The sequence below is a fragment of the Pseudomonas sp. NPDC087615 genome, assembly GCF_044743445.1.
Lineage (GTDB): Bacteria > Pseudomonadota > Gammaproteobacteria > Pseudomonadales > Pseudomonadaceae > Aquipseudomonas > Aquipseudomonas baetica_A.
The window spans coordinates 1-48,627 of sequence record NZ_JBIUWM010000048.1 but is presented as its reverse complement, the minus strand read 5'-3'; the positions used below and the strand labels follow the sequence as shown (position 1 = coordinate 48,627).

Below are 48,627 nucleotides of genomic sequence, written 5' to 3'. Positions count from 1 at the left end.
AACCACCTGATCCCATCCCGAACTCAGCAGTGAAACGATGCATCGCCGATGGTAGTGTGGGGTTTCCCCATGTGAGAGTAGGTCATCGTCAAGATTAAATTCCGAAACCCCAATTGCGAAAGCAGTTGGGGTTTTGTTTTGCCCGCAGGAAAGTTCTTACAGCCTGTAGGGCCTTCTTCCGGCTGTCACAACCTGCCGACAGTGCTAAGGTTCTGCCCTGGCTTTTGTACTTTCCCAAGGAAGCTTTTATGCCGGACGCCCAGTCCCTCAACGCTGCATTCATGGTGGTTCAGAGCAATAGCCTGGACGAACTGCGCAGCCTGGTGGTCAGCATAATGCGGCGCTATCCACTGGCCCCCCTGGAAAACGAAATTGCTCTGGTCCAGAGCAACGGTATTGCCCAGTGGCTCAAATTGGCCTTGGCCGAAGATCCTGAAGATGATGACCTCGGCGGCTGCGGTATCGCCGCAGCGATTGATGTGCAATTGCCTGGCAGTTTCATGTGGCAGCTCTACCGTATGGTCTTGGGCCGAGATGAAATTCCTGCCAAATCCCTGCTTGATAAAGCTCCGCTGACCTGGCGGCTCATGCGCCTGCTACCTCAGGTCATCGACCGTCCGCATTTTGAACCACTGCAACGCTTTCTCACCCACGACACCGACTTGCGTAAGCGCTATCAGTTATCCGAGCGTCTGGCGGATCTCTTTGACCAATACCAGGTGTATCGGGCCGACTGGCTGGAGGATTGGGCTGAGGGACGGCATCAATTGCGTAACGTCAGAGGCGAAGTAAAACCACTGCCGCCTACCAGTTGTTGGCAGGCTGAGTTGTGGCGTGCATTGCTGGATGACGTAGGAACGCTGGGCATGGCTCAAAGCCGTGCCGGTGTTCATCAGCGATTTATCGAACGCATCAATACGATTGAAGAAGCCCCCAAAGGGATCCCTTCGCGAGTGATCGTTTTCGGGATTTCTTCCTTGCCAGCACAAGTGCTTGAAGCGCTGGCAGGGCTCGCACGTTTCAGTCAGGTTCTACTGTGTGTACACAACCCATGTCGACATCACTGGGCCGATATCGTCGCTGATAAGGACTTACTGCGTCACCAATACAAGCGCCAGTCCCGCAAGAACGGTATGCCCGTGGTTCTGGATCAGGAAACACTGCACCAACATGCCCACCCGCTGCTGGCCGCATGGGGCAAACAAGGTCGTGATTACATCAACTTGCTCGACAGCTATGACGATCCGAATAGCTATCGCGCAGCTTTTCGCGACGGGCGTATCGATCTGTTCAGTGAGACCCGGCCAGAGAATCTGCTTAATCAACTACAGGACGACATCCTGGAACTGCGGCCACTCAATGAGACACGCGAGCACTGGTCTGCTGTTGATCTGAATGAAGATCGGTCGATCCGTTTTCACATTGCCCACAGCGCCCAACGCGAAGTTGAAATCCTCCATGACCAGCTATTGGCACGCTTCAGTGCCAACCCGGATTTACGGCCGCGCGATGTAATTGTGATGGTGCCGGACATCGACAGCTATGCCCCGCATATCCGTGCAGTGTTTGGTCAGCTTGATCGACATGATCCACGTTTCATCCCATTTACCTTGGCGGACCAGGGCCAGCGTGGTCGGGATCCATTGCTGATCGCCGTCGAGCATCTACTCAAACTGCCTGACAGCCGCTTCCCGGTCAGCGAAATTCTCGACCTGCTTGACGTTCCAGCATTACGTGCGCGTTTCGGTATGGAGGAGCGCGATTTACCGACGCTGCATCGCTGGATCGAAGGCGCCGGCGTGCGCTGGGGAATGAACGCCGAACAACGTGCCGGACTAGGTTTGCCGGACGAACTGGAGCAGAACAGCTGGCATTTCGGCTTGCGGCGAATGTTGCTGGGCTATGCCGTAGGCAGCGCCAATGCCTGTGCGGGTATCGAGCCCTACGACGAAATCGGCGGATTGGATGCCGCACTTATCGGGCCATTGGTTGCCTTGCTCGATGCACTGGAACTCGCTCATCAGGAACTCACGCAACCGGCTCAACCCAACGTGTGGGGTCATCGCTTGCAGGCGCTGATGCAGTTGTTCTTCAAGGCCAGCAACGAGCACGATGACTACCTGCTCACCCAGTTGGAAGAGCTTCGTGAAACCTGGCTGGAGACCTGCGAGGCTGTGGGCCTGAAAGATGAATTGCCGCTGACCGTGGTTCGCGAGGCCTGGCTCGCTGGACTGGATCAGGGCCGACTGTCCCAACGCTTTCTCGCCGGTGCAGTGAATTTTTGTACGTTGATGCCCATGCGTGCCATTCCCTTCAAACTCGTCTGTTTGTTGGGGATGAACGATGGCGATTACCCCCGCGCCCAACCGCCGCTCGATTTCGATCTTATGGGCAGCGATTACCGTCCGGGAGATCGTTCCCGGCGCGAGGATGATCGCTATCTTTTGCTCGAGGCGCTGCTGTCTGCCCGTCATCAGCTCTACATCAGTTGGGTCGGCCGCAGCATTCGTGACAACAGTGAGCGGCCGGCTTCGGTGCTGATCGGCCAGTTGCGCGATCACCTTGCCAGCGGTTGGCGATTAGTCGACGAAAGTCAGGATTTATTGCATGCCATGACCGAGGAGCATCCGCTGCAACCGTTCAGTGCGCGCTATTTTCATGAGGGCGATCAACTGTTCAGCTATGCCAGCGAATGGCAGGTATTGCATCAACATCAGGCGCCCAAAAACGAGGTGGAGTTGCTCGCTCCGTGTGTTCAAGAAGAGCCGCTGAGCCTTGCCCTGCTGCAGGACTTCTTGCGTAACCCCGTTCGACACTTTTTCACCCAGCGCCTCAAGGTGTATTTCGAAGCCGCCGAAGCGCCGCTCGCCGACGAAGAGCCTTTTGTCTTGGACGCGTTGCAGCGATATACGCTCAGCGACAGCTTGCTCGAAGCTGCGCTCAGACAGCCGGATAATGTCGAGCAAGCGCTCGCGGCTCAAGCCAGACGTTTGCAAAACAGCGGACTTCTACCCATGGCCGGTTTTGGTGAATGTCTTCAACGTGAGTTGATCGAGCCGTTGCCCGATCTGTTGCAGCGCTATCAACAGTTGCTGACGTTATGGCCGACACCGTTGACCAGTGCGATCCCGATCTCTATGGCACTACAGGGCTTACGCCTTGAAGGTTGGCTTTCGGGCTTGCATCAACGTGCCGACGGTGGCGTGTTGTCAGTCACGACCATCCCCAACAGCATCGGCTCGATCAAGAACCGCAAATGGCATCGACTGACCAAACCTTGGGTTAATCACTTGGTCGCCTGCGCCAGCAGACTTTCGATGACCACGGCGTTGGTGGCCAGCGATGACACCTTGCTGCTCGAACCGATGGAGCCAGACAGAGCTGTTCGTTTCCTTGGGGATCTTCTTCTCGCCTGGCAGGCTGGAATGCGTCAACCATTGCCGATCGCGGTAAAGACCGCGTTCGCCTGGTTATCACAGACTGATCCGCTCAAGGCTGAAGCCGCGGCGCGTAAAGCCTATGAGGGTGATGGCCAAACCAGTGAGGGCGAGCGCCGCGAAAGCCCGGCGCTGTCACGGCAATATGCCGACTTTGATGCATTACTTGCAGACGAGACGTTCTCCGGTTGGTGCGATACCTTGTATCGGCCTTTGCTTGAAGCGCCCTGGCGTTCGTTGTCCAGCGAAGGAACTCGGTCATGAGCAAGAAGATACCGCTGGCTCTGGCATTCCCATTACGTGGTAGCCAGTTGATCGAAGCCAGTGCCGGCACCGGTAAAACCTTCACTATTTCTGCGCTGTATCTGCGTCTGATTCTGGGCCATGGCGGCGAATCGAATGGCTTTGCCCGAGAACTGTTGCCACCGCAGATTCTTGTGGTGACGTTCACCGATGCTGCCACGAAAGAGTTGCGCGAGCGGATTCGCACTCGCCTTGCCGAGGCCGCGCGCTTCTTCAGAGACGAGATACCCGCTCCTGACGGATTGATCGCGCAGCTGCGCGATCAATTCGAGTATCAGCAATGGCCCGGTTGCGCCAACCGTCTCGATATCGCCGCACAATGGATGGACGAAGCGGCGGTTTCCACCATTCACAGTTGGTGTCAGCGCATGTTGCGCGAGCACGCTTTCGACAGCGGCAGCCTGTTCACTCAGTCGCTGGAGACTGATCACAGCGATTTGCTCGGGGAAGTGCTGCGCGATTACTGGCGACTGTTCTGTTATCCGATGCAGGGTGATGCCTTGAATTGGGTTCGCAGCAATTGGGGCGGGCCTGCTGCGTTGTTGCCTCGGGTGCGTGGCCTGTTCGCCAGTGAACGCGACAGCGACGAAGGCAAGCCCCCGGCGGAGCTGATCGACGAGTGTCTGCAAGAACGCCGTGCAGCGCTGATCGAACTGAAAATGCCTTGGCGTCAGTGGGCCGACGAGTTACTCGCCATCTGTCATCAGGGCGTCGCGAGTAAAACCGTCGACGGTCGCAAGATGCAGGCGCGCTACTTTGAACCATGGTTCGAGAAGCTCAAAGCCTGGGCCGAGGACGAGTCCCTCGAGCAGCTCGACATCGGCACCGGATTCACTCGACTGACGCCCGACGGTATGGCTGAGGCCTGGAAAGGCCAGGTCCCCCGTCATCCCGGGCTGGATGCCATGTCGAGCCTTAAATCGAGTCTCGATGCTTTGCCGACCCCCGACGCCGCCGTTCTGCAACATGCCGCCAAATGGGTAGGTGCGCGTTTTGAGGAAGAGAAGCGTCGCCGCGCCGAAATGGGCTTCGACGACATGCTATTGCGCCTGGATGCAGCCCTGCAATCTGACGGGGGCGAGCGCCTGGCGACGTTGATCCGCGAACAGTTCCCGGTCGCGTTGATCGACGAATTCCAGGACACCGATCCGGTGCAGTACCGAATCTTCGAGAGCATTTACCGCATCGAAGAAAACAATCCGGACACCGGTCTGTTTCTGATCGGCGACCCGAAGCAGGCGATCTACGCGTTCCGCGGTGCGGACATCTACACCTATCTGCGCGCCCGGCTAGCCACGACAGGCCGACTGCATACATTGGGCACCAATTTCCGTTCAAACCATGGCATGGTGGACGCGGTCAACCACATATTCGAACGCGCCGAATCCCGAGAGCAGGGACGCGGCGCGTTTTTGTTCCGGGAGAAAAACGGTGAGAACCCGGTGCCGTTTCAACCTGTCGACTCGCAGGGCCGTAAAGAAAAACTGCAGATTGCCGGGCAAGACGTTGCGGCGCTGAATGTCTGGTTATTGTCTTCCGATCAGCCCCTTTCTGGCGTGGTCTATCGTCAGCAGTTGGCATCGGCATGTGCCAGTGAAATCACCGCGTTGCTCAATGGGGGGCAAACAGGTGTTGCTGGATTCGTACAAGAGGGTAAAGACTTCAAAGGTCTGCGCCCTTCTGACATCGCGATCCTGGTACGTGACGGTAAAGAGGCCCAGGCTGTGCGCGGCGAACTCGCTGCCCGTGGCGTGCGCAGCGTGTATTTGTCGGACAAGGATTCGGTTTTTGCCGCGCAAGAAGCTCACGACCTGCTTTCCTGGCTCAAGGCTTGCGCCGAACCGGATGTCGAGCGCTCTCTCAAGGCCGCGCTGGCCTGCATCACCCTGAATCTGCCATTGGCGGAGCTGGAGCGTCTGAATCAGGACGAACTGGTGTGGGAAACTCGCGTCATGCAGTTCCGTGGCTACCGTGAGCTGTGGCGCAAACAAGGCGTCCTGCCGATGTTGCGACGCCTGCTGCACGATTTTCATTTGCCACAAACCTTGATGACTCGCAGTGACGGTGAGCGCGTGCTGACCAACCTTTTGCACCTGTCCGAGCTGATGCAGCAAGCCGCTGCGGAGCTGGATGGTGAGCAAGCGTTGATCCGCCATTTGGCCGAGCTTCTGTCGTTGTCCGGTCAGGCCGGTGAAGAGCAGATTCTGCGTTTGGAAAGTGATGAGCAACTGGTCAAAGTCGTGACCATTCACAAGTCCAAAGGCCTTGAGTATCCCCTGGTATTTCTGCCCTTCATCTGCTCGGCCAAACCGGTGGATGGCAGCCGATTGCCGCTGCATTACCACGATGCATCGGGCAAGGCTCAAGTGAGTCTGAGGCCGACTGCCGAATTGATTACGCAAGCGGACGACGAGCGTCTGGCCGAGGATCTGCGCTTGCTCTATGTCGCCTTGACCCGTGCGCAACATGCTTGTTGGCTGGGGGTGACGGATCTCAAACGCGGCAATAACAACAGTTCGGTGCTGCACCTTTCGGCGCTGGGTTACTTGTTGGGTGGCGGAGCATCTCTGGGGGAATCCAATGCGCTGAATCGCTGGCTACAAGAGCTGCAACACGACTGCCCGGCAATCAGCACGGGTGAAATGCCCCTGGCCACCGACGAGCATTACCTGCCTCCACGCAATGACGCTTTGCTCAGTGCCACGCTATTGCCCAAGCGCAAGGCCAGTGAAAACTGGTGGATTGCGTCCTACAGTGCATTGCGCATCAGCGACATTTTGAGTGTGGGCAGTGATGAAGCGCCGGACAGTCCTCAAGCACAAAAGCTGTTCGATGATGAACGCCTTGACCCCGATGCTCCGCGAGACATCATTGCCGGCGGCGCGGATATTCATCGTTTCCCTCGTGGTCCCAACCCGGGAACGTTCCTCCATGGTCTGCTGGAGTGGGCAGGTGAAGACAGTTTTGCCGTTTCCCGCGAGGCGCTGGAGGATGCGATTGCCCGACGCTGCAATCTTCGCGGATGGGAAGGCTGGATCATCACCCTGAGTGACTGGCTGCAACATCTGCTCAAATCCCCGTTGCCTATCGCTGGTGGGCAGCCTCCCGTCATTCTTGAGCAATTGCAGCAGTACCGCGTCGAGATGGAGTTCTGGTTCGCCAGCCATAAAGTCGACGTAGTCAAACTCGACGAACTGGTGCGTCAGTACACCCACAATGGCGTGGCACGGGTGGCGGCAGAGCCGGTGCAGCTCAATGGCATGTTCAAAGGTTTCATCGACCTGACCTTTGAACACGATGGTCGTTATTACGTGGCCGACTACAAATCCAATTGGCTGGGCGTTGATGACCTGGCCTACACCGCGCAGGCCATGGAGCTGTCGATCCTCGACAACCGCTACGACCTGCAATACGTGTTGTACCTGTTGGCGTTACATCGTCAGCTCAAGGCTCGCTTGCCAGATTACGATTACGACCGGCATGTCGGCGGCGCGCTGTATCTGTTTCTGCGCGGGACTCGCGCAGACAGTCGCGGTGTGTATTTTGCCCGTCCGCCCCGTGAATTGATTGAGCGCCTCGACCGGATGTTCCAGGGCAAACCCGAACCCAAGGCCGAACCCGCATGGGAACAGGGAGTCCTGCTATGAGCCGCACCTTCGACGATCTGCTGCCGACCCCTTTGACAGCCGACAGCCTGTCCTCGCTCTCGCCTCTGACCCGTGCTGAAGACTTGCTGTTGCTGCTCAATCGTTGGGTTGAGCGAGGCTGGTTGCGAGCGCTCGACAAGGCATTCGTGGCATTTCTTCACGAGCTTGAGCCGGATACCGATCCACTGGTGCTGCTCGCTGCGGCACTGACCAGCCATCAGCTCGGGCATGGCCATGTGTGTCTGGATTTGTTTGAAACCCTTAAAGCCCCGGATTTTGCCCTGTCGCTCCCGCCCGAAGGCGATGTGCAAGGGGGTGTGCTGTTACTGCCCTCGCAACTGCTTGAAACGCTCGATGGTGCCCATTGGTGCAAGGTTCTGGCGGGCAGCCCCTTGGTAGCCTTGGCGGCTGATAGCAGTGATGTGGCGCAGCAGCGGCCGTTGGTCTTGTCATCAAAGCGGCTGTACCTGCGACGCTATTGGGCTTACGAGCGCCGTATCGATTCGGCGCTACGCCAACGTCTCGCCCAAGTTGAGGCGACGCCGGGTGATCTGCCGCAGCGACTGGATGAACTGTTCGGCTCAGCCAAGCCTGGTGAGGTGATCGACTGGCAGAAACTCGCCTGTGCTCTTGCCACGCGCGGTGCCTTCAGCATTATCACGGGCGGTCCCGGCACCGGCAAAACCACCACCGTGGTGCGTTTGCTCGCGCTGCTTCAGGCGCCGGCGGTCGAGGCAGGCCTCCCACTGCGCATTCGTCTGGCAGCACCGACTGGCAAAGCGGCTGCGCGGTTGACCGAGTCGATCAGTCAGCAAGTGCAAACGCTGACAGTCGCCGAAAACGTTCGGGCCAAAATCCCCTGCGACGTCACCACGGTGCATCGCTTGCTCGGCAGCCGTCCCGGCACCCGGCACTTCCGGCACCATGCCGGTAACCGCTTGCCTTTGGATGTGCTGGTGGTCGATGAAGCGTCGATGATTGATCTGGAAATGATGGCCAATCTGCTCGACGCGTTGCCGCCGCATGCGCGTCTGGTGTTACTGGGCGACAAGGATCAACTGGCCTCCGTGGAGGCCGGCGCGGTGCTGGGGGATCTGTGTCGTGATGCCGAGGACGGTTGGTACAGCCCGCAGACCCGGCAATGGCTGGAGTCGGTCAGCGGCGAATCCCTGGAGGCCGGCGTTTTGCATGAAGACCTCGACGCTTCCCATCCATTGGCCCAGCAAGTGGTCATGTTGCGTCACTCGCGGCGCTTCGGCGAGGGCAGCGGCATCGGCCAGCTCGCGCGACGGGTCAATCAGCAGTTACCGGAGGAGGCACGGCAGTTGCTGGCGACGGGGCACTATGACGATGTGTTTTCGTTGCTGCTCAAGGGCGAGCACGATCACAAACTGGAGCGTCTGCTGCTCGAAGGCCATGGCGATGGCCCGCAAGGTTATCGGCATTATCTGAGTGTGTTGCGCAATCAGCGTCCATCGCTGGGCAGGCCGCTCGAACATCCGGACTGGATCGACTGGGCCCGTGAAGTCTTGCAGGCGTTCGACGCCTTTCAGCTGTTGTGCGCGGTGCGCAAAGGGCCGTGGGGTGTTGAAGGCCTCAACCAACGCATCACCGCGGCCCTGCTCAAGGCTCGCCTGATCGAGAACGACCAACAATGGTACGAAGGCCGCCCGGTACTGATGACCCGTAACGACTACGGTCTGGGTTTGATGAACGGTGACATTGGCATCGCACTCAAACTACCGGAACGCGAAGGGCCGGACGCTGGAAAACCGGTGTTGCGCGTAGCCTTCCCGCGTAATGACGGTCAGGGCGGGGTACGTTTCGTGTTGCCGAGTCGGCTCAATGACGTCGAAACCGTTTACGCCATGACCGTGCACAAATCCCAGGGCTCGGAGTTCGCCCACACGGCGCTGATTCTGCCGGATGCCTTGAATCCCGTGTTGACCAAGGAGTTGATCTACACCGGTATTACCCGGGCCAAGCACTGGTTCACACTGATCGAACCGCGTATCGGGGTATTTGAGGAGGCGGTACAGCGCAAGGTCAAGCGTCTGAGCGGGCTCATGCTGGAACTGGAGGAGGGTGCCGAGCCTCTTTGAAGGTAAACGCAAAGATTTTCGGTAATTGCTGACCAGTCAGTCAGGGGTCGCTGTTTCGCTGGTGATTCACCGCTGTGCTATCGTTGCGGCATCATTTCGTTACGATCGAAGAGAATACCTGCATGAAGGTGGCTTTCTGGGCGACAGAGCGCGTGGTTCGCTGCAAGCACGTAGTGCTTGTCGGTCTGCTCTGGTTGTTGGCGGGTGTGGCTGTCGCGCAACCGCAAACGCCGACGGGCATGGCTGAGCAGCGTGCCCGTTCTGTCACCAAGGTCGTTCTTGGCATCCTCAGCTACGCACGCTGGCCAGTGGAACCTGCGCAGTTGCACCTGTGCATCGTCGGCCCCACCGAATACACCGATGACCTGGTCAAAGGCACCACTCAAGCCACCGGCAGGCCGGTCATTGTGCGTCGCATGCTGGCCGACAACCCGGCCATCGTCAGTGAATGCGATGCGGTGTACATCGGCAAACTGACCGCAGATGAACGCAGTCGCCTGTTCACTTCACTGATTGGTCATCCGGTGTTGAGCATCAGCGAAGGCGACGATCAGTGCACGGTCGGCAGCCTGTTCTGCCTGCGGGTGGGCGACGATCAGGTAGCCTTCGAAGTCAATCTCGACTCCGTTGCCCGTAGCGGCGTGCGCATTCATCCAAGCGTGTTGCAACTGTCCCGTCGCAAACCGGCGGCGCCATGAAACGGTTCAGTTCCAAAGTTCGTCCGACTCTGGGCTCGGTCATCGGTCGCGGGCATTTGATTGTGGCGCTGGTGGCTGTGGCAATGGCCAGTGTTTCGCTGACCCTGCTGGGCGTTCTGGCGCTGCGGGTCTATGCGGATCACAACTTGCACCTGATTGCGCGCTCGATCAGCTACACCGTCGAAGCGGCGGTCGTATTTAACGACAAGGCTGCGGCCACCGAAGCGTTGGCATTGATTGCCTCCACCGAGGAGGTCGCCGATGCCCAGGTGCTCGATGCTCAAGGCCAACTGATAGCGCGCTGGCAGCGACCGGAAAACGGCTTCATCTCCAAACTGGAAATGCAGACCGCCCGCGCCATCCTGGAGAAACCGATCAGCCTGCCGATCCTCCATCAGGATCGTGAAATTGGACGCATCCTGCTCACGGGGCATGGCGGCAGTCTGATGCGCTTTCTGCTGAGCGGTCTGGCGGGGATCCTTCTCTGTACCGCGATCAGTGCCTGGGTGGCGCTCTATCTGGCGCGTCGGCAGTTGCGTGGCATTATCGGCCCGCTGCACAGCCTCGCTACGGTGGCCCACGCCGCCCGCAGTGAGCGAGCACTGGACCGTCGCGTGCCGCCCGCGCAGATCGCCGAACTCGACAACCTCGGCAACGACTTCAATGCCTTGCTCGACGAACTCGAATCCTGGCAAAGCCATCTGCAAAGCGAAAACGAAACCCTTGCCCACCAAGCCAGTCACGACAGCCTGACCGGGCTGCCTAACCGGGCATTTTTCGAGGGCCGCTTGATCCGTGCCCTGCGCAACGCCAGCAAGCTCAGCGAGCGGGTGGCGGTGTTGTTTCTTGACAGTGATCGCTTCAAAGGGATCAACGACAACTTCGGCCATGCCGCCGGCGACGCGGTGTTGGTGGCAATCGCCAATCGTGTCCGCGCGCAATTGCGTGAGGAGGATCTGGTAGCGCGACTGGGCGGTGATGAGTTCGCCGTGTTGCTCACGCCGCTGCACAAAGTCGAAGATGCCGAGCGCATTGCCGACAAGATTCTCGCCAGCATGGACATGCCCATCGCGCTGCCCGGCGGCAGCAGTGTCGTGACTTCGCTCAGCATCGGCATCGCGGTTTATCCCGATCATGGCATCACGCCTGGCGCCTTGCTCGATGCTGCAGATACGGCGATGTATCAAGCCAAGCGCTTGTCTCGCGGTGCTCAATTCACGGCTGGGGCGGAGCACCCGGTCGATTCCGTTCAAAACAGGAGCTGACTCTCGTGTTCACACTTCCCATTCGATTTTTTACCGCTGTACTGTTGATGGCCGCCCTGGCCCTCACAGGTTGCCAGACCACCCCGCAAAAAGGCCTGACCCCGGCGCAAGTGGCGGTGCTCGAACAACAAGGCTTCGAGCTGACCGACGACGGCTGGGAGTTTGGGCTGTCCGGCAAGGTGCTGTTTGGCAGCGATGTTGAAAGCCTGAACACACAAAGCACCGAGATCGTCGAGCGCATCGGCAAAGCATTGATGGGGGTCGGCATCGAGCGCGTGCGGGTCGATGGTCACACCGATGCTTCGGGCCAGGAAAATTACAATCAGCAACTCTCGCTGCGCCGCGCCAAGAGTGTTGCCAATGTGCTTTCCACAGTCGGCATGAAGCAAGAGAACATCCAATTGCAAGGCCTGGGCAGCAGCGAGCCGGTGGCGTCCAACGACACCGCGGCGGGCCGCACGGAAAACCGTCGGGTGTCGATTGTGGTCAGTGCCCATTAATCGGCAAACCGCATCTCACGGGTCTGCCCCATCAACAGACCCTGATTGCGCTCGGTCACCTCACGAATGTAATCCCACAACAGGGTGATTCGCTTCAACTTGCGCAGATCCTCCCGGCAGTACATCCAGAACTTCAAGGAATTCAGGTTAACCCAATGATTACGGGAGCTAACCGCCATGAGTATCCTTGAAGTTCGACCTGCTGTTACAAGCACCGTTACAACCCTCGTTTTTCCTTCGAAGCCAACCACAAGGCTTGCTAAGCCCTATCACTACAGACGCAACGGTATTTACTACATGCGTCTCAGGGCCACGGGTAGCACTACTGAGGCTGCTGCAGTTTCTCTTCAGACCAGCAACAGGCGGGACGCATTGGACGCCTCAGAGCAGCTCGCTGGATTCGTCAGGGCCTTTCATCTGGAGAACCCCGAGGCGCCGTGGAGCAAGCTGAAAGAACATTTCCGTGCTGTCTCGGTGGAACTGTTTGAGTCAGGACGTGATGGTAACGTCACGCATGTGTGGGGCGATTTGCACGATAGTAATGCTGGACCTGTTGGCGGCTCGACCAGGCCCGTGAAGTCCGTAGAGAACGTTCCTGTGTCCCTTTCTGTACTGTCGCCAGCGATGACGTTTGAGATTCTCTCGGCGCTCTACTTGGCTGACCGTGGGCAAGACCAAAAAACCTCAACCCTGAAGGAAACCAAGATTTGCCATGGAACAATCGCGTCGGCTCTTGGAGAACTGGACATGCAGACTCACTCACGGGCGGATCTCGTAGCACTGCGTGAGCACCGTGTTAAGCAGCTCGGATGGGGCGCCGGATATCCAGCAAACTTATTTTTTCAGGCTGCTACACAAGCGACCCCACCCTATAGCTATTTCCAAAAATCGGCGGGGCCAGGAACTGGCTGGATCGAGTGATGTAGAATCTTTATCGCTCGCTCACACCTTCAGTTTAACCGCCGTGCAGGATGACAGTCCTTTGGTGTGGGCGGGTCTTGATTACAGCACTACATCTTTGTCTTCCAACGCGATTTCTATCACCTGCTCTGGGGATAGTCGCTGCGGATAATCTGCTTCATCGAAGTATTCGTCTGGCCAGAAGATCAGATCGGATATGCGTTCATTGGGTATGTTGATTGCCAACATGCTCAACCAGAACTCGACTTCATGGTCATCGCCATCACCCTCCATAACCCTTCGAGCCAGCTCAACCAACTCTTGCTCGGTCACGTCGGCCACGCGCCGCTCATACGGTGTTGCTAAGACCTTGCGAACCCATGTGTCGTGAGATTGTCCGCCATAGATTCCCTGAAAGTCGATGAACTCAAGTGCGGTCATTGCTTCCCGGTTGAATGCTGCCACCTGACTCTGGGCTTGTTCTTCGTGCCCGCAATCAATTTCTGCTGCAAGCATCGTCAATCGAGCAACCAAGGGTTCATCCAGCACCGGTGGCATTAAGTCAGGGCGAAGCTTCATAGTTTTCTCCTTGAGCAATCCGCTAGCCTTTGGACACGGGTAGTCACATATTGCGAATTTTCTCGCTTTCTTTCAGCACGAACTCAAAGCCGATACCTGCACCTTTCAGCAGGTCAGTGACTCGGTCTACAAAGGTTTCGCCTTGTGCTGGCAGCTCATACAAACCGTTAACTCGGATGATTGGTAGCTTGTCTTTCGCTGGCGGGTAGCTTTCCAGCAGCTCTCCGCTCTCAATGAAAGCAACGTAGCTGTTGATCTTTTCTTGAAGCAGTAGCAGGTGTTCGCCTTGTTGCGTTTTATCACCCCACTCGAGGTGGTCAGTGATTACCAAAATTACGTTTTCAGGCTCCCACTCGGGCACCGCAATAATATCGACGACTTTCGTTTCTACGATGGACATGTCTGCTCCCTCAGAAAGGTGAATCAGGTCGAGGAATTACGACTCTGGCAAATCCACGGCAATACCGGGTTACTGGTACAATTCCCGCCGCTCGTTCACACCTTCAGTTTTATCTCCATGCAGGATGACAGTCCTTTGGTATGGGCGAGCTTCATCTGTATTCTGATTGCTGGCTGTGATGTGCTCTGTCGCTACGCAACAACTCCAATAAACATATCAAGGTTGTCGGGCAGAGATTCCTCGACGACATCGGCGATCTGGCTAACCTGTTCACGGGTTAGTGGTAACTCCCCATCGGCCTCAGCTTCAAGGCTCTTCCAACCAAGAATATCCATTACTCTTTGTTCAAACTCTGGCGCCACGTCCAGTTCGTACTTCAACGAGCTATCTTCAAAGCTGTCAGGCAAAAATCCTGTGATGCATAAGTACATAACTACCTCTCAATCTATTTAGGAGTGGTTCTTCCCGGTTTTGCGGGCTTGGTTTGCTCGCCTGTTTCTGGGTTGTACTCCCCCAAATGCTTGCCTTGTTTATCATACATTTCAACAGCCCCGTGTTGACTGTCCCACTCGTAAATCCGCCCTTTGGAGTCTTTCCAGCGGGTACGTTTTTTACCACCACCTTGAACGCTGCTTTTTGATTTATCCCTCGCAGCATCAGGAAATGCCGTCAGTCCTTTAGGCGCCGGGTGATAACTATGGTCACCTGAAACGCTCAGCGAAATGTAAATCGGCTGAATATCGGTGTTAGGAAATGTGATGATTGCATCTTGGTAGTCTGGTGGATGCACCGGATTGACCAGTATTTTATTGGCCTGTTCGGTCGGCGGATACACCCACACGGACGGTAGTTTCGGGGCGCCTTCCAGTGCAGGAATGCCCAGTACGCCATCAGGGTTTGCCGCTGGCGTCCAAGTGAGCCCAATCCCGTTGCCGATGTCAGCAACATATGTCTCACCGACTTTATCGCCCTTGATGACAGGGACATTCTCCCAGTCCGTTTTACCGCCCGTGTAGAAGCCGTAGGCGTTAACGGAGCCATCCGGCAAAGACTTCACGTTGACGCGTACACGGGTGCGACCAGTTTCAAGCGTTGCGTATTGATCGTTTTTGTAGAAGGCGCTGTCCGGTGAAATGCTGGTGTTCGGGATCAGCATCCCAACCGTCCCTGTTAAAAAGCCAGCAGCAACAACGCCTGATCCTTTCAGCAGGCCCAGTGATAGCGACCCGCCAAGACGTTGAGCAATTGCACTGCCAGTAGCAGACCCGCCCACCAGTTGGAGTGGGGTGCCTTGGGCGGTAATCGCTGCCCCGGTTCCAAGCACAGCCCACAGTCCGTAGTCGGCCAGTTTCTCAACAGGCACAAACCCGGATGGGTTCTTGTGGTCGATCACACCATCAGGGAGGTTGCAGCTCTTGGCAAACACACAGCCCATTGTGTCGGGCTTGTCTTCTGGTTTTGGTGATAGGTCTTTGTATTCCGCCCAACGCTGGGCATGGATATCGACAGGCTCAACACCGCTGTAGCGGTAGCCCTTTGGCGGGTTGGGTACATAGCCAGACATGCCGCGTCCTTTCGTCCTTGGGGAGTTCCAGCCTGTAGCTGGGCAGCATCGACGTTGCGGGAAGCTCATGCAATGGCTGTAGGACAAATCCCAAAAGCCGTACTGAAAGTTCCCTGTGTTCCATGTCAATTGCTGGAGGTGCGGAGGATAAATGGTTGGGGACGGACTTTGAATGGTGGCAGTTTGCCGTAGCGCTTTCATCGCAATCTTCGACAATGCAGCCGCCATGACAGCGTTAAATTCGAACAATCAAGATATGGGCTTCGATGCGCTTTCAAAGTTACAAGTCGTGTACCAACCCCTGTTACAAAACGGTTGAAAAGGGCGTGCTGACCTCGCTACGATCCGGCCACCTGATTCCTTGAAGATCATCAGTCAGCAAACCGCATCTCACGGGTCTGCCCCATCAACAGACCCTGATTGCGCTCAGTCACCTCACGGATGTAATCCCACAACAGGGTGATTCGCTTCAACTTGCGCAGATCCTCCCGGCAGTACATCCAGAACTGTCGGGTGATGTCGATTTCCTCCGGCAACACTGGCAGCAAGCGCGGGTCCTGTGCGGCGAGGAAGCACGGCAGAATCGCCAGTGAGCGCCCTTGCTGCGCTGCAACGTATTGCGCGATCACGCTGGTGCTGCGCAGGTTTGCGCTGGCGCCTGGCAGCACGTTCGCCAGGTACAACAGCTCCGAGCTGAACGCCAGATCATCCACATAACTGATGAATTGATGCTTGCTCAAATCGGCCGAGCGGCGGATGGGTGGGTGTTTATCCAGATAGTCCTGGGTTGCGTACAGCTGCAAGCGGTAGTCGCAGAGTTTGCAGCACACGTACGGCCCGTGTTCAGGGCGTTCCAGGGCAATGACGATGTCGGCTTCGCGCTTGGACAGGCTGATGAAGTGCGGCAGGGGCAGGATGTCCACCGAGATCGCCGGGTAGGCGTCGACGAAGTGGCTCAGTTGCGGCGTGATGAAGAAGCTGCCAAACCCTTCAGTGCAGCCCATCCGCACATGCCCGGACAGCGCCACGCCGGAGCCTGATACCTGCTCGCAGGCCATGTGCAATGTGCTTTCAATCGACTCGGCATAACCCAGCAAACGCTGGCCTTCGGTGGTCAAGACGAAGCCGCTGGTGCGCGACTTTTCGAACAGCAGCGTACCGAGCGCCGCTTCCAGCGAACTGATCCGCCGCGACACCGTGGTGTAGTCGACGGCGAGCCGTTTGGCGGCGGTGCTGGCCTTGCGGGTGCGGGCGACTTCGAGGAAAAACTTGAGGTCGTCCCAGTTCAGTGAACCTAGCGAGGTGATGTTTTTTTGCATGATGGACGGGCTTATATGTGCGTTCTTATTAGAAGTTTGCACATCTATACTCCAAAAACCGTCCGACAACCAATTCGTGACACACGCCTCATCTCAAGGCGCACCTTTCGCCTTGGCTCCTACGATAAAAACAAGTTCTGGAGACCAGCATGAACGCATCGCTTACGCCCAACGACACCACGCTGCAGAAGGTCAAGCTGCTGATTGACGGCGAGTGGGTCGAGTCGCAGTCCACCGAATGGCACGACATCGTCAACCCCGCGACTCAGCAAGTGCTGGCCAAAGTCCCATTCGCCACCGCCGCTGAAGTCGATGCCGCTGTCAGCGCCGCGCAACGCGCCTTCCAGACCTGGAAACTGACCCCGATCGGCGCGCGTATGCGCATCATGCTCAAGCTGCAAGCGCTGATCCGCGAGCATTCCAAGCGCATTGCCGTGGTGCTGAGCGCCGAGCAGGGCAAAACCATTGCCGACGCCGAGGGCGATATTTTCCGTGGCCTGGAAGTGGTCGAGCACGCTTGCTCAATCGGCACGCTGCAAATGGGCGAATTCGCCGAGAACGTTGCCGGTGGCGTTGATACTTACACCCTGCGTCAGCCGATCGGCGTTTGCGCCGGCATCACGCCGTTCAACTTCCCGGCAATGATTCCGCTGTGGATGTTCCCGATGGCCATCGCCTGCGGCAACACCTTCGTGCTCAAGCCTTCGGAGCAGGATCCGCTGTCGACCCTGCTGCTGGTGGAATTGGCGATTGAGGCCGGTGTCCCGGCGGGCGTGCTCAACGTGGTGCATGGCGGCAAAGACGTGGTCGATGGCCTGTGCACGCACAAAGACATCAAAGCCGTGTCCTTCGTCGGTTCGACCGCTGTTGGTACTCACGTTTACGACTTGGCCGGCAAACATGGCAAACGCGTGCAGTCGATGATGGGCGCGAAGAACCACGCCGTGGTGTTGCCCGATGCGAATCGCGAGCAAGCCCTCAATGCACTGGTCGGCGCTGGTTTTGGCGCGGCCGGGCAACGTTGCATGGCGACATCCGTGGTCGTGCTGGTGGGTGCAGCAAAACAATGGCTGCCGGATCTCAAGGCCCTGGCGCAGAAGCTGAAGGTCAACGCCGGCAGCGAGCCAGGCACTGATGTCGGCCCGGTGATCTCGAAAAAAGCCAAGGCGCGGATCCTCGATCTGATCGAAAGCGGCATCAAGGAGGGCGCCAAGCTTGAGCTGGACGGTCGCGACATCAGCGTGCCGGGTTACGAGCAAGGCAACTTCGTCGGCCCGACCCTGTTCTCCGGGGTGACCACCGACATGCAGATTTACACCCAGGAAATCTTCGGCCCTGTGCTGGTGGTGCTGGAAGTCGATACCCTCGACCAGGCCATCGCGCTGGTCAACGCCAACCCGTTCGGCAACGGCACGGGCCTGTTCACCCAGAGCGGTGCGGCGGCGCGCAAGTTCCAGACGGAAATCGACGTCGGTCAGGTCGGCATCAACATCCCGATTCCGGTGCCGGTGCCGTTCTTCAGCTTCACCGGTTCCCGTGGTTCAAAACTCGGCGACCTCGGCCCGTATGGCAAGCAAGTGGTGCAGTTCTACACGCAGACCAAAACGGTCACGGCGCGTTGGTTCGATGACGACAGCGTCAATGACGGCGTGAACACCACCATCAACCTGCGCTGAGGAGCGAGCCATGAAAATCGCATTTATCGGTCTGGGCAACATGGGCGCACCGATGGCGCGCAACCTGATCAAGGCCGGCCATTCACTGAATCTGGTCGATCTGAACAAAACCGTGCTGGCAGAACTGGAACAACTGGGCGGCACCCTCCGTGCCTCGGCGCGCGAAGCCGCTGAAGATGCAGAACTGGTGATCACCATGCTCCCGGCCGCGGTGCATGTGCGCAGTGTCTGGCTCGGTGAGGACGGCGTGTTGGCCGGCATCGGCAAAGGTGTGCCGGCAGTGGATTGCAGCACCATCGATCCGCAGACCGCTCGCGATGTGGCGGCGGCCGCTGCCAAGCAAGGTGTGGCCATGGCTGACGCACCGGTTTCCGGCGGCACCGGCGGTGCGACGGCCGGGACGTTGACTTTCATGGTCGGTGCAACGCCGGAGCTGTTCGCGACTTTGCAACCGGTGCTGGCGCAGATGGGCCGCAACATTGTGCATTGTGGTGAAGTCGGCACCGGGCAGATCGCCAAGATCTGCAACAACCTGCTGCTGGCGATTTCCATGGTGGGCGTCAGTGAAGCCATGGCATTGGGCGATGCACTGGGGATCGACACCTCGGTGCTGGCCGGGATCATCAACAGTTCGACCGGTCGCTGCTGGAGTTCGGAAATGTATAACCCGTGGCCTGGCATCGTCGAAACGGCACCGGCCTCGCGCGGTTATACCGGCGGCTTCGGTGCCGAACTGATGCTCAAGGATCTGGGGCTGGCGACTGAAGCGGCGCGTCAGGCACACCAACCGGTGGTGCTCGGCGCGGTGGCGCAGCAGCTGTATCAGGCGATGAGCCAGCGCGGGGACGGCGGGAAAGACTTCTCGGCGATCATCAACAGCTATCGCAAACCGCAGTAGCAATCGCCGCCAATGTAGGGCCAATCAACGTGCAGTCAGTGTTGCCGGGAAACCACGTCGGGTGGTTCCCCGGCTTTTTAGCATCAGGCGAACACGAAATATTTGCGTACGGTCTCGACCACTTCCCAAGTGCCTTTCATGCCCGGTTCAACCACGAAAATATCGCCGGCGCGCAGATGAATCGGCGCCATGCCGTCCGGGGTGATCACGCAGTAGCCTTCCTGAAAATGGCAGTACTCCCACTTCACGTATTCAACGCGCCACTTGCCCGGCGTGCAGATCCAGGTGCCCATGATCTTGCTGCCGTCTTCGCTGGTGTAAGCATTGAGGTTGACGGTGTGCGGGTCGCCTTCGAGTTTTTCCCATTTGCAGGCGTCGAGTACCGGCAGTGGGTGGGTGTCGCGCAGAACGGTGATAGGGGCGGTCGCGGTCATGAGGACTCCGGGCGGTGGACATGAGGAATGAAGTCGCACCCTATAGCGCCCGGTCGCCGCTCAGTTGTCTGTGTTCGACATCGAGCTGCTCAGAAACGCGCCAACACTTACAGATTTTCCAGCGGGCATTGCTCGCGAGCCTGTTGCAGGTTCGCGTCAAATGCCACCAACTGCGCGTGCTGTCGAGAAAGTTTGGCGATCTGGTCGCTGATCTCGCGTTTTTTGTCTTCGATGGCCTGCTGTGCCAAAGCCCAAGGCATCGACTCTCCGTGATGGCCTGCGAAAATTTTCTGCAGCTCCATAAGTTTGAAGCCCATCTCCTTCGCACACTTTATAAAACCCAGCAGTTCGACGCTTTGCTGGTCGTAGACGCGATATTTGCCCTGTCGTCGAGGTGGGGGCAGCAATCCAATAGCCTCGTAATGGCGGATGGTTTTGACCGTGGAGCTGGCGCGTTGAGCGGCTTCGCTGATGTACATGAACAGTCCTTTTTACCTTGGCTATGCCTCAGTGATTATCGCCAGACTCAACGACTGACGATAGCCTGCGCCTGTTGCAACCACGCCTGTCGCTGCTGAGCGCTTGAGCCCAGCACCGGGCCGAACGTGAGCGTGCGCAGTGGTTTTATTCCGCAGAACGCTAGGGTGCTCTTGCGTACTTCATGCAAGGCGGGCATGCGATAGACCCAGCGGTAATACCAGGGCGGCGTGTCCATGGTCACCAGCAAATCCGCGGTGCGGCCTTTCAGCAATTTGTCGGGGAACGCTTTGCCTTTGCGGTATTTGAAGGCGAAACCCGGCAACAACACCCGATCAAAAAAACCTTTGAGCAGCGCCGGTATGCCGCCCCACCAGATCGGGTACACCAGCGTCAGATGCTCGGCCCAGAGGATGTCGGACTGTGCCGCACTCAAGTCATCTTCCAGCGCTTGAATCTGTTCATAGCCCTGGCGTAACACCGGATCGAAGTTCATTTCACCAAGTCGCAACTGGCGAACTTCGTGTCCGGCATCGAGTGCCGATTGTGCATAACTTTCGGCGAGTGCGGCGCACAAGCTGTTCGCCGAAGGATGCCCGAGAATCAACAGGATACGTTTGCCCATCGTCATCGTCCTTGCTGATGAAAAAGCCAAGGATGAAGTCTGCCCCTTAGGGGAGAGTCAAGGCGCACAGCGAAGCTTTGGCGTAATTGGGCCGGGCGCTGAACTCCCGGGCGCACACCGTCAAGCTGCGCCGCGCCCACTTGCTGATCAGCGGTTAGCCGATGCTTCGCTGAGCATGTCGATCAGACGGATATCGAAATCGCGTTCCAGATAGTCCATGCGCTCGGCGTAAAACGTCTTCATGTGCGGCAGCGTCGAATGCACATCGAGATGCGCCTGGGACTCCCAGACCTCGTAAAAGATGAACAACGTCGGATCTTCTTTGTCGCGCAGCATGTGGTACTCGATGCAGCCCGGCTCAGCGCGGCTGGGCTCGACGTAGGCGCGAAACAGCGCTTCGAAAGCCTCGGATTTTTCTGGGCGGGTCTTGGCGTGCAGGATGAAGCCCCGGCGTTCACTCATCAGAAACGACTCCTCCAATTCAGATGGCTACCAATGCTAAGGCAATAATCTTCTGTCGATTCGTGCGTTTTACTCAAATGTATTTTGCGCCACCCCGGCTTATTCCGCGAAAGAGGGATGGTTAATCTGCCGCCATTCAATTTTCCCTTCTCCATCCAGCCCAATGGCTGTGCCGAGGCTTTCTCATGAAAAAAGTTCTGTTGCTCAATGGCGGTAAAAAATTCGCCCACTCTGACGGTCGCTACAACACCACCCTGCACGAAGCGGCGCTGAGCGTGCTGGATCGCGGCGGTATGGATGTCAAAACCACCTTCATCGACGAGGGTTACGACGTCGCCGAAGAAGTGGCCAAATTCCTCTGGGCCGACGTGATCATTTATCAGATGCCGGGTTGGTGGATGGGCGCGCCGTGGACGGTGAAAAAGTACCTCGACGAAGTCTTCACCGAAGGCCACGGCAGCCTGTACGCCAGTGATGGTCGCACCCGTTCCGACGCGTCGCAGAAGTACGGCAGCGGTGGGCTGATTCAGGGTAAGCAATACATGTTGTCGCTGACCTGGAACGCGCCACAGCAAGCCTTCGATGATCCGAACGACTTCTTTGAAGCCAAAGGCGTGGACGCGGTGTACTTCCCGTTCCACAAGGCCAATGAGTTTTTGGGCATGACCGGCCTGCCGACCTTCCTCTGCGTTGACGTGATGAAACGCCCGAACATCGAAAACGATGTGGCGCGTTATGCGCAGCATTTGACCGAGGTGTTTGGCCTCAAGGCTTGATGCTCGGCTACTATCGAAGGCCTGAACCTGCGGTGCAGGCCAATCGATCAGAGGACACCCGTGAAAGCCAGATCCGATGAGTTGCAGATTTTCGTCTGCGTGATCGAATGCGGCTCGATTTCCGCCGCCGCCGAGCAGGTCGGGCACACGCCGTCGGCCGTCAGTCGCACCCTGTCGCGGCTGGAAGCCAAGCTCGACACCACGCTGATCAACCGCACCACGCGGCGCATGGACCTGACCGAGGAGGGCAAGTATTTCTTCGAGCAGGCCAAGCTGATTCTCGATCAGATGGACGCGCTCGAAGAACGCCTGTCCTCACGTCAGCAAACGCCGTCCGGACGGCTGCGGATCAATGCAGCATCGCCATTCATGCTCCACGCCGTGGTTCCCTACATCGACGAATTCCGCCGTCTCTACCCCGACATCCAGCTCGAACTCAACAGCAATGACCTGATCATTGACCTGCTGGAACAGAGCACCGACATCGCCATCCGCATCGGCACCCTTGCCGACTCGACGCTGCATGCGCGTTCGCTCGGATGCAGTCCGCTGTTGATCGTTGCCAGTCCCGCCTATCTCGAAAAGCACGGCACGCCGCTGCAAGTGGCCGATCTGAGCGAACACACCTTGCTCGGTTTTACTCAGAACGAGGGCCTCAATCAGTGGCCGTTGCGTTATGTGCATGGCGACCGCTGGCCGATCACCCCGGCGATCAGCGCCTCCAGTGGCGAGACCGTGCGGCAACTGGCGCTGGAAGGGCAGGGCATCGCGTGCCTGTCGCACTTCATGACCATCGACGACATTCGCGCCGGGCGCCTGAACGTGGTGCTGGCCGAGTTCAACAGCGGCTATCGCCAGCCGATCAACGCCGTGTATTACCGTAATTCGCAACTGGCGCTGCGCATTCAGTGCTTCCTCGACTTCATCCAGAGCAAACTCGCCGCCTACGCCAGCGCCGATTTCAAAGGCTGAATGAGGTGCGCGACAAGCAAGCCCGCCCCCACAGGTTTCGTAACCACCATGATCCCCTGTGTGCGGGCTTGCTCGCGAAAACGCAGGACCAGCCAACGTTGCTGTCGCCTGACACACCGCCTTCGTGAGCAAGCCCACTCCCACAGGGTTTTGTGTTAACCCCATAACGATGTAAATCCCACCCCGCGATTTTCAATAATCGCGACACGGCCTATCCATCCGCGACAGGTCTTACCTCTCCACGAAAATGACTTTCATGGCGTTTGAAAACTCGATCTCGAAATGATTTATGAGTTTCACAACCCATTCGAACGTGACCCTTTCGAGGAGTACCGCATGACGCCTTCCTTCGGCTATTGGCTGCTGGTCTACGCCGCCGTCGCCATCATTGCTCTGATCGTGCTGATCGCCCGTTACCGGCTCAACCCGTTCATTGTCATCACCCTGATTTCCATTGGTCTGGCGCTGGTGGCGGGTATGCCGCCGTCCGGCGTGGTGGGCGCGTATGAGGCCGGGGTGGGCAAGACGCTGGGGCATATTGCGCTGGTGGTGGCGTTGGGGACGATGCTCGGCAAAATGATGGCCGAGTCCGGCGGCGCCGAGCAGATGGCGCGTACGTTGATCGACAAATTTGGTGAAAAGAACGCGCACTGGGCCATGGTCTGCATCGCGTTTCTGGTCGGTTTACCGCTGTTCTTCGAAGTCGGTTTCGTCTTGCTGGTGCCGATTGCTTTCACCGTGGCGCGGCGGGTCGGTGTGTCGATTTTGATGGTCGGCCTGCCAATGGTCGCCGGTTTGTCGGTTGTGCACGCGCTGGTACCGCCGCACCCGGCAGCGATGCTGGCGGTGCAGGCCTATCAGGCTTCAGTCGGGCAGACGCTGCTGTATGCGATTGCGATCGGCATACCGACGGCAATCATCGCAGGGCCGCTCTACGCCAAATTCATCGTGCCGCGCATTCAATTACCGGCGGATAACCCGCTGGAAAAACAATTCCTCGACCGCGAACCGCGCGACAACCTGCCAGGGTTCGGCATCACCATGGCGACCATCCTGTTGCCGGTGGTGCTGATGCTGATCGGCGGTTGGGCCAACCTGATTTCCACACCGGGCAGCGGCCTCAATCAGTTCCTGTTGTTTATCGGCAACTCGGTGATTGCGCTGCTGCTGGCGACCTTGCTGAGTTTCTGGACGTTGGGCATCGCCCAGGGTTTCAACCGCGAATCGATCCTCAAGTTCACCAATGAATGCCTGGCGCCGACGGCCAGCATCACCTTGCTGGTCGGCGCGGGCGGTGGCTTGAACCGGATTCTGGTCGATGCCGGCGTGACCGATCAGATCGTTGGCCTCGCTCACGAATTTCATCTCTCGCCGCTGATGATGGGCTGGCTGTTTGCGGCGTTGATGCGCGTGGCAACAGGATCGGCCACGGTGGCGATGACCACCGCTTCGGGCGTGGTTGCGCCAGTCGCCATCGGTCTGGGTTATCCACACCCTGAACTGTTGGTGCTGGCGACCGGTGCCGGGTCGGTGATCTTTTCCCACGTCAACGACGGCGGCTTCTGGTTGATCAAGGAATACTTCAACATGACGGTCGCGCAGACGTTCAAGACCTGGACCGTGCTTGAGACCTTGATCTCGCTGGTCGCTTTCGGTCTGACTGTCGGCCTTTCTTACTTGCTGTAACCGGAGCCCGCCGTCATGGACATCCTCTATCAGATCCGCGCCCGTCAGGATTCCTTCAGCGCCGGTGAAGGGCGCATTGCTCGGCTGATGCTCGACGACGTCGGCTTTGCCGCCTCCGCCAGCCTCGATGATTTGGCGCAACGGGCCGAAGTCAGCACCGCCACACTGTCGCGATTTGCCCGCACCGTCGGCTGTCGCGATTTGCGTGATCTGCGCCTGCAACTGGCCCAGGCCAGCGGCGTTGGCAGCCGTTTTCTCGACCCGGCCGGCACACCTGAGCAGTCGGCGTTTTACGGGCAGATTGTTGGCGACATCGAAACCACGCTGCGCCAGCATCTGGCGGCCTTCGACGAATCGCGATTTGCCGACGCGGTGAAAATGCTCAGCCAGGCACGCATGATTCACGCGTTCGGCATGGGCGGCTGCTCGACCCTGTGCAGCGATGAATTGCAGGTACGGCTGGTGCGCCTCGGCTACCCGATTGCGGTGTGTCATGACGCGGTGATGATGCGCGTCACCGCCGCCAGCCTGAACGCCGAACAAGTGGTGATTGTCTGCTCATTGACCGGTGTCACCCCGGAACTACTGGAAACCGTCGAACTGGCGCGCAACTACGGCGCACGCATTCTGGCCATCACCCGCGCCGATTCGCCGCTGGCCGAACGGGCCGACCTCGTCCTGCCGCTGCAAAGCGCGGAAACCTCGTTCATCTACAAACCGACGGCAGCGCGCTACGGCATGTTGTTGGCCATCGACGTGCTTGCCACCGAGCTGGCGCTGGCCAATCCTCAAGACAATCAAGAACGTCTGCGGCGGATCAAACTCGCCCTCGACGAATACCGTGGCGGCGATGATCACCTGCCGCTGGGAGACTGACATGCTGTACGACACGTTGATTCGTAACGCCCTGATCATCGATGGCAGCAACCGCCCCGGTTACAGTGCCGACGTGGCGATTCTCAATGGTCGCATCGAGCAGATCGGCGACTTGCACGACGCCACCGCCAGCGAAGAAATCGACGCCGCCGGCCGCGTGCTGGCGCCGGGGTTTATCGACGTGCACACCCACGACGACACCGTGGTCATCCGCCAGCCAGAAATGCTGCCCAAGCTCAGCCAAGGCGTGACCACGGTGATTGTCGGCAACTGCGGGATCAGCGCCTCGCCGGTGACGTTGAAAGGCAACCCACCCGACCCGATGAACCTGCTCGGCACGGCAGCGGCATTCGTTTATCCACGCTTCAGCGACTACCGCGCAGCGGTCGAAGCGGCCAACACCACGCTCAATGTCGCCGCACTGATCGGCCACACAGCGCTGCGCAGCAATCATCTTGATGACTTGTTCCGCACCGCAACGGCTGACGAAATCAGCGCCATGCGCGAGCAGTTGCGCGAAAGTCTCGAGGCCGGTGCGCTGGGTTTATCCACAGGCTTGGCGTACGCCAGCGCCTACAACGCCTCCACCGATGAAGTGATGCAACTGAGCGAAGAACTCAGCGCATGCGGCGCGGTGTACACCACTCACCTGCGCAGCGAATTCGCCCCAGTGCTGGAGGCGATGGACGAGGCGTTTCAAATCGGTCGTCATGCCCGCTCGCCGGTGATCATTTCTCACCTCAAATGCGCCGGTGTCGGTAACTGGGGGCGCAGTCCGCAGTTGTTGGCCGCTCTTGAAGACGCGGCAAAAACTCACCCGGTCGGCTGCGATTGTTATCCGTATGCGGCGAGTTCATCGACGCTGGATCTCAAGCAAGTCACCGATGCCCACCGCATCACCATCACCTGGTCGACGCCGCATCCGCAAGTCAGCGGTCGCGACCTGATCGACATCGCCGCGCAATGGAACGTGCCGCTGCTCGACGCCGCCCAGCGCCTGCAACCCGCGGGGGCGGTGTACTACGGCATGGACGAGGCCGATGTACGAAGAATCCTCGCGCATCCGTTGTCGATGGTGGGGTCTGACGGACTGCCGGAAGACCCGTTCCCGCATCCGCGTTTGTGGGGCGCTTTCCCACGGGTGTTGGGACATTTCAGTCGTGACGTCGGGTTGTTTCCCTTACACACAGCGGTGCACAAAATGACCGGTCTGTCGGCGGCCCGATTCGGTTTGAAGGGCAGGGGCGAGATTCGGCAAGGCTACTGGGCCGATCTGGTGTTGTTCGATCCGGCAACGGTGCGTGACGTGGCGGATTTCAGCGACCCGCAACGGCCGGCGCAAGGCATTGACGGGGTGTGGATCAACGGTGTTTTGAGTTATTGCGATGGGCAGGCGAATGGGCGAAGGGAAGGGCGTTTTCTTGCCCGTCAGGGCGATTTGCGTGACGGCTTTCGTTGACGTTTCGCGCAGTGCGTCACAGCAGTGGCACATTGCGACTAAAGAAAGCCATCCACAAGCCGAAGTGCTGACATTCAGCCCCGCTACACTTTTGGGCCAATCAGTCAGGGAGCCCCCCCATGAGCTTCGGCAAAACCACTCCGATCCTGCGCATTTTCGATGAAGCCAAAGCCGTAGAGTTCTACGTCGACTTTCTCGGTTTCAGGATCGACTGGCAGCATCGTTTCGAAGCGAATTTCCCGTTGTATCTGCAAGTGTCGCGGGGTGAGTGTGTGCTGCATCTGTCCGAGCATCATGGTGATGCGACGCCGGGTTCGGCGCTGCGGATTGAAACGGATGAGCTGGAGGCGTTTCAGCAGCAACTGCTGGCCAAGGATTACAAATTCTCGCACCCACAGATCCAGGCCATGCCGTGGGGCAGTCAGGACATGACCATTGCCGACCCGTTTGGCAATCGGCTGGTGTTTACTAACGCGATCAGTGTTTGAAACCGTTTTAAGCCGCACAGAAAAAGCCCGCAGCCAAACCATCAGGGTTTGACTGCGGGCTTTTTCGTTACTCAGTCGGCACTAACGTGTCCAACACGCGATTGACGGCCAATTCGGCCAGCATCACCACTTGAGCAATACCTTGCAGTGTCTTGCGGTGCGTGCCTTCAACCAGCGCCACATGGTTGTTGATCATGACCGTGGCCGAACCGAGGGTTTCACTGGCATCGACCAGCAGGGATTCAGTGTCGGCGTCGGGGTGTGCCATGTAGAGGGTGTTGGGTTTGTACGGCGCGGCCATGATTTGGTCGGCGGGTTTGAGGTAATGGTCGAGGGCGCGCTCGGCGGCTTCGTGGAATTTCTTTGAATCGGGCGATTCGTAGGGGGAGGCCGGGTCGGTGAACGGCGGGTTGGGCGTTACTTTGAACATAAGCTGTGTTCCCTTCATTGAGCGCCAACCCTTTTGCTACTAAACGAAAGGGAGGCAGCTGTACGCAGGTTAGTAGACCGGGGAACTCAGCTTAAGCCGGCGCGCCGAAGCGCCCTACGTACAGCCACCATCAAGCTCAGGTACGGGAGCACCTGTGATGAATGTACGACCAGCAGAATTACCACGGGCTACTAAACCCGATCACTGGAAATCAGTGACGGACTCAAGTTACCGATGGGCTCCGGGGCGCACAAGCCGGCGGATTCTGGCGCAGGCGTAGGCAGCGGCGCAAGGATTTGTAGGCTGTCGGGCGTAACACTGGATGTCTTTAAACGGATGCGCTGCGAGGTGTTTATTGCACTACAGAGATCAAGGATTTGCCTGTCGGATTCCGGTGCTGCGACTGACGCCTTCGCGAGCAAGCCCGCTCCCACACTGGAACCTCAGTGGACACAGATTTTGTGTACGACATGGAGCCCCTGTGGGGGCTTGCTCGCGAAGAGGTCCGCACAGTCAGCCCCGATGCATCTGCCGAAACTCCCCCGGCGGCATCCCCCGCCGACGCTTGAACGTGCGGTGAAACGAACGCGGTTCGGTAAAACCCAAATACTGCGCAATGTCCTGAATCGGCAGGTTGCTGTTGAGCAAGTAATGCTCAGCCAGTTCCTGACGCAGGTCATCGAGAATCTGCTGATACGAGGTGCCGGCCTGTTGCAGTTGACGTTGCAGCGTACGCGCCGACACGGACAACTGCTCGGCCACCTGTTCCTTGCGTGGCAGACCTTCCTTGAGCAATTGGCGCAGGATGTTTTTCACGCGTAGCGCCAGCGACGCATCCTCCAGCGTCGCCATCAACCCCATCGCATGTTCTTCCAGCGTGCGCAGCAATTGCGCATCGGCTTGGCGCAACGGCAATTGCAGATACGCCAACGGCACAATCAACGCTGAATAAGGCTGATCGAACAAAACCGGGCAACCGAAAAACGCTTCGTACTGCGCCAACGTGGTCTCGGCAGGGCAGGAATGTTCCAGCCACACAGCCGCCGGCGACAGCTGCATATCAGCAATCCAGCGCGCATAGTGCAGCCACGAACCGAGCACGTTTTCCACCAGATGCCGGCGAATCTGTGGGCGCTGATAACGGCAAGTCCAGATCAGGTGCACATGGCCGTCCTGCACTTCGGCGCGACTCACACCCATGTCGCCGACCAGTTTCTCGAACGGCATGATCCGGCTCATGGCATCACCCAGCGTCGCACAGTTCATGGTGATGTAACCCAGCACGCTCCACGAGTTGGGTAGCACGAACGTGGCCGCGTTGAGCCCAAACAATGGATCGCCCGAGTGTTCGCAGAAATAATCGAGCAGTTTTTCATGCGCCTCACCCGGCAGGCGCAGGCTGTTGTCGCTCAACTGCTGCGCCTGCAACCCGGCCGCCGCCAATGCCGGCGCAATGGCCATGCCCAGTCGCTCGGCATGGCGCAGGTATTTGAGCAGGGGCGGAACGGAGGTGAAACCGAGCGATGGCATGATCAAAGCCTGCATGAGCGAATGAATGCCCTGAAAGGTAGTTTGAAAGCATGGCTGAAGTAAATTGCAGACGTGGAATGCGCTGAGGGTGTAATTGCCACTGGGAAGATTGCCAAATCTCAGCAAGGCGGGATGTGTTAGCCTGCAATCAATGATTTCATTGATTGCAGGGGGCGTCATGGCCAGCATCACAATCCGAAACCTTGATGAGAAGCTCAAGGAGCAGTTGCGTATCACCGCTGCCCATAACGGACATTCCATGGAAGAAGAAGCACGCCTGATTCTGGGCAGAGCCTTGGCGACGGTTGATCGCGCTGGTGGGCTTGGCAGTCGGATTCGCAACAGGTTCAGCGATGTGGGGGCCGTGGAGCTGGATCTACCCGCGCGTTCAGATAAAGCCACCGGCGTGGATTTTTCTGAATGATAGTGCTCGATACCAACGTGCTTTCAGAGTTTATGCGCCTCGAGCCGGCAACCCGGCTGCTTGTCTGGGTGGATGCGCAGCCGGCGATGGATCTGGCAATCAGCGCGGTCACCGTGGCCGAAATACTTCACGGCATCGCACGCCTGCCCTCTGGCAAGCGCAAACAAAAACTGGAGGCGCATGCCATGGCCATGTTCGAAGAGGACTTTGCCGGGCGCATTTTGCCGTTCGATGCCCATGCCGCCGTCGAGTACGCAACATTGGTTGCTGATTGCGAAGCAAAGGGCCGCGCGGTGTCGATGGCTGACGCGCAAATAGCCGCGATCTGCCGAGCGCATGGCGCATCCATTGCCACTCGTAATGTGAAGGATTTTGAGTCAAGTGGTGTTGAAATCATTGATCCGTGGGCGAGCTGACGGCTTCTGTTGCTGTTCAATAGCGCCCACAAAAAAGCCCGCTATCACATCTAGTTGATGTGGTAGCGGGCTTCTTCGTTAGTCGGTCAATCAGACGCGGAAGTGGCTCACCATCTGCTGCAACTGACCCCCCAGGCGCGCCAGTTCAACGCTGGACGCGGCGGTCTCATCGCTCGCGGCGGCGGTCTGTTCGGACACGTCGCGCACGTTGATGATGCTGCGGCTGATCTCTTCGGCCACGGCGCTTTGCTGCTCGGCAGCGGCGGCGATCTGCTGGTTCATCGACTGGATGTTCGACACCGTGCGGGTGATGTTTTCCAGGGACGAGCCGGCCTTGCGGGTCAGGGCAACACTGCTGTCGGTCAGCGCGCGGCTGTTGTTCATCACGGCCGAGACTTGCTGCGTGCCGTTCTGCAGGCCGGCGACCAGGCCTTCGATTTCTTCGGTGGATTTCTGTGTGCGCTGAGCCAAACCACGGACTTCGTCGGCCACCACGGCAAAACCGCGACCGGCTTCACCGGCGCGTGCCGCTTCGATGGCAGCGTTGAGCGCCAGCAGGTTGGTCTGTTCGGCAACGGCTTTGATCACGTCCATGACGCTGCCGATCTTGTCGCTTTCCTGCTGCAACACGCTCATGGCCTCAGTGGAACGCGCCACTTCGCTGGCCAGACGCTCGATCTGGGCGATGGCTTCATTCACAACCTTGTCGCCTTCACGGGCTTCGCCGTCAGCAGCGGCGGCCGCTTGTGAGGCTTCTTCGGCGTTGCGCGCGACTTCCTGCACGGTGGCGGTCATCTCGTGCATGGCGGTGGCGACCTGATCGGTCTCGATTTTCTGGCTGTTGACACCGGCGCTGGTCTGCTCGGTCACGGCCGACAGTTCTTCGGCAGCGCTGGCGATCTGGGTGACGCCGTCGCGGATGCCGCTGATCAGGTCGCGCAAGGTCACGCCCATGCGGGCGATGCCTTGTTGCAGCACACCGAGTTCGTCGCGGCGGGTGACGACCACGTTTTGCGACAGGTCGCCGCTGGCGATGCGCTCGACCACGGCAAGGGTGTCTTGCAGCGGGCGGGTGATCTGACGGGTGATGATCACGGCGGCAATGATGCCCACCAGCAGAGCCAGCAGGGTGCTGATCAGTTGCAGGGTACGGGCCTGGGCGCTTTCGGCGTCGCGGCGATCAAGCTGGATCTGATACAGCTGCTCGCTCAGTTTCACGATAGTGCTGCCCTGATCGGTCATTTCCTTGCGTGCCTGCACGGCTTCGCTGTTGGCGGACTTGTAGGCCATCAGCGCGCTGCGATAGTTGATCAGCGCCGCTTCCAGCTGACGCAGGGCATCTTGCTGGGTATCGCCGAAATGCACATTCAGTGGCTTGAGGCTGGCGATGGCCGCGTCGAGTTGGCCGATGGCTTTCTGCTCGGTTTCGGCGTTGGTGGTGGCGGTGTAGCCACGCACTTCGTAGCGCGCGAGGATGAACGCTTCCTTGGCGCCAGTGATGGCCTGGAACTGGTCGAAACGCTGTTCGCTCATCGCCATCTGGTGGACGCGGGTGCTGATCGCTTCAATCAGGCTGTAAGCGGTTTGGGCGTTAGCGCCCATGGTCTCGCGCGCGGTGTTACCGGTGCGGTAGGCGTTGCGCATCTTGTTCAGCGACGTCTGGTACTCGGCGATAGTCGCGGCCTGCTCCTTGAGCAGTTTGACGTTTTCCGGGCTTTTGAAGCTGCTGATCAGTTGTTGCTGTTGTGCGGCGAAACCGTCGAGGGTGGTCTGCACATTCTGCGCGGCGGTCTCGTCGCCGTTGGTCAGCATGTATTGCAGGCGCACCACGCGCAGTTTGGTCAGGCCGGCGTTGAGCTGGGTGATGTCGCTCATCCAGTTACTGCGGTCAATCAGGCTGCCCAGGCTGGTCCAGCCGGTCAGGGCCAGTACGCAGGTCAGTGCCAGGACAAGGCCGAAGCCCAATCCCAATTTCAGGTTCACGCTGATGTTACCGAACCAGCTATTCATCACAATTCCTCCAGAAACGTTGGGTTTCTTGATCGTCGGTTAGGCTGGAAGATTGTTGTTTTTTTGAGCCAGCAAGGGTGTAGCAGGTGTGTATCGGCCGTAAATCCGAGAGCTGAAAGGATTTTGTCCGACAGAATTTGTAACAAGCCGATCCCAAGACTTTTTTCACATGGGTTTCACTGGCTGCCCACACGGGCGTCTGTAGCTTCGCCGCATCGAATGACAAGTGATGCTGGCTGGCGAGGCGGTTTTTTGTGGAATTGAGACTGAGTCTGTTCGGCGCCAAGCGCTCGATTGATCTGAGCGGTTTGGCGCGTTTTCGAAACACTTGGGTCGTGTTGGCGGCCTCGGTGATGGTGATTCCACTGACCCTTTGGTTGCTGGCACCGGCGTCGGTGCCGGATCTGGCCCACGGCAACGTGGCCGGTGCGAAGGCGTTGGCGGCGGGGTGGGCCAAGGGCGACATGATCGTGCTGGTGCGCCACGTCGAGCGCTGCGATCACTCCAGTGCGCCGTGCCTGATCGGCCATGACGGCATCACCGACCGTTCGCGCAGTGCCGCCGTCAGTGTCGGTGCACAGTTCGAACAACTGGGCCTGAACAATGCCGACATCTACAACAGCCCGTCGCTGCGCACCGTGCAGACGGCCGGTTACATGTTCAATCGGGCCGCGAGTGGGGAAGACTGGTTGATGAACTGCAAGGGGCACATGTTGCAGGACGCGCTTTCGCACAAGATCCCCGGTCGTAACCTGATTCTGGTGACCCACAGCGAGTGCATGGGGCAATTGGAAAAAGATCTGAAAGTGCCGACATCCAACCTGGGTTACGGCGCTTCACTGTTTGTTTCCGCTGCCAGCCCGGCGGCTCCAAAAATGCTCGGCTTTATTGAAGCTTCCGACTGGCGCACGGTGACCACCCGATGAAATCTCGTTTTTACGCCTACAACTTTGGCATTCCGCTGGTGTGTGCGGCGCTGGTGTTCCTGATGTTCGACATGACCAAAATCGACATCGCCTTCAGCAATCTGTTGTTCGATCCACTGACTCAGAGCTTCCCGCTCGACAAGATTCACTTCTTCGAAAAACTGACGCACAAATGGGCGCGGATCATTCCGAACTGGACGGCCGAAATCGCCCTGATCGGTGCGATGCTGTCGGTGGTCTGGCCGTTGGTCAATGCACAGAAGCGTCCTCGACTTGGCGCGTTTCTGGAGCGCAGCAAAGTCGCTCCCGTGCTGCGATTCACCGCTGATCACCGTCGGGACTTTCTGTTTGTGGTGGTGGCTTTCGCGGTGTGTACGGGCGTGATCCATTTCCTCAAGTCCCATACCAGCGTTTACTGCCCGATCGAGACGACGTTGTATGGCGGAAAAATGGCCCACATCGAGTGGTACAGCAATTTCCAGCTATTCCATGAAGCGGGTAGTGGGCGTTGCTGGCCGGGCGGCCATGCGTCCGGTGGTTTCACCATGCTGGCGTTGTATTTCGTAGCGCGTCGCTATCAGTGGCGTTTTTCCAGTGCCTTGCTGTGGGGGTCGTTGTTGCTCGGTTTTATCTACGGCACGACGCGGGTTCTGCAGGGCTGGCACTACATGTCCCACACGTTCTGGGCTGGAATCTTCGTGTGGTTGGCGTGTTTGCTGACGGCGCTGGCGTTTTATGGGTGGGCACGGCTGGCGTTGCCGGTGCTGGACAAGCAGTCTCAGGCCTTCAGCACGCAGCCAGAAGCGTCTGTCTGAGTCTTTGCGATCGCTACAGAAAACCCGCCTTTTACTGGCGGGTTTCTTGTTTGTACTCCCGCTAGTTCAATACCCGACGAAGTAGTACGCCTGCTTTCCAACCATCAACGTCTTGAGCACTTTCAACGGCGCAGCGGGTTCGCGGTCTGCCGCCATTATTGCGACGTGGGAGGAAGAGGCGGCGAGGAAGTCTCTCAACTGTGCATCGGTATCCAGCCCCTTGAGCACGCGTTGGGTGTAGAACACGGTAGCGCCACCCAGACGTTCATTGGCCTGAAACAGGGCGATCTGATGCCCTTCGGCCTGCAGCGTCTGAATGTGTGCGGTCAGCGGCAGGAAAGAGAGTTTTTTATCCGCGTGGGGGAGTGCCCATTGCGCTGCGCCCAGGTAACTGAAGATCACCAGCGTGAGGATGCTCATTGCCAGTGTCTGACGATGACGGGCGATTTTTCCGACGAGCCCGATGGCGGTTTCGTGCCCTTTCAATCGCTCAAACAACACGCCTGCGTATTCGGCAGCAATCACCGCAGCAGCCGGTGTCATCGACATCAGGTACACCGTGCGCTTGCTCGACGCCAGGCTCAGCATGATGAATTGCACGATGATCCACAGGCTGAAAAACAGCAGGTAACGATTGGCCTTCAGCTCTTTACGCAAATGCCACAGCCCCAGGTACACCAGAATGTTCCACGGCAGGAAGGCTTCGGGTAGTTTGGCCAGGTAGTAATAGAACGGTTCGTAGTGCCCGGCCTCGACGAACGATCCGCTGAAGCGTCCGACGCTGTTGGTCAGCAGCACTTCCTTGAGCGCTTGCACCCCGCCGTGCTGATAGAGCACGGCCAGCCAGATCAGCAGCGGAATCAGCCCGATTGCCGTGAGCAACCCGGGTCTTAACCAGTCGACGACCTTCAGGCGCTTGTCCATCAGGTTGTCGGCCAGCAGATAAGCGAAAATCACTACCCCCGGCATCGCCAGCCCGAGCACGCCTTTACTCAATGTGGCGATGGCAATCCCGACGATAAACAGCAACGAACTGCCTAGGGTCGATGCACGTTGCGCCTGGAAAAACGCCAACAGCGCCGTGGTCACGCCGAGCGCGAGCAGGGCATCTTCGCCAACGCCGCGCACGTTGCTCCAGTAGCTGGCCATGGTTGCCAGGAGAATTCCTGCCGTCCAGGCGACCATTTTTGGCCGTTCGAAGCGACGCAACATGCCGTAAAGCAACATCACGCTGAGCAACCCGGCAACCGCTGACGCCAATCGCACCGCCCACGGCGAAACACCGAATACGCGCATGGCGCCGGCGTCCAGCCACAAACTCAGGGGCGGTTTTTCCAGAAACGGTTCGCCGAACAGACGTGGGGTTACCCAGTCATTGTCCAGGTGCATCTCCATGGCGATCCCGGCGACGCGAGCCTCGGTGGAGCCTTGCAATTGATGGTTACCCAGCGCGAAGAAAAACAGCAGGGCGGCAAGCAGAAACAGCGAAGTGGCGGCACGCGACATGGGTTTCAGGCAACCGGAAGGGGCGGGAAACCTGAGCATACGTCGCCAATGCTTAACAAATTGTGAACGTCAGCGTTTATTTCACGCCAGGCGTCGTGACCAGCGCTGATCCGGCGCTTCGAACGCCGGATTGACCAACGCCGTCAGCACATGATCCTGCCAGCGTCCGGCTATGTTCAGGTACGCCTTGGCGTAGCCTTCACGCTCAAACCCCAGCCGTTCCAGCAAGCGTGCACTGCGATCGTTGCCAGGAATGTAGTTGGCCATGATCCGGTGCAGGTTCTGTGTCTCAAACATGTAAGCGATGGCAGCCTCCAGCGCTTCCTGCATCAAGCCCTGGCCCTGATGAGCCTGGTCAATGTGATACCCCAGATAACACGCCTGAAACGCGCCGCGAATAATCCCGCTGAAATTGCAGGCACCGATCATCTGCTGGCTGTCGGGCGTCAGCAGGGCGAAATGCATCGCCAGTCCCGCTTCAAATGCGCGGGCCTGGATGTCGAGGCGTCGGCGAATCTGTTCGGTGGAGAAATAATCGGTGGTCCGGATCGGCGACCACGCCGCGAGATGGCGTTGATTGCGCTGGTAGAAATCACTTTCCAGTGCCGCCTGATCCGGGGCAAGGATGGCCAGCGTCATGCGTTGGCAGGGCAGGGTCAGCAGCGGCATCGGGGGCTCCGGTTGGCGAGAAGTCTGCTGGCAGGTTCGCGCAATAACCTGGAGTACGGCAAGCGATGGTGGCAAAGGGCGCGTAAACGCCAGGCAAAAAAAAGCCCGCGGGAGAGTGCGGGCGAACCGTAGTTTCTTGAATGAGCGAGTGGACTCTACCGGTTTGGCGCAGCGGCAGCAGTGAAGAAAAATTCATCTCGAGGCGCTGGCTCGATGTCGTTCCACCGGTTAACAAAAGACAGGCCGACAATGAGGTCGGCCTGTGCAGGTTTTGCCCATCAGTGGCGAACTTCAGGGTCGGGGGTGGCGCACGATCGTTGGGGGTCAAGATTGTCCCGCACCCGACAGATCACGATTTCGGCCAATGCACTCAGTTGCTTTATAGCGACCGCAACATGGCGCTGGGAACCGTCAAACTCATCAGCAAAGTTGGCGCTGATGACCGCGAGGGATTCAAGGAGGTCACTGGCATGCGCCAGCAGGGTTGTCGTGTCGACGTCGTCGCGTACGCTGAGCATCTGCTTGAGGGGGATGGTGCGGCGGGGTTTGCGTCGGTTCGAACTGGTGGTGTTGGATTGCGGTTTCAGGCCGGCTGTTTGCGCTTCGGCAGATACCGGTCCAACAAGCGTAAGTCGGGTGATTTTTTTCATGACGTAGCTCCGTGGAATGAACAATCTCTGCGGTTGCGGCTGTCAAACCGTCCGCTGGATGGCAGCAATCGTGGAGGGTAATCCCCTGAAAACCTGTTCACCAGTTCATGAAAGTCGACGCGTATTGAGGGAAATTTCCTAGGATGCGAAATGTAGGAAGTGATGTTGCGTGTAAGAACCTTCCTGGATGCTTGTCAGCGCTCGGTAACTTTATCTTCCCGTAAAATCCAGCCCGCCTCGCCAGCGTCCAACGTGTACTGAACCTGGCGCATTTTTCCTGTCCGGCCCGCGTCGGCATCGGCGCTGTCGTAGAGCGGAAACCGCTGTACCAGCCCGTTCTCCACCACAGAAAATGAATCCTCTCCCTGATACCCCTCGGCGGTCTTCGGATTGTCGCTGACCGGCGGCAGGTAAATGTCGCTCAGGGATTTTTTATTGTTGGCCGAGTAGGCAATCAGTTCTCCCGGCATGCCGCGACCGGAGGCGCGCGTAAAAACGTAGATCTCAGGTGAGCCGTCGTTATTGAGGTCGGCGACTTCGGCACGGACGATCTCGCCGTTAAGCGGTCGGGTTATCGCCGAGTTGTCGATTTCCAGCCCCTTGGGTTCGATGCGCAAAGTGGGTTTGCCGTCGACGATATTCGCCTGCACATGAAAGCTGATGCCCTGCAACGCCAGGTTCTGGTCGAAGGGCGCGTGGTTATCCACAGCGTCGCCGTTGGCGAGGATCAGCGAGATGTTGTAGTCGGCCACTTCATTGCGCCGAGCGGCATTGCGCATGAGATAGACCTGCACCGTGTATTCGCCGTCGGCGGGTAACGAGCCGAGAAAGTGATTGCCCATCATCGAACCGTTGAACAGCGCGTAATCGGCGCCTTTGGCGGTGATGTTGAAGTAGGCGGAGGTGTTGGAGGGCTTGAAGTCAACCGTCAGGAGCTGCCCAGCCTTGGCATTGAGCCTGTACTGCGTCGTCTTGTAGCCCTTGATCGATTGTTTGAACTGCACGCTGCCATGGCCGCTTTTGTAGACGACCTGCTGGATCCTAGGCGCGATGTCGATGGTGGCAGCGTGGGCAGACAGTGAAACGAGGGCCGCCAGTACGGCGCCGAGCCAGATATTCATGAGCGTCCTTCGGGTAATTGCCTCTGTGCCCCGAAGCATAGATCCGGCGCCGTACACCAGTCCAACCGGGCAGGCGATTAAATCTCGCCGTATTTCAGGGGGTGTTTGAAAGGGGGGCTCCCAGAGCCGAATAACTAAGCTGCACTAGTGAGCCGGTGATGAGCTATTGAAGCTGTGCTGAGGTTTGATCGGCAGAACACCGCAGAAGCGTTGCTGGGAAATCGTAAAAACTGGCTTGAATCAATGTTAATTCAAGATCCCCAGATGCGACAAAGCCCGCACGGGGCGGGCTTTGTCGTTGAGAGTTGGTGGAGCCGGGGGGATTTGAACCCCCGTCCGCCAGTACTCCGCTGTCGGTACTACATGCGTAGCCGTGTCTATTAAGTTAACCCTCAGCGACCCGACGGGCAGGGTGCTTTGGGCGAGTTGTGTAAGTTTTAGCCGCTTCGTCCACAACGTACTGCACGGCGATTCTGTTCTATATGACAATCATTTTGGGTTTACAGACATCCCCTGATGATTGCTGGACCCGAAGGTACCAGAAGGGAAGGCTAAGGCTGCTTACGCAGCGAGAGCGTATTCCCCGTAGGTTTCGTCATTGGCAACTATAAGAAGTTGCAACAGTGGATTTACGAGTTCTGTTACCAACTCGGCATGCACCTAAAGTTTCGCAACCGGCGTCGAATCCTAAACGGCCCCGAACTCATTGCTCTGTACATCTTGATGAGCAACAAGCCTGCGCAGTGTACGCCAAACGACAGGGGAAGGCCAACCCGAAGGTTGGCCACGCTGTCATTAGTTGGCGGGTTCGTTGGCCAGATTGTCTACGCGTTGCAGCGCTTGCGTGGCCGAGGCGATGCATTTCTTGTCATCACCCGCTTTTTGCGCCATCTCCGCGTCGCCCTGCATGCGCTTGATGTCCATGGTGGTGTTTTCCGACGTGGCCGGGAGGGACGTGACCTTGTCTTTGAGTTCTTGCAGTTTTGAGGTGCACAGATCGTTGTCCGCAGCAAACACGGGGGAGGCCAGCAGTGCGGCGGAAATAAACAAACCAGCAAAAGCAGTGCGTTTCATGGGTATCTCCTTGAACAGTTGGTCTCGGTGCTGCCGGACGATCTGGCGGCTCTGCCGAGGTCGGAACAAGCCACGTTCGTTTAGGGCTTGATTAATCGACTGCGGCTGCGCAGAGGAATTCGTTTTTTTTTACGTTCGGTATGAAAAAGCCGAAACACCTCTCTGCTCGCCTTGAAAAGGGGCGAAATAGCCCCTTTTCAATGCAAATGAATCAGGCAGATTTGGCTTGGGTGACTCGATCGACCAGATAAACCAAGCCGTGATAGTCGATCCCGCCATGCTGCGTCAGGCCGATTTCGCACGTGCGGCTGGTGGAAATCCCTTCACTGCAATGCTGCACTGCGTCCTTGAGTGTGCGTAGCGAGTGGCTGTTCAGTTCCGGTGTGGTGAAGCCTTTGTCGCCGGCAAACCCACAGCAATGAATACCCTCCGGAATCACCACAGTTTTGCTGCACTTGCGCGCCAGATCGATCAGCGCCTGGCTTTCGCCCAGATGCTGAGTGCTGCACGTCACATGCACTGCAATCGGTGCGTCCTGAGGCGTGAAGTCCAGCCGATCAAGCAGGTGCGTGCGGATGAAACGCACCGGGTCGTACAGATCGAGACGCAAATCGGCGACGTCCTGCACCAGTCGCAACGTACACGGACTGGTATCGCAATAGATCGGATCAAGCCCGCCGCGACTGGCGTGGAGCAAGGCGCTGATGAGTTCTTGCCGCTTGTGTTCGGCCTGCTCCGCATAGCCCTTTGAAGCGAAGGGCTGACCGCAGCAGAGGTTGTCCTGATTGTCCGGGAAAACGACCTGGTAACCGGCCTTTTCCAGCAAACCACGGGTTTTGTCGTACAGCGACGTCTGCTCTTTATCGCCCGCCGCCGGGCCCATGACCCGTGACACACACGCCGCCAGATACACCACGCGAGGGCGTTCGTCCGACACGCTCGGGCTGAAGCGAATGGCTTTCTCTGGTTGCGGCATCGCGCTCGTCCACAGAGGCACTTGGCCCTTGGATAGACGCGTCAGCGTTGCCGAAAGCTTGGTCAGACGCGGCGCACCGAGCAGCATTCGCGCGCCGTTGGCTACGTGCAGGGTGAAGCGTGCCCCTTGCAGGGTCTTGGCGAAATTTCCTTCGATCCAGTCGGCAGTTTTCTGATGCGTTGCGTGTCGGCCACGAAGCTTTTTCACCAGTTCGCCGGTGTTGATACCTACAGGGCATCGTTGCGCACACAAACCCGTCGCGGCGCAGGTCTCGATGCCTTGGTATTCGTAGGCTTCTTCCAGTTCGGTGGTGTCGATGCCGGCACGTTTTTTCGCCTGAATGTCGCGCCAGATCACGATGCGCTGGCGCGGGCTGAGGGTCAGGCCTTTCGACGGGCAGACCGGTTCGCAGAAGCCGCACTCAATGCACTTATCCACAATCTCGTCGGCCGCCGGCAGCGGTTTCAGATGTTTGAGGTGGATCTGCGGGTCTTCGCTGAGCACCACATCCGGGTTGAGGATGCCGTTGGGGTCGAGCAGGCGTTTGAGCTGCCACATCAGTTGATACGCGTCGCTGCCCCATTCCAGCTCAACGAACGGCGCCATGTTGCGCCCGGTGCCGTGTTCGGCCTTGAGCGAGCCGCCGAACTCCACGGCCACCAATTGCGCGACGTCGTCCATGAACGCTTGGTAGCGTGCGACTTCTTCCGCGCTGTTGAAGCCTTGGGTGAAAACGAAGTGCAGATTGCCTTCCAGTGCGTGTCCGAAAAGGATCGCTTCGTCGTAGGCATGTTTGTCGAACAGTTCGATCAAGCGGTTCACACCGATTGCCAGTTGCTCGACCGGGAAGGTCACGTCTTCGATGATCACCGTGGTACCGGTTTTGCGCACGGCGCCGACGGCGGGGAAGGTGTCTTTGCGGATTGCCCAGAGGCGGGCGTTCTCGACCGGGTCTTCAGTGAAATCGACCTGTTTCTCCACCGGGAAACCACTGAGTGACGCCATGATCTGCGCCAGTTGTTCCTGCAGTAATGAGGAAGAAGCCGCGCGGGATTCGATCAATAACGCACAGGCATTGTTCGACAGTTGCTGTACGAAAGCAGGCATGCCCGGTTTGCTCTGCACCGAACGCAGGCTGCGCCGATCCAGCAGTTCCACCGCCGACACCGGTTGGCTTTTCAGTACGGTGACCGCGTTGCAGCAGGTTTCCACATCCGGGAACACGATCAGCGCCGAGGCCTTGTTCGGGTGATCGATAACGGTGTCGTAAGTCACCGCGCTGATGAAGCCGAGAGTGCCTTCAGAACCGACCAGCAAGTGGCTCAAGATATCCACAGGCTCATCGAAGTCCACCAAGGCGTTGAGCGACAGGCCAGTGGTATTTTTCAGACGATATTTGTGGCGGATTCTCGCGGCCAGTTCGGCATTGGCGCGAGTCTCGCGACCGAGCGTCGCCAAACGTTCGAGCAGATCGCCGTGGCTCGCGCGAAACACCGCCACACTGTTGGCATCTTCAGTATCAAGGCGCGTACCGTCGGCCAGAACCAGGCGCAGGCCGGCCAGCGTGTGATAGGTGTTTTGCGCGGTGCCGCAGCACATGCCGCTGGCATTGTTGGCCACGATGCCGCCAATTTTGCAGGCATTGATCGAGGCAGGGTCTGGGCCGATCTTGCGTCCGAATGGCGCCAGCCAGGCGTTGGCCTGGGCACCGATCACGCCCGGTTGCAGGCGGATTTGCGTGCCCTGGCCACGAATTTCGCGAGCGTTCCAGTTATCCCCAAGCACGATCAAAACCGAATCGCTGATCGCCTGTCCCGACAGGCTGGTGCCGGCGGCGCGGAACGTGACCGGGACACGGTCGCGTTGGGCCAGTTTCAGCAGGGTCACCACTTCGTCTTCGGACTCGACGCGGATCACCAGTTTGGGGATCAGCCGATAGAAACTCGCGTCGGTGCCAAAAGCCAGGGTTGATAGCGGATCGTCAAAGCGTCGATCAGCCGGAATCAGTTGCTGCGCATCGCGCAGGAAAGCCGCCGGTAGACTCATCGGTCCTCCAGAATCAATACCACCAGGTCTTTCGGGCCGTGGGCGCCATACGCCAGCACTTGTTCGATGTCAGCGGTTTTCGATGGGCCGGACACCAGCAGCGCGTTGGTCGGCATGCCCTGAGCCCATTCGAACTCCTGCTGCACCTGATAGAAGTTGTCGCGGATTTCGCTGGCCTTGAGCAGAGCGAAATGCACCGGCGGCACCAAGCTCATCAGGCGCGGTTCTTCGCGGGTCGGCCAGAGAATCAGGCTGCCTGTTGCAGCAATGGCACCGAGGGTGCCGGTGAGGCTGGCCGGGGTATCGTTGAACAACTCGGCTTTCCATTCTTCCATCGGGCGGTTGTAGGATTTCAGCGTTGGCAGATCAGGATTGTTCGCCCAGTGCTGTGTGACCCGTTGCCCGTGCGCTGTCGTCGGTGCGATCAACAGGCTGGGCAATTGACGGTCGTGCAGCAATTGCTGGAGCAGTGCCGGCCACTCTGCGTCTGAGGTCAGGTGGATTTCGGTGTGCACCGCTTCCATCAGCTTGCGCATTTGCGGGATGCGTTGTTCGGCGCTGTACGTGTAAGGCTGGGTCACCAGATCGACATCGAAGTCGTCGGCAATCGGCGTGGCGCCGGTCAGACTTTTGCGCAGTTTGCCGAGGATATTTTGCTTGGCACTCATCAGCGATCTCCCTGTTTGGCCAAATGCTCGCGGGCCATGTCATGCAATGAGCGGGCGGCGGGTTTCGGTGCACTGTGGTTCTGCGTCCATGGGCCGACATTGCTAGGCGTCAGGGCGCGCAGGCGCGTGGCGAAGAAACCGAATAACCGATACAGGGTCGGCGAGCTGTTGAGTTTCGCCCAGGCGTTCCAGATGAAACGCTCCTTGCGCGAGTACTTGCTGCCCTGACCGCGCATCACTTGATGAGGGCTGTCGGGGGCTTTGACGTTCTCTTCGCGTAGGCGACGCAGCAATGCCGGGATAGGAATTTTTACCGGGCACACTTCACCGCACGCGCCGCACAGCGACGAGGCGCTCGGGTGATCTGGAACCTTCGCCAGACCGACCATGTGCGGGGTGATGATTTTGCCGATTGGCCCCGGATACACCTCGCCATAGGTGTGACCGCCGACCCGGGTGTAGACCGGGCAATGGTTCATGCACGCGCCGCAGCGGATGCAGTTCAACGTCTGGCGCAGTTCGCTGTCGGCAAAGGCCTGGCTGCGACCGTTGTCGAGCAGCACCAGATGCACGTCCTGCGGGCCGTCGAGTTCATGCTCCTTGCGTGGGCCGGAGATCATGTTGACGTAAGTGGTGATTGGAATGCCCAGCGCCGAGCGGGTCAGCAGCGACAGCAGCGGGACCACGTCACGCAGGTTTTCCACGACTTTTTCGATGCCGGTGACGGCGATATGGACGGGGGGCACGGTGGTGGTCATGCGCCCGTTGCCTTCGTTTTCCACCAGCAGCAAGGTGCCGGTTTCGGCCACGGCGAAGTTGACGCCGGAGACGCCGATGTCCGCTTCGAAGAATTTCTGCCGCAGGACTCTGCGACCGATCTGAATGAGTTGGTCAACGTCCTTGGTGTATTCCACGCCAAGTTTGTCGTGGAACAAGGACGCGACCTGACCGGCATTCTTGTGGATCGCCGGCATAATGATGTGTGAAGGCTTCTCGTGGTCGAGCTGGACGATGTATTCCCCCATATCGGACTCCAGACATTCAATGTCTTGAGCCTCGAGGAAATGGTTCATCTCCATCTCTTCGCTGACCATCGATTTGCCCTTGATCACTTGCCGCGCCTCGTGAGCGCGGATGATCGATAAGACGATGCCGTTGGCTTCGTCCACCGTTTCCGCCCAGTGCACTGTCACACCGTTGCGGGTCAGGTTTTGTTCCAGTTGCTCGAGCAGGTCGGGCAACTTGGAGAGCGCGCGGGCTCTGATCGAGTTGCCCAGAGCACGCAAGTGTTCTCTTTCGTGGGCATCGCTGAAAGCCGCTGCCCGTTTGGTCATCAGTGAATCCATCGCCGTACGGAAGTTGTTCCGTAGCTGCGGATCACCCAAGGCGTTGTGCGCCCGGGTGCGGAAATCTTCTTCTACGGTGACCGTAGGAATAATCGCCGAGGTACTCATTGCGCACCCCCGGTTCGTTGCCAGAGGAAACTCGCCAGGTGTTGGCCGCGCAGCGCTTCTTTCTGTTTTTCCAGCGAACCGTTGATGTTCATCAAACAGCCGCAGTCCGCACTCAACACCTTGTGTGCGCCGGATTCCTTCAACGCTCGGGTCTTGTCGGCCACCATCGCGCCGGAAATGTCTGGCATACGGACGCTAAATGTCCCACCGAAGCCACAGCATTCGCTTTCGTGGTCGTGATTGACCCGCTCCACGTTGCTCAACTGCGCCAACAACTCTCGGCCATGCAGGTGAGTGTTCATCTCGCGGCGCGCTGAGCACGAGGTGTGCAGCGCGACTTTCACCGGTGCGCCGCTGTCCTTGAGCTGCACCTTGCAGACGAACAGCAGAAACTCCGCTAACTCATAGGTACGGGCCGCGAGGGCCTGAACCTGTTTGAGTGTGTCCGGCTCGTCCTTGAACAAGTCGGCGTAATGTTCTCGCAGCATGCCGGCGCAGGAGCCCGACGGCACGACCACCGGATAATCCCCGGCAAACAGCGCCAGTTGTGAGCGCGCCACCGTCCGTGCCTGCTCGGTGTAACCCGAGGTGTAGGCCGGTTGTCCGCAGCAGCTCTGCCCTGGCGGGTACTCGACCCGGATCCCTTCGCGCTCCAGCAAGTGGATCGCGTCCATCCCGGCTTCCGGGTAGAAGAGGTCGACTACACACGTCCCGAACAGGTAGACCTGCGAGGGTTTCTCGCTGGGGTATTGCCGAGGTTCGGGCAGTGGCGGTGCAACGCGGGTCGCGTTTGGCACCGCGTTGTAAAAAAGCTCGCTCATCAGGCGTGTCTCCGGGTGATCCCGGTTATCCGTCCGCTGAGGCTGCTGAATATAGAACGCGTTGCTTTCAGCAGCCTTACAGACCGGGTTGTGAATTACTGACGCCGGAATCACGAACCGGCGTCGGTTATTTCCATGTCGCTTGTAGGCTTCTGCCGGTTTTAGTGCACCAGCATGCCAGTGAACCAGTAGGCCTGAGCCAAAGTGATCAGGCCGACAATCGTTGCAAAGAATAGGCTGTGCTTGAGGGTGAAGCGGAACAGATCCGACTCCTTGCCCACCAGGCCTGTCGCGGCGCAGGCCACGGCGATCGATTGTGGCGAGATCATTTTGCCGGTCACGCCTCCGCTGGTGTTTGCGGCGACCAGCAACACATCGCTGACACCGATCTGGTGGGCGGTGGTCGCCTGCAACGAGCTGAACAGGGCGTTGGACGAGGTATCGGAGCCGGTGAGGAACACGCCAAGCCAGCCGAGGAACGGCGAGAAGAACGGGAATGCAGCGCCGGTCGCGGCCAATACCAGCGCCATGGTGGAAGACATGCCGGAGTAATTGGTGACGAAGGCGAACGCCAACACCATGCCGATCGACAGAATGGGCCAGCGCAGCTCGAACAGTGTCTCTTTAAAAGTGGTAAGACCAGTTTTAAAGTTGATCTTCAGTACCAGCATCGAGATCAGTGCGGAAAAGAAGATCGCCGTGCCGGTCGCGGAAATCGGGTCGAGTTTGAACACCGCTGGAATTGCGGTTGGCACGGCCACGATCGGTGCGGTCTTGATCACCAGTTGGTCAAGGTGCGGGATCGCGAAGTTGAACACCCACGCATACATCGAGCCGCCGGCAGCGAACATGGCCTTGAATGGCTTGAGGGTCCAGATGGTCACCAGCACCGTGAGGATCAGGAACGGCGACCAGGCTTTGAAAATTTCCCCGAGGCTGTAAGGCGAAGCCACGGTGGTGCGTTTCTGGCCGAAACCGCCGACGCTGGCGGTGATGGTTGCGCTCGACGTGGCGCCGGCGATTTGCGCGTCTGCGCTGCGTTTCGGCTGCCAGACCTTCAGGAACAGGGTCAGGGAAATCAGGCTGACCAGGGCCGACGTGATGTCCGGCAGTTCCGGGCCAATGAAGTTGGAGGTGAAGTATTGGGTGACGGCGAAGCTCAAGCCCGCAACCAGCGCAGCTGGCCAGGTCTCACGGACGCCGCGCAGGCCATCCATCATGAACACCAGCCAGAACGGTACAAATAACGACAGCAGTGGCAGTTGGCGACCGGCCATGGCGCCGATCTTGAATGCGTCGATCCCCGTCACCTGGCCGGCCACGATGATCGGAATCCCCAGTGCGCCGAACGCTACGGGGGCGGTGTTGGCGATCAGGCACAAACCTGCGGCGTACAACGGGTTGAAACCCAGTCCAACGAGAAGGGCGGCGGTAATCGCCACTGGCGCGCCGAAACCGGCAGCGCCTTCGAGGAATGCACCGAAGCAGAAACCGATCAGCAGCACCTGCAAGCGCTGGTCGTCAGTGATCGACAGCACCGAGCTGCGAATAACCTCGAACTGACCACTTTTGACGGTCAGTTTGTAGAGGAATACCGCGGCGACAATGATCCAGGCAATCGGCCATAGACCGTAGGCGAAGCCATACCCGGCAGCGGCGAAGGCCATGTCGACCGGCATCTGGAACGCGAAGATCGCCACGGCAATCGACAGAGCGAGCGTGATGCTGCCGGCTATATGACCTTTGAGACGGAACACCGCCAAGGCGAGGAAAAAGAAAACGATGGGAATGACGGCCGCGAGTGCGGACACGCCGAGACTGCCGAGCGGGCTGTAGAGCTGTTGCCAGGTTTGCATATGGGGTGGCCCCTAATTGTTGTTGGTCAGGCACTGTCAGCGTTCTTGGATAATTGGTAAGACCAATTTACAATCGCTGTTGGCTAGGGTAAAAGCCTTCATATCGGTGTGTCAATTTGTCGCCCTGAAACTTTTGTCGAATAAGCGGTGCAGATCGCATCTGATCCGGTTCGGGCTAGTGTCGTCTGATAGGTGTCGGCAGGGCGCCGATAGGCCAGAATAGAGAGCCCGGCGAGCGGTCGGGATCGTGGAGAAATGAGTTATGGGGTTTGATCAGATACGTCAGCGCCGTTTGTCTGACGATATTGTCGAGCGACTTGAGGGGATGATCCTCGAGGGCACGCTGAAGTCCGGTGAACGGCTTCCGGCGGAGCGCACGCTGGCCGAACAATTTGGCGTATCACGCCCGTCGCTGCGCGAGGCGATTCAGAAACTGGCGGCCAAAGGTCTGCTGGTCAGTCGCCAGGGCGGCGGCAACTATGTGGTCGAGAGTCTGGGTTCAACGTTCAGCGATCCACTGCTGCAATTGCTTGAAAGCAATCCTGAGGCGCAACGCGATCTGCTGGAATTTCGCCACACTCTGGAGGCATCGTGTGCCTATTACGCTGCGTTGCGTGCTACCGATGTTGATCGCGAGCGGCTGACAGCAGCGTTCGAAGAGTTGCAGGACTGCTATTCGCGACACGACGAAGTCAGTCGTGCAGAGGAGGGGGCTGCGGACGCGAAGTTTCACCTGGCGATTGCCGAGGCCAGTCACAACGCCGTGTTGCTGCACACCATTCGCGGGCTGTTCGATTTGCTTAAGCGCAACGTCGTGACCAACATTGGCGGCATGTACAAGCAGCGCACGGAAACCCGCGACATGCTGATCACTCAGCATCGGGAATTGTATCTGGCGATTATTGAAGGGCGCGCAGAGCAGGCGCGGGAAGTTTCCAGTCGACACATTCTGTATGTACAGGAAGTGCTGGAAGAGGTGCGGCAAGAGGTTCAGCGCATGGCCAGAGCGGAGCGGCGCAAGGGGATGTAGCTTTTTAAAAGGCAAAAAATCTCAGCCGGCTGCGGTTCCTGCGTGTGGGAGATGTATTTCCCTGTAGGAACTGCCGCCGGCTGCGATCTTTTCAGACAGAAAGACTCAGTCTTCCTTGCCCTTGTTGCGCACGGCACGCTGCAACTCACGACCTGCATCGCGTTCACGCTCGGTGTCACGCTTGTCGTATTCCTTCTTGCCCTTACCCAGAGCGATCTCACACTTGACCATGTGTTTGCTCCAGTACCAGGACAGGCATACGCAGGCGTAACCCTTTTGCTGCACAGCGGCGGCGAGTTTTTCAAGCTCGCGGCGGTTGAGCAGCAATTTGCGAGTGCGCACCGGGTCAGCGATGACGTGGGTGCTGGCGGTCATCAGAGGCGTGATGTGACTGCCGAGCAGCCACGCTTCGCCATCCTTGAGCAGCACGTAACTGTCGACCAGTTGCAGCTTGCTTGCCCGTAGACTTTTTACTTCCCAGCCGGCCAGGACCAGACCAGCCTCGAACTTATGCTCGATGAAGTAATCGTGTCGCGCTTTTTTGTTCTGCGCGATGGTCCCTTTTGGTTGTTTATTATTTTTAGCCATAGTGGCGGCTTTATTTGGTGATTAATGTCTGTGTGCTTCGTTGTTGCTTCGTGCTTGAGGTTGTTGAGTTATTG

At 58.4% G+C, this 48,627-nt stretch carries 43 protein-coding genes, 1 rRNA gene, 1 other RNA gene and 2 pseudogenes; 21 read left to right on the top strand and 26 right to left on the bottom strand.

What is annotated here, in order from left to right:
- The 7 genes from rrf to ACIOU6_RS21390 form a co-directional block, all read left to right on the top strand.
- A 5S ribosomal RNA gene (gene rrf / locus ACIOU6_RS21420) occupies positions 1-94 on the top strand; the annotation flags it as partial.
- 154 nt (positions 95-248) lie between these two features.
- Positions 249-3,701, top strand: a complete 3,453-nt coding sequence (gene recC / locus ACIOU6_RS21415; protein ID WP_401138820.1) for an exodeoxyribonuclease V subunit gamma — start codon at positions 249-251, stop codon at positions 3,699-3,701.
- On the top strand, positions 3,698-7,387 hold the full coding sequence (gene recB / locus ACIOU6_RS21410; RefSeq protein WP_401138819.1) for an exodeoxyribonuclease V subunit beta: 3,690 nt from the start codon (positions 3,698-3,700) through the stop codon (positions 7,385-7,387). Before recC ends, recB begins: the two co-directional genes overlap by 4 nt.
- On the top strand, positions 7,384-9,489 hold the full coding sequence (gene recD, locus ACIOU6_RS21405; protein WP_401138818.1) for an exodeoxyribonuclease V subunit alpha: 2,106 nt from the start codon (positions 7,384-7,386) through the stop codon (positions 9,487-9,489). Before recB ends, recD begins: the two co-directional genes overlap by 4 nt.
- A 122-nt stretch (positions 9,490-9,611) precedes the next feature.
- A complete protein-coding gene (locus ACIOU6_RS21400) occupies positions 9,612-10,187 on the top strand; it encodes a YfiR family protein (RefSeq protein ID WP_401138817.1) in 576 nt (191 codons plus the stop codon).
- The gene (locus tag ACIOU6_RS21395; protein ID WP_221730502.1) at positions 10,184-11,452 is read left to right on the top strand and encodes a diguanylate cyclase domain-containing protein; all 1,269 of its coding nucleotides are present in this window, start codon (positions 10,184-10,186) and stop codon (positions 11,450-11,452) included. The genes ACIOU6_RS21400 and ACIOU6_RS21395 overlap by 4 nt, the downstream gene beginning before the upstream one ends.
- A 47-nt stretch (positions 11,453-11,499) precedes the next feature.
- Positions 11,500-11,952 carry an OmpA family protein gene (locus tag ACIOU6_RS21390; protein ID WP_401138822.1) on the top strand — a complete coding sequence of 151 codons (453 nt, stop codon included), beginning with the start codon at positions 11,500-11,502 and terminating at the stop codon, positions 11,950-11,952.
- Here the strand turns inward: ACIOU6_RS21390 and ACIOU6_RS21385 are convergent.
- Positions 11,949-12,086: pseudogene (locus ACIOU6_RS21385) on the bottom strand (LysR family transcriptional regulator); the annotation flags it as partial. The gene ACIOU6_RS21390 and the pseudogene ACIOU6_RS21385 sit on opposite strands and share 4 nt — an antisense overlap.
- Positions 12,087-12,129: 43 nt before the next feature.
- On the opposite strand from ACIOU6_RS21385, the gene ACIOU6_RS21380 reads away from it, so the two are divergent.
- On the top strand, positions 12,130-12,873 hold the full coding sequence (locus tag ACIOU6_RS21380) for a hypothetical protein (protein ID WP_401138816.1): 744 nt from the start codon (positions 12,130-12,132) through the stop codon (positions 12,871-12,873).
- 81 nt (positions 12,874-12,954) lie between these two features.
- Here ACIOU6_RS21380 and ACIOU6_RS21375 read toward each other — a convergent pair whose 3' ends face one another.
- The 5 genes from ACIOU6_RS21375 to ACIOU6_RS21355 all read right to left on the bottom strand — a co-directional run bounded on the left by ACIOU6_RS21375 (position 12,955) and on the right by ACIOU6_RS21355 (position 16,714).
- Entirely contained in the window at positions 12,955-13,431 is a 477-nt protein-coding gene (locus ACIOU6_RS21375) for a hypothetical protein (RefSeq protein ID WP_401138815.1), read from the bottom strand.
- Between the two features lie 43 nt (positions 13,432-13,474).
- The gene (locus tag ACIOU6_RS21370) at positions 13,475-13,831 is read right to left on the bottom strand and encodes a DUF6572 domain-containing protein (protein ID WP_401138814.1); all 357 of its coding nucleotides are present in this window, start codon (positions 13,829-13,831) and stop codon (positions 13,475-13,477) included.
- Positions 13,832-14,022: 191 nt separating this feature from the next.
- Positions 14,023-14,262: a pyocin S6 family toxin immunity protein gene (locus ACIOU6_RS21365; protein ID WP_100846331.1), complete on the bottom strand. Its 240-nt coding sequence runs from the start codon at positions 14,260-14,262 to the stop codon at positions 14,023-14,025.
- Positions 14,263-14,276: 14 nt separating this feature from the next.
- Positions 14,277-15,395, bottom strand: a complete 1,119-nt coding sequence (locus ACIOU6_RS21360) for a colicin E3/pyocin S6 family cytotoxin (RefSeq protein ID WP_401138813.1) — start codon at positions 15,393-15,395, stop codon at positions 14,277-14,279.
- A gap of 371 nt (positions 15,396-15,766) precedes the next feature.
- Positions 15,767-16,714, bottom strand: a complete 948-nt coding sequence (locus ACIOU6_RS21355; protein WP_221730635.1) for a LysR family transcriptional regulator — start codon at positions 16,712-16,714, stop codon at positions 15,767-15,769.
- A 149-nt stretch (positions 16,715-16,863) separates the two neighbouring features.
- Between ACIOU6_RS21355 and ACIOU6_RS21350 the strand changes: the two genes are divergently transcribed.
- Positions 16,864-18,390, top strand: a complete 1,527-nt coding sequence (locus tag ACIOU6_RS21350) for a CoA-acylating methylmalonate-semialdehyde dehydrogenase (RefSeq protein ID WP_221730503.1) — start codon at positions 16,864-16,866, stop codon at positions 18,388-18,390.
- 10 nt (positions 18,391-18,400) lie between these two features.
- Positions 18,401-19,288 (top strand): 3-hydroxyisobutyrate dehydrogenase, encoded by an 888-nt coding sequence (gene mmsB, locus ACIOU6_RS21345; protein WP_221730504.1) that lies wholly within the window; start codon positions 18,401-18,403, stop codon positions 19,286-19,288.
- A gap of 83 nt (positions 19,289-19,371) precedes the next feature.
- Here mmsB and ACIOU6_RS21340 read toward each other — a convergent pair whose 3' ends face one another.
- The 4 genes from ACIOU6_RS21340 to ACIOU6_RS21325 all read right to left on the bottom strand — a co-directional run bounded on the left by ACIOU6_RS21340 (position 19,372) and on the right by ACIOU6_RS21325 (position 21,286).
- Positions 19,372-19,722 (bottom strand): cupin domain-containing protein, encoded by a 351-nt coding sequence (locus ACIOU6_RS21340; protein ID WP_122589396.1) that lies wholly within the window; start codon positions 19,720-19,722, stop codon positions 19,372-19,374.
- Between the two features lie 107 nt (positions 19,723-19,829).
- On the bottom strand, positions 19,830-20,201 hold the full coding sequence (locus ACIOU6_RS21335) for a MerR family transcriptional regulator (protein ID WP_221730505.1): 372 nt from the start codon (positions 20,199-20,201) through the stop codon (positions 19,830-19,832).
- A gap of 47 nt (positions 20,202-20,248) precedes the next feature.
- The gene (locus ACIOU6_RS21330; RefSeq protein WP_221730506.1) at positions 20,249-20,824 is read right to left on the bottom strand and encodes an NAD(P)H-dependent oxidoreductase; all 576 of its coding nucleotides are present in this window, start codon (positions 20,822-20,824) and stop codon (positions 20,249-20,251) included.
- 147 nt (positions 20,825-20,971) lie between these two features.
- Positions 20,972-21,286, bottom strand: coding sequence for a putative quinol monooxygenase (locus ACIOU6_RS21325; protein WP_221730507.1), 315 nt, complete (start codon positions 21,284-21,286; stop codon positions 20,972-20,974).
- A gap of 185 nt (positions 21,287-21,471) precedes the next feature.
- Here ACIOU6_RS21325 and ACIOU6_RS21320 point away from each other — a divergent pair, with 185 nt between their 5' ends.
- From ACIOU6_RS21320 to ACIOU6_RS21295, 6 genes are all read left to right on the top strand, one after another.
- Complete coding sequence (locus tag ACIOU6_RS21320; protein ID WP_401138812.1) at positions 21,472-22,062, top strand: NAD(P)H-dependent oxidoreductase; 591 nt, start codon at positions 21,472-21,474, stop codon at positions 22,060-22,062.
- Between the two features lie 60 nt (positions 22,063-22,122).
- Positions 22,123-23,034 carry a LysR family transcriptional regulator gene (locus tag ACIOU6_RS21315; protein ID WP_221730509.1) on the top strand — a complete coding sequence of 304 codons (912 nt, stop codon included), beginning with the start codon at positions 22,123-22,125 and terminating at the stop codon, positions 23,032-23,034.
- A gap of 336 nt (positions 23,035-23,370) precedes the next feature.
- Positions 23,371-24,720 carry a GntP family permease gene (locus ACIOU6_RS21310; protein ID WP_401138811.1) on the top strand — a complete coding sequence of 450 codons (1,350 nt, stop codon included), beginning with the start codon at positions 23,371-23,373 and terminating at the stop codon, positions 24,718-24,720.
- Between the two features lie 15 nt (positions 24,721-24,735).
- Positions 24,736-25,596, top strand: coding sequence for a MurR/RpiR family transcriptional regulator (locus ACIOU6_RS21305; protein WP_401138810.1), 861 nt, complete (start codon positions 24,736-24,738; stop codon positions 25,594-25,596).
- 1 nt (position 25,597) lies between these two features.
- The gene (locus ACIOU6_RS21300) at positions 25,598-27,055 is read left to right on the top strand and encodes an amidohydrolase family protein (RefSeq protein ID WP_401138809.1); all 1,458 of its coding nucleotides are present in this window, start codon (positions 25,598-25,600) and stop codon (positions 27,053-27,055) included.
- Positions 27,056-27,174: 119 nt separating this feature from the next.
- A complete protein-coding gene (locus ACIOU6_RS21295; RefSeq protein ID WP_221730513.1) occupies positions 27,175-27,543 on the top strand; it encodes a glyoxalase superfamily protein in 369 nt (122 codons plus the stop codon).
- A gap of 67 nt (positions 27,544-27,610) precedes the next feature.
- Here the strand turns inward: ACIOU6_RS21295 and ACIOU6_RS21290 are convergent, their stop codons facing one another.
- Positions 27,611-27,973 carry a DUF6124 family protein gene (locus tag ACIOU6_RS21290; protein WP_401138808.1) on the bottom strand — a complete coding sequence of 121 codons (363 nt, stop codon included), beginning with the start codon at positions 27,971-27,973 and terminating at the stop codon, positions 27,611-27,613.
- A 513-nt stretch (positions 27,974-28,486) separates the two neighbouring features.
- The gene (locus tag ACIOU6_RS21285; protein WP_401138807.1) at positions 28,487-29,503 is read right to left on the bottom strand and encodes an AraC family transcriptional regulator; all 1,017 of its coding nucleotides are present in this window, start codon (positions 29,501-29,503) and stop codon (positions 28,487-28,489) included.
- Positions 29,504-29,681: 178 nt separating this feature from the next.
- On the opposite strand from ACIOU6_RS21285, the gene ACIOU6_RS21280 reads away from it, so the two are divergent.
- Positions 29,682-29,927, top strand: coding sequence for a FitA-like ribbon-helix-helix domain-containing protein (locus ACIOU6_RS21280; RefSeq protein WP_221730516.1), 246 nt, complete (start codon positions 29,682-29,684; stop codon positions 29,925-29,927).
- Positions 29,924-30,343, top strand: coding sequence for a type II toxin-antitoxin system VapC family toxin (locus ACIOU6_RS21275; protein WP_401138806.1), 420 nt, complete (start codon positions 29,924-29,926; stop codon positions 30,341-30,343). Before ACIOU6_RS21280 ends, ACIOU6_RS21275 begins: the two co-directional genes overlap by 4 nt.
- Before the next feature lie 90 nt (positions 30,344-30,433).
- Here ACIOU6_RS21275 and ACIOU6_RS21270 read toward each other — a convergent pair whose 3' ends face one another.
- Positions 30,434-31,147 (bottom strand): methyl-accepting chemotaxis protein, encoded by a 714-nt coding sequence (locus ACIOU6_RS21270; protein ID WP_401138821.1) that lies wholly within the window; start codon positions 31,145-31,147, stop codon positions 30,434-30,436.
- Between the two features lie 144 nt (positions 31,148-31,291).
- Positions 31,292-32,218: pseudogene (locus tag ACIOU6_RS21265) on the bottom strand (methyl-accepting chemotaxis protein); the annotation flags it as partial.
- A gap of 389 nt (positions 32,219-32,607) precedes the next feature.
- Between ACIOU6_RS21265 and ACIOU6_RS21260 the strand changes: the two are divergent.
- Positions 32,608-33,279, top strand: a complete 672-nt coding sequence (locus ACIOU6_RS21260) for a histidine phosphatase family protein (RefSeq protein ID WP_401138805.1) — start codon at positions 32,608-32,610, stop codon at positions 33,277-33,279.
- Positions 33,276-34,094 carry a phosphatase PAP2 family protein gene (locus tag ACIOU6_RS21255; RefSeq protein ID WP_401138804.1) on the top strand — a complete coding sequence of 273 codons (819 nt, stop codon included), beginning with the start codon at positions 33,276-33,278 and terminating at the stop codon, positions 34,092-34,094. The genes ACIOU6_RS21260 and ACIOU6_RS21255 overlap by 4 nt, the downstream gene beginning before the upstream one ends.
- A 66-nt stretch (positions 34,095-34,160) precedes the next feature.
- Here the strand turns inward: ACIOU6_RS21255 and ACIOU6_RS21250 are convergent, their stop codons facing one another.
- From ACIOU6_RS21250 to ACIOU6_RS21200, 11 genes are all read right to left on the bottom strand, one after another.
- The gene (locus ACIOU6_RS21250; RefSeq protein ID WP_401138803.1) at positions 34,161-35,600 is read right to left on the bottom strand and encodes an ArnT family glycosyltransferase; all 1,440 of its coding nucleotides are present in this window, start codon (positions 35,598-35,600) and stop codon (positions 34,161-34,163) included.
- Positions 35,601-35,681: 81 nt separating this feature from the next.
- Complete coding sequence (rimJ, locus tag ACIOU6_RS21245) at positions 35,682-36,269, bottom strand: ribosomal protein S5-alanine N-acetyltransferase (protein ID WP_401138802.1); 588 nt, start codon at positions 36,267-36,269, stop codon at positions 35,682-35,684.
- A 278-nt stretch (positions 36,270-36,547) separates the two neighbouring features.
- On the bottom strand, positions 36,548-36,919 hold the full coding sequence (locus tag ACIOU6_RS21240) for a DUF6124 family protein (protein WP_221730523.1): 372 nt from the start codon (positions 36,917-36,919) through the stop codon (positions 36,548-36,550).
- Positions 36,920-37,113: 194 nt separating this feature from the next.
- The gene (locus ACIOU6_RS21235) at positions 37,114-38,040 is read right to left on the bottom strand and encodes a hypothetical protein (RefSeq protein WP_401138801.1); all 927 of its coding nucleotides are present in this window, start codon (positions 38,038-38,040) and stop codon (positions 37,114-37,116) included.
- A 306-nt stretch (positions 38,041-38,346) separates the two neighbouring features.
- Positions 38,347-38,739: a transfer-messenger RNA gene (gene ssrA / locus ACIOU6_RS21230) on the bottom strand.
- A 96-nt stretch (positions 38,740-38,835) separates the two neighbouring features.
- Entirely contained in the window at positions 38,836-39,114 is a 279-nt protein-coding gene (locus ACIOU6_RS21225; RefSeq protein ID WP_221730590.1) for a hypothetical protein, read from the bottom strand.
- A gap of 211 nt (positions 39,115-39,325) precedes the next feature.
- Entirely contained in the window at positions 39,326-42,136 is a 2,811-nt protein-coding gene (locus ACIOU6_RS21220; protein ID WP_401138800.1) for an FAD-binding and (Fe-S)-binding domain-containing protein, read from the bottom strand.
- The gene (locus tag ACIOU6_RS21215; RefSeq protein ID WP_401138799.1) at positions 42,133-42,804 is read right to left on the bottom strand and encodes a lactate utilization protein C; all 672 of its coding nucleotides are present in this window, start codon (positions 42,802-42,804) and stop codon (positions 42,133-42,135) included. The genes ACIOU6_RS21220 and ACIOU6_RS21215 overlap by 4 nt, the downstream gene beginning before the upstream one ends.
- Entirely contained in the window at positions 42,804-44,258 is a 1,455-nt protein-coding gene (locus ACIOU6_RS21210; protein WP_401138798.1) for a LutB/LldF family L-lactate oxidation iron-sulfur protein, read from the bottom strand. Before ACIOU6_RS21210 ends, ACIOU6_RS21215 begins: the two co-directional genes overlap by 1 nt.
- Positions 44,255-45,079 carry a (Fe-S)-binding protein gene (locus ACIOU6_RS21205; RefSeq protein WP_221730594.1) on the bottom strand — a complete coding sequence of 275 codons (825 nt, stop codon included), beginning with the start codon at positions 45,077-45,079 and terminating at the stop codon, positions 44,255-44,257. The genes ACIOU6_RS21210 and ACIOU6_RS21205 overlap by 4 nt, the downstream gene beginning before the upstream one ends.
- 161 nt (positions 45,080-45,240) lie before the next feature.
- The gene (locus tag ACIOU6_RS21200; RefSeq protein WP_401138797.1) at positions 45,241-46,935 is read right to left on the bottom strand and encodes a lactate permease LctP family transporter; all 1,695 of its coding nucleotides are present in this window, start codon (positions 46,933-46,935) and stop codon (positions 45,241-45,243) included.
- A 262-nt stretch (positions 46,936-47,197) separates the two neighbouring features.
- Between ACIOU6_RS21200 and ACIOU6_RS21195 the strand changes: the two genes are divergently transcribed.
- Positions 47,198-47,965 (top strand): FCD domain-containing protein, encoded by a 768-nt coding sequence (locus ACIOU6_RS21195; protein ID WP_007915207.1) that lies wholly within the window; start codon positions 47,198-47,200, stop codon positions 47,963-47,965.
- A 105-nt stretch (positions 47,966-48,070) separates the two neighbouring features.
- Here the strand turns inward: ACIOU6_RS21195 and smpB are convergent, their stop codons facing one another.
- Entirely contained in the window at positions 48,071-48,553 is a 483-nt protein-coding gene (gene smpB, locus ACIOU6_RS21190) for an SsrA-binding protein SmpB (protein ID WP_401138796.1), read from the bottom strand.
- Positions 48,554-48,627 lie beyond the last annotated feature (74 nt).

Bases quoted from the DNA above. Each gene is read 5' to 3' on its own strand.
- recC (WP_401138820.1), top strand. From the start codon at position 249: ATGCCGGACGCCCAGTCCCTCAACGCTGCATTCATGGTGGTTCAGAGC.
- recB (WP_401138819.1), top strand. From the start codon at position 3,698: ATGAGCAAGAAGATACCGCTGGCTCTGGCATTCCCATTACGTGGTAGC.
- recD (WP_401138818.1), top strand. From the start codon at position 7,384: ATGAGCCGCACCTTCGACGATCTGCTGCCGACCCCTTTGACAGCCGAC.
- ACIOU6_RS21400 (WP_401138817.1), top strand. From the start codon at position 9,612: ATGAAGGTGGCTTTCTGGGCGACAGAGCGCGTGGTTCGCTGCAAGCAC.
- ACIOU6_RS21395 (WP_221730502.1), top strand. From the start codon at position 10,184: ATGAAACGGTTCAGTTCCAAAGTTCGTCCGACTCTGGGCTCGGTCATC.
- ACIOU6_RS21390 (WP_401138822.1), top strand. From the start codon at position 11,500: ATGGCCGCCCTGGCCCTCACAGGTTGCCAGACCACCCCGCAAAAAGGC.
- ACIOU6_RS21380 (WP_401138816.1), top strand. From the start codon at position 12,130: ATGAGTATCCTTGAAGTTCGACCTGCTGTTACAAGCACCGTTACAACC.
- ACIOU6_RS21375 (WP_401138815.1), bottom strand. From the start codon at position 13,431: ATGAAGCTTCGCCCTGACTTAATGCCACCGGTGCTGGATGAACCCTTG.
- ACIOU6_RS21370 (WP_401138814.1), bottom strand. From the start codon at position 13,831: ATGTCCATCGTAGAAACGAAAGTCGTCGATATTATTGCGGTGCCCGAG.
- ACIOU6_RS21365 (WP_100846331.1), bottom strand. From the start codon at position 14,262: ATGTACTTATGCATCACAGGATTTTTGCCTGACAGCTTTGAAGATAGC.
- ACIOU6_RS21360 (WP_401138813.1), bottom strand. From the start codon at position 15,395: ATGTCTGGCTATGTACCCAACCCGCCAAAGGGCTACCGCTACAGCGGT.
- ACIOU6_RS21355 (WP_221730635.1), bottom strand. From the start codon at position 16,714: ATGCAAAAAAACATCACCTCGCTAGGTTCACTGAACTGGGACGACCTC.
- ACIOU6_RS21350 (WP_221730503.1), top strand. From the start codon at position 16,864: ATGAACGCATCGCTTACGCCCAACGACACCACGCTGCAGAAGGTCAAG.
- mmsB (WP_221730504.1), top strand. From the start codon at position 18,401: ATGAAAATCGCATTTATCGGTCTGGGCAACATGGGCGCACCGATGGCG.
- ACIOU6_RS21340 (WP_122589396.1), bottom strand. From the start codon at position 19,722: ATGACCGCGACCGCCCCTATCACCGTTCTGCGCGACACCCACCCACTG.
- ACIOU6_RS21335 (WP_221730505.1), bottom strand. From the start codon at position 20,201: ATGTACATCAGCGAAGCCGCTCAACGCGCCAGCTCCACGGTCAAAACC.
- ACIOU6_RS21330 (WP_221730506.1), bottom strand. From the start codon at position 20,824: ATGGGCAAACGTATCCTGTTGATTCTCGGGCATCCTTCGGCGAACAGC.
- ACIOU6_RS21325 (WP_221730507.1), bottom strand. From the start codon at position 21,286: ATGAGTGAACGCCGGGGCTTCATCCTGCACGCCAAGACCCGCCCAGAA.
- ACIOU6_RS21320 (WP_401138812.1), top strand. From the start codon at position 21,472: ATGAAAAAAGTTCTGTTGCTCAATGGCGGTAAAAAATTCGCCCACTCT.
- ACIOU6_RS21310 (WP_401138811.1), top strand. From the start codon at position 23,371: ATGACGCCTTCCTTCGGCTATTGGCTGCTGGTCTACGCCGCCGTCGCC.
- ACIOU6_RS21305 (WP_401138810.1), top strand. From the start codon at position 24,736: ATGGACATCCTCTATCAGATCCGCGCCCGTCAGGATTCCTTCAGCGCC.
- ACIOU6_RS21300 (WP_401138809.1), top strand. From the start codon at position 25,598: ATGCTGTACGACACGTTGATTCGTAACGCCCTGATCATCGATGGCAGC.
- ACIOU6_RS21295 (WP_221730513.1), top strand. From the start codon at position 27,175: ATGAGCTTCGGCAAAACCACTCCGATCCTGCGCATTTTCGATGAAGCC.
- ACIOU6_RS21290 (WP_401138808.1), bottom strand. From the start codon at position 27,973: ATGTTCAAAGTAACGCCCAACCCGCCGTTCACCGACCCGGCCTCCCCC.
- ACIOU6_RS21285 (WP_401138807.1), bottom strand. From the start codon at position 29,503: ATGCCATCGCTCGGTTTCACCTCCGTTCCGCCCCTGCTCAAATACCTG.
- ACIOU6_RS21280 (WP_221730516.1), top strand. From the start codon at position 29,682: ATGGCCAGCATCACAATCCGAAACCTTGATGAGAAGCTCAAGGAGCAG.
- ACIOU6_RS21275 (WP_401138806.1), top strand. From the start codon at position 29,924: ATGATAGTGCTCGATACCAACGTGCTTTCAGAGTTTATGCGCCTCGAG.
- ACIOU6_RS21270 (WP_401138821.1), bottom strand. From the start codon at position 31,147: ATGCACGAGATGACCGCCACCGTGCAGGAAGTCGCGCGCAACGCCGAA.
- ACIOU6_RS21255 (WP_401138804.1), top strand. From the start codon at position 33,276: ATGAAATCTCGTTTTTACGCCTACAACTTTGGCATTCCGCTGGTGTGT.
- ACIOU6_RS21250 (WP_401138803.1), bottom strand. From the start codon at position 35,600: ATGTCGCGTGCCGCCACTTCGCTGTTTCTGCTTGCCGCCCTGCTGTTT.
- rimJ (WP_401138802.1), bottom strand. From the start codon at position 36,269: ATGCCGCTGCTGACCCTGCCCTGCCAACGCATGACGCTGGCCATCCTT.
- ACIOU6_RS21240 (WP_221730523.1), bottom strand. From the start codon at position 36,919: ATGAAAAAAATCACCCGACTTACGCTTGTTGGACCGGTATCTGCCGAA.
- ACIOU6_RS21235 (WP_401138801.1), bottom strand. From the start codon at position 38,040: ATGAATATCTGGCTCGGCGCCGTACTGGCGGCCCTCGTTTCACTGTCT.
- ACIOU6_RS21225 (WP_221730590.1), bottom strand. From the start codon at position 39,114: ATGAAACGCACTGCTTTTGCTGGTTTGTTTATTTCCGCCGCACTGCTG.
- ACIOU6_RS21220 (WP_401138800.1), bottom strand. From the start codon at position 42,136: ATGAGTCTACCGGCGGCTTTCCTGCGCGATGCGCAGCAACTGATTCCG.
- ACIOU6_RS21215 (WP_401138799.1), bottom strand. From the start codon at position 42,804: ATGAGTGCCAAGCAAAATATCCTCGGCAAACTGCGCAAAAGTCTGACC.
- ACIOU6_RS21210 (WP_401138798.1), bottom strand. From the start codon at position 44,258: ATGAGTACCTCGGCGATTATTCCTACGGTCACCGTAGAAGAAGATTTC.
- ACIOU6_RS21205 (WP_221730594.1), bottom strand. From the start codon at position 45,079: ATGAGCGAGCTTTTTTACAACGCGGTGCCAAACGCGACCCGCGTTGCA.
- ACIOU6_RS21200 (WP_401138797.1), bottom strand. From the start codon at position 46,935: ATGCAAACCTGGCAACAGCTCTACAGCCCGCTCGGCAGTCTCGGCGTG.
- ACIOU6_RS21195 (WP_007915207.1), top strand. From the start codon at position 47,198: ATGGGGTTTGATCAGATACGTCAGCGCCGTTTGTCTGACGATATTGTC.
- smpB (WP_401138796.1), bottom strand. From the start codon at position 48,553: ATGGCTAAAAATAATAAACAACCAAAAGGGACCATCGCGCAGAACAAA.